The 57,671-nt window shown below is 67.1% G+C and carries 47 protein-coding genes and 1 pseudogene (2 of these 48 running past the window's edge); 28 read left to right on the forward strand and 20 right to left on the reverse strand.

All coding sequences use genetic code 11. The features are described from left to right. On the forward strand, positions 1 to 1,212 hold the 3' portion of the coding sequence (locus tag C3B71_RS05240) for a DUF6541 family protein (protein WP_309300312.1). Its footprint begins 672 nt before the window's first position; only the last 1,212 of its 1,884 coding nucleotides appear in the window; its start codon lies beyond the left edge, outside the window; it ends in the stop codon at positions 1,210 to 1,212. A gap of 45 nt (positions 1,213 to 1,257) precedes the next feature. Here C3B71_RS05240 and rfbB read toward each other — a convergent pair whose 3' ends face one another. Further along, a complete protein-coding gene (rfbB, locus tag C3B71_RS05245; RefSeq protein WP_073327184.1) occupies positions 1,258 to 2,253 on the reverse strand; it encodes a dTDP-glucose 4,6-dehydratase in 996 nt (331 codons plus the stop codon). 362 nt (positions 2,254 to 2,615) lie between these two features. Here rfbB and C3B71_RS05250 point away from each other — a divergent pair, with 362 nt between their 5' ends. The 7 genes and pseudogenes from C3B71_RS05250 (at position 2,616) to C3B71_RS05275 (ending at position 10,645) form a co-directional block, all read left to right on the forward strand. Continuing rightward, positions 2,616 to 4,805 carry an N-acetylmuramoyl-L-alanine amidase gene (locus C3B71_RS05250; RefSeq protein WP_108966598.1) on the forward strand — a complete coding sequence of 730 codons (2,190 nt, stop codon included), beginning with the start codon at positions 2,616 to 2,618 and terminating at the stop codon, positions 4,803 to 4,805. 93 nt (positions 4,806 to 4,898) lie between these two features. After that, positions 4,899 to 5,729 (forward strand): ABC transporter permease, encoded by an 831-nt coding sequence (locus C3B71_RS05255; protein WP_073327181.1) that lies wholly within the window; start codon positions 4,899 to 4,901, stop codon positions 5,727 to 5,729. 180 nt (positions 5,730 to 5,909) lie between these two features. After that, positions 5,910 to 6,197 (forward strand): annotated as a pseudogene (locus tag C3B71_RS16785) (ABC transporter ATP-binding protein); the annotation flags it as partial. Positions 6,198 to 6,595: 398 nt separating this feature from the next. Then, a complete protein-coding gene (locus tag C3B71_RS16790) occupies positions 6,596 to 6,943 on the forward strand; it encodes a Wzt carbohydrate-binding domain-containing protein (protein WP_325048219.1) in 348 nt (115 codons plus the stop codon). Continuing rightward, positions 6,940 to 8,346, forward strand: coding sequence for a glycosyltransferase family 4 protein (locus tag C3B71_RS05265; protein ID WP_234416114.1), 1,407 nt, complete (start codon positions 6,940 to 6,942; stop codon positions 8,344 to 8,346). The genes C3B71_RS16790 and C3B71_RS05265 overlap by 4 nt, the downstream gene beginning before the upstream one ends. 80 nt (positions 8,347 to 8,426) lie before the next feature. Then, positions 8,427 to 9,728: a hypothetical protein gene (locus tag C3B71_RS05270; protein WP_146752410.1), complete on the forward strand. Its 1,302-nt coding sequence runs from the start codon at positions 8,427 to 8,429 to the stop codon at positions 9,726 to 9,728. Further along, on the forward strand, positions 9,725 to 10,645 hold the full coding sequence (locus C3B71_RS05275; protein ID WP_108966602.1) for a glycosyltransferase family 2 protein: 921 nt from the start codon (positions 9,725 to 9,727) through the stop codon (positions 10,643 to 10,645). Before C3B71_RS05270 ends, C3B71_RS05275 begins: the two co-directional genes overlap by 4 nt. Before the next feature lie 14 nt (positions 10,646 to 10,659). Here C3B71_RS05275 and C3B71_RS05280 read toward each other — a convergent pair whose 3' ends face one another. Next, positions 10,660 to 13,227 (reverse strand): glycosyltransferase, encoded by a 2,568-nt coding sequence (locus tag C3B71_RS05280; protein WP_108966604.1) that lies wholly within the window; start codon positions 13,225 to 13,227, stop codon positions 10,660 to 10,662. A gap of 65 nt (positions 13,228 to 13,292) precedes the next feature. Between C3B71_RS05280 and C3B71_RS05285 the strand changes: the two genes are divergently transcribed. Next, on the forward strand, positions 13,293 to 13,673 hold the full coding sequence (locus tag C3B71_RS05285; protein ID WP_146752411.1) for a hypothetical protein: 381 nt from the start codon (positions 13,293 to 13,295) through the stop codon (positions 13,671 to 13,673). Further along, positions 13,670 to 15,055, forward strand: coding sequence for a glycosyltransferase family 2 protein (locus C3B71_RS05290; RefSeq protein ID WP_108966610.1), 1,386 nt, complete (start codon positions 13,670 to 13,672; stop codon positions 15,053 to 15,055). The genes C3B71_RS05285 and C3B71_RS05290 overlap by 4 nt, the downstream gene beginning before the upstream one ends. A 76-nt stretch (positions 15,056 to 15,131) precedes the next feature. On the opposite strand, the gene C3B71_RS05295 is transcribed toward C3B71_RS05290, so the two are convergent. From C3B71_RS05295 to C3B71_RS05315, 5 genes are all read right to left on the reverse strand, one after another. After that, complete coding sequence (locus tag C3B71_RS05295; protein WP_199912582.1) at positions 15,132 to 16,079, reverse strand: lysylphosphatidylglycerol synthase domain-containing protein; 948 nt, start codon at positions 16,077 to 16,079, stop codon at positions 15,132 to 15,134. After that, complete coding sequence (locus C3B71_RS05300; protein ID WP_199912583.1) at positions 16,076 to 17,239, reverse strand: glycosyltransferase family 4 protein; 1,164 nt, start codon at positions 17,237 to 17,239, stop codon at positions 16,076 to 16,078. The genes C3B71_RS05295 and C3B71_RS05300 overlap by 4 nt, the downstream gene beginning before the upstream one ends. Positions 17,240 to 17,242: 3 nt before the next feature. After that, on the reverse strand, positions 17,243 to 18,271 hold the full coding sequence (locus tag C3B71_RS05305; RefSeq protein ID WP_108966612.1) for a glycosyltransferase family 2 protein: 1,029 nt from the start codon (positions 18,269 to 18,271) through the stop codon (positions 17,243 to 17,245). 132 nt (positions 18,272 to 18,403) lie between these two features. After that, positions 18,404 to 19,726 (reverse strand): UDP-glucose dehydrogenase family protein, encoded by a 1,323-nt coding sequence (locus tag C3B71_RS05310; RefSeq protein WP_073327167.1) that lies wholly within the window; start codon positions 19,724 to 19,726, stop codon positions 18,404 to 18,406. Between the two features lie 137 nt (positions 19,727 to 19,863). Beyond that, positions 19,864 to 21,336: a sugar nucleotide-binding protein gene (locus tag C3B71_RS05315; RefSeq protein WP_108966614.1), complete on the reverse strand. Its 1,473-nt coding sequence runs from the start codon at positions 21,334 to 21,336 to the stop codon at positions 19,864 to 19,866. A gap of 464 nt (positions 21,337 to 21,800) precedes the next feature. Between C3B71_RS05315 and C3B71_RS05320 the strand changes: the two genes are divergently transcribed. The 7 genes from C3B71_RS05320 (at position 21,801) to C3B71_RS05350 (ending at position 30,472) form a co-directional block, all read left to right on the forward strand. Continuing rightward, positions 21,801 to 23,360, forward strand: coding sequence for a DUF2142 domain-containing protein (locus tag C3B71_RS05320; RefSeq protein ID WP_108966616.1), 1,560 nt, complete (start codon positions 21,801 to 21,803; stop codon positions 23,358 to 23,360). Between the two features lie 115 nt (positions 23,361 to 23,475). Continuing rightward, on the forward strand, positions 23,476 to 25,335 hold the full coding sequence (locus tag C3B71_RS05325; RefSeq protein ID WP_108966618.1) for a phosphotransferase: 1,860 nt from the start codon (positions 23,476 to 23,478) through the stop codon (positions 25,333 to 25,335). Next, the gene (locus C3B71_RS05330) at positions 25,332 to 26,342 is read left to right on the forward strand and encodes a DMT family transporter (protein WP_083565258.1); all 1,011 of its coding nucleotides are present in this window, start codon (positions 25,332 to 25,334) and stop codon (positions 26,340 to 26,342) included. Before C3B71_RS05325 ends, C3B71_RS05330 begins: the two co-directional genes overlap by 4 nt. Further along, on the forward strand, positions 26,323 to 27,204 hold the full coding sequence (locus C3B71_RS05335) for a LicD family protein (RefSeq protein ID WP_073327161.1): 882 nt from the start codon (positions 26,323 to 26,325) through the stop codon (positions 27,202 to 27,204). Before C3B71_RS05330 ends, C3B71_RS05335 begins: the two co-directional genes overlap by 20 nt. Then, positions 27,201 to 28,064: a LicD family protein gene (locus C3B71_RS05340; RefSeq protein WP_073327160.1), complete on the forward strand. Its 864-nt coding sequence runs from the start codon at positions 27,201 to 27,203 to the stop codon at positions 28,062 to 28,064. Before C3B71_RS05335 ends, C3B71_RS05340 begins: the two co-directional genes overlap by 4 nt. Positions 28,065 to 28,066: 2 nt before the next feature. After that, positions 28,067 to 29,323 (forward strand): lipopolysaccharide biosynthesis protein, encoded by a 1,257-nt coding sequence (locus tag C3B71_RS05345; protein ID WP_181574871.1) that lies wholly within the window; start codon positions 28,067 to 28,069, stop codon positions 29,321 to 29,323. Between the two features lie 45 nt (positions 29,324 to 29,368). Continuing rightward, on the forward strand, positions 29,369 to 30,472 hold the full coding sequence (locus tag C3B71_RS05350; RefSeq protein WP_108966621.1) for a glycosyltransferase family 4 protein: 1,104 nt from the start codon (positions 29,369 to 29,371) through the stop codon (positions 30,470 to 30,472). Between the two features lie 28 nt (positions 30,473 to 30,500). Here the strand turns inward: C3B71_RS05350 and C3B71_RS05355 are convergent, their stop codons facing one another. The 3 genes from C3B71_RS05355 to rfbA all read right to left on the reverse strand — a co-directional run bounded on the left by C3B71_RS05355 (position 30,501) and on the right by rfbA (position 32,664). Next, positions 30,501 to 30,884 carry a DUF2304 domain-containing protein gene (locus tag C3B71_RS05355; RefSeq protein ID WP_108966623.1) on the reverse strand — a complete coding sequence of 128 codons (384 nt, stop codon included), beginning with the start codon at positions 30,882 to 30,884 and terminating at the stop codon, positions 30,501 to 30,503. 2 nt (positions 30,885 to 30,886) lie between these two features. Beyond that, a complete protein-coding gene (locus C3B71_RS05360; protein ID WP_073327155.1) occupies positions 30,887 to 31,642 on the reverse strand; it encodes a glycosyltransferase family 2 protein in 756 nt (251 codons plus the stop codon). Between the two features lie 149 nt (positions 31,643 to 31,791). Further along, positions 31,792 to 32,664 (reverse strand): glucose-1-phosphate thymidylyltransferase RfbA, encoded by an 873-nt coding sequence (gene rfbA, locus C3B71_RS05365; RefSeq protein WP_073327778.1) that lies wholly within the window; start codon positions 32,662 to 32,664, stop codon positions 31,792 to 31,794. A gap of 264 nt (positions 32,665 to 32,928) precedes the next feature. Between rfbA and manA the strand changes: the two genes are divergently transcribed. After that, a complete protein-coding gene (gene manA, locus C3B71_RS05370; RefSeq protein WP_073327154.1) occupies positions 32,929 to 34,116 on the forward strand; it encodes a mannose-6-phosphate isomerase, class I in 1,188 nt (395 codons plus the stop codon). A 464-nt stretch (positions 34,117 to 34,580) separates the two neighbouring features. On the opposite strand, the gene C3B71_RS05375 is transcribed toward manA, so the two are convergent. After that, the gene (locus tag C3B71_RS05375) at positions 34,581 to 35,354 is read right to left on the reverse strand and encodes a TIGR03089 family protein (protein ID WP_234416115.1); all 774 of its coding nucleotides are present in this window, start codon (positions 35,352 to 35,354) and stop codon (positions 34,581 to 34,583) included. 346 nt (positions 35,355 to 35,700) lie between these two features. Between C3B71_RS05375 and C3B71_RS05380 the strand changes: the two genes are divergently transcribed. Genes C3B71_RS05380 through C3B71_RS05390 form a run of 3 tightly spaced genes read left to right on the forward strand, consistent with a single transcriptional unit; the run spans position 35,701 to position 41,326 of the window. After that, positions 35,701 to 35,949, forward strand: coding sequence for a WhiB family transcriptional regulator (locus C3B71_RS05380; protein WP_275405338.1), 249 nt, complete (start codon positions 35,701 to 35,703; stop codon positions 35,947 to 35,949). Next, entirely contained in the window at positions 35,946 to 39,845 is a 3,900-nt protein-coding gene (locus tag C3B71_RS05385) for a glycosyltransferase family 2 protein (RefSeq protein ID WP_108966625.1), read from the forward strand. The genes C3B71_RS05380 and C3B71_RS05385 overlap by 4 nt, the downstream gene beginning before the upstream one ends. Beyond that, positions 39,842 to 41,326 carry a DUF5719 family protein gene (locus C3B71_RS05390; protein ID WP_108966627.1) on the forward strand — a complete coding sequence of 495 codons (1,485 nt, stop codon included), beginning with the start codon at positions 39,842 to 39,844 and terminating at the stop codon, positions 41,324 to 41,326. Before C3B71_RS05385 ends, C3B71_RS05390 begins: the two co-directional genes overlap by 4 nt. A 231-nt stretch (positions 41,327 to 41,557) precedes the next feature. Here C3B71_RS05390 and C3B71_RS05395 read toward each other — a convergent pair whose 3' ends face one another. The 3 genes from C3B71_RS05395 to mtrA form a co-directional block, all read right to left on the reverse strand. Continuing rightward, positions 41,558 to 43,306 (reverse strand): LpqB family beta-propeller domain-containing protein, encoded by a 1,749-nt coding sequence (locus tag C3B71_RS05395; protein ID WP_108966629.1) that lies wholly within the window; start codon positions 43,304 to 43,306, stop codon positions 41,558 to 41,560. Then, entirely contained in the window at positions 43,303 to 45,129 is a 1,827-nt protein-coding gene (gene mtrB / locus C3B71_RS05400; protein WP_234416116.1) for an MtrAB system histidine kinase MtrB, read from the reverse strand. Before mtrB ends, C3B71_RS05395 begins: the two co-directional genes overlap by 4 nt. Before the next feature lie 108 nt (positions 45,130 to 45,237). Then, a complete protein-coding gene (gene mtrA / locus C3B71_RS05405; RefSeq protein ID WP_073327143.1) occupies positions 45,238 to 45,921 on the reverse strand; it encodes an MtrAB system response regulator MtrA in 684 nt (227 codons plus the stop codon). A 159-nt stretch (positions 45,922 to 46,080) separates the two neighbouring features. On the opposite strand from mtrA, the gene C3B71_RS05410 reads away from it, so the two are divergent. The 5 genes from C3B71_RS05410 (at position 46,081) to C3B71_RS05430 (ending at position 51,762) form a co-directional block, all read left to right on the forward strand. After that, positions 46,081 to 47,388: a glycerophosphoryl diester phosphodiesterase membrane domain-containing protein gene (locus tag C3B71_RS05410; protein ID WP_159097649.1), complete on the forward strand. Its 1,308-nt coding sequence runs from the start codon at positions 46,081 to 46,083 to the stop codon at positions 47,386 to 47,388. A gap of 37 nt (positions 47,389 to 47,425) precedes the next feature. Further along, the gene (locus C3B71_RS05415) at positions 47,426 to 48,115 is read left to right on the forward strand and encodes a DUF4129 domain-containing protein (protein ID WP_234416118.1); all 690 of its coding nucleotides are present in this window, start codon (positions 47,426 to 47,428) and stop codon (positions 48,113 to 48,115) included. Beyond that, positions 48,112 to 49,320 carry a DUF4350 domain-containing protein gene (locus C3B71_RS05420; protein ID WP_108966638.1) on the forward strand — a complete coding sequence of 403 codons (1,209 nt, stop codon included), beginning with the start codon at positions 48,112 to 48,114 and terminating at the stop codon, positions 49,318 to 49,320. Before C3B71_RS05415 ends, C3B71_RS05420 begins: the two co-directional genes overlap by 4 nt. Beyond that, a complete protein-coding gene (locus C3B71_RS05425) occupies positions 49,317 to 50,366 on the forward strand; it encodes an AAA family ATPase (protein ID WP_073327138.1) in 1,050 nt (349 codons plus the stop codon). The genes C3B71_RS05420 and C3B71_RS05425 overlap by 4 nt, the downstream gene beginning before the upstream one ends. 103 nt (positions 50,367 to 50,469) lie before the next feature. Beyond that, positions 50,470 to 51,762, forward strand: a complete 1,293-nt coding sequence (locus tag C3B71_RS05430) for a DUF58 domain-containing protein (protein ID WP_108966640.1) — start codon at positions 50,470 to 50,472, stop codon at positions 51,760 to 51,762. 29 nt (positions 51,763 to 51,791) lie between these two features. Here the strand turns inward: C3B71_RS05430 and C3B71_RS05435 are convergent, their stop codons facing one another. Continuing rightward, positions 51,792 to 52,787, reverse strand: a complete 996-nt coding sequence (locus C3B71_RS05435) for a stage II sporulation protein M (RefSeq protein WP_073327135.1) — start codon at positions 52,785 to 52,787, stop codon at positions 51,792 to 51,794. Between the two features lie 14 nt (positions 52,788 to 52,801). On the opposite strand from C3B71_RS05435, the gene C3B71_RS05440 reads away from it, so the two are divergent. Then, positions 52,802 to 53,683: an RDD family protein gene (locus C3B71_RS05440; protein WP_108966642.1), complete on the forward strand. Its 882-nt coding sequence runs from the start codon at positions 52,802 to 52,804 to the stop codon at positions 53,681 to 53,683. Between the two features lie 31 nt (positions 53,684 to 53,714). On the opposite strand, the gene C3B71_RS05445 is transcribed toward C3B71_RS05440, so the two are convergent. The 5 genes from C3B71_RS05445 to C3B71_RS05465 form a co-directional block, all read right to left on the reverse strand. After that, positions 53,715 to 54,152, reverse strand: a complete 438-nt coding sequence (locus C3B71_RS05445; protein WP_108966644.1) for a DUF3499 domain-containing protein — start codon at positions 54,150 to 54,152, stop codon at positions 53,715 to 53,717. A 56-nt stretch (positions 54,153 to 54,208) separates the two neighbouring features. After that, positions 54,209 to 54,652, reverse strand: a complete 444-nt coding sequence (locus C3B71_RS05450; RefSeq protein ID WP_234416120.1) for a metallopeptidase family protein — start codon at positions 54,650 to 54,652, stop codon at positions 54,209 to 54,211. Positions 54,653 to 54,750: 98 nt separating this feature from the next. Beyond that, positions 54,751 to 55,401: a ribosome hibernation-promoting factor, HPF/YfiA family gene (gene hpf / locus C3B71_RS05455; protein WP_073327129.1), complete on the reverse strand. Its 651-nt coding sequence runs from the start codon at positions 55,399 to 55,401 to the stop codon at positions 54,751 to 54,753. A 226-nt stretch (positions 55,402 to 55,627) separates the two neighbouring features. Beyond that, complete coding sequence (locus C3B71_RS05460) at positions 55,628 to 55,903, reverse strand: phosphoribosyltransferase family protein (RefSeq protein ID WP_108966647.1); 276 nt, start codon at positions 55,901 to 55,903, stop codon at positions 55,628 to 55,630. Next, positions 55,900 to 56,421: a hypothetical protein gene (locus C3B71_RS05465; RefSeq protein WP_159097650.1), complete on the reverse strand. Its 522-nt coding sequence runs from the start codon at positions 56,419 to 56,421 to the stop codon at positions 55,900 to 55,902. Before C3B71_RS05465 ends, C3B71_RS05460 begins: the two co-directional genes overlap by 4 nt. Before the next feature lie 297 nt (positions 56,422 to 56,718). On the opposite strand from C3B71_RS05465, the gene secA reads away from it, so the two are divergent. Further along, positions 56,719 to 57,671 carry the 5' end (the start) of a preprotein translocase subunit SecA gene (secA, locus tag C3B71_RS05470; protein ID WP_108966652.1) on the forward strand. Its footprint extends 1,951 nt past the window's final position, so 953 of the gene's 2,904 nt are visible here — the first part of the coding sequence; its start codon is at positions 56,719 to 56,721; its stop codon lies off the right edge, out of view.

The raw sequence follows: 57,671 nt of genomic DNA on the forward strand, positions 1-57,671 counted from the left end.
GGATTCATGGTCACCTTCAACGCACAGGTTGCTGCGGCCTGGGCGATAGCCATCGCCCTCAGTGCTGCGGCGGCGATGCTGGTCGTCATCCGGCTGCGCTCCACCCGGCTGGCACTCGGTGTTGGTGCCGTAGCCGTTGGAGGGACGACGATGGCGCACGCCGGAGCGGGGCAGTGGTTGATCATCGTCATGCTGTTTGCGGGTGCTGTGTGGCTGGTCGGTTCGCCGTTGTCGTCCGGTTCCGCGCTGCGCCGGAGCGTCCTGGCGGTGGCCATGGTGGCGTTGCCTCTGAGCACTATGATGGCCATTCCGCAGTTGCGGGTTATGGGCGCGTACAACCATAGCGTCCGTCCGCTGGAGACTGTGGTAAAGCAAACTCTGTGGCTTGATCCCATTGACGGCTCCATCTGGGACAACGTGTTGTTGGTCCTGCTTGCCCTAACCGGCGTGGTGATACTACTGCACTCCCGTAGGCTCATGCTTCCGGCCGTGTGGGGGAGCACGGTCGTTCTCAGCGTGATAACCGCATTGCCGGAAGGACCGTGGTGGGCGCTGACCGGCGGATGGTGGGGCGACAACAACCGGTATCTGGCAACGCTGGCGCTGCTATCCGGATGCCTTGCTGCTATCGCCCTTGAAACGTGTGCGGGCGCACGTAGGACAGGCAAGCATGCACGTATGCCAATCACTCGCCGGATGCTCGGCGCCGTCATGGCATGCATCCTTGTCATGTTCGTGGCTATTCCGGGTGTCGAACGTTTTGACTTCTGGACCCGCCGCGGGTACGACGAGACGGCCCTGGTTCACCCTTCGTGGATCAGTTCCGAAGAGAGATCCACACTGGAAGCGCTTCCGCCCGGCACCTTGGATGATGCCGTCGTCTACGGTGTGCCTTCCTCCGGTGCTGCACTGGTGCCTGTGCTCTCCGCCGGCAATGCCTTTGTGCGCATTGATACTTCCCGTAGCCTTCCCTCTGCGCAGGAATATCTGGCCGTTCACTTCAACGAAATCAACAGCGATCCCCGCGTCTGTGAAATCATCAACCGAAACGGCGGCGAACCCATGTACTACGATGACACCACTCTGGATGAAGAGAAGGCGAGCAACGAGTTCCCCGGCTACAGAGACGTTGACGTCACGCATGGGTTCGAACTCGTCGCGCAGTTGGATACCGCGACGCTATGGCGCATCACCGCCTGCGACGGCCAATAGGAACCGCAGCGCCCAACCTTTCCGGTCGGGCGCTGCGGGGGTGGCTCACTGTCCCTGGGCGGCGTACTTGGCCTCGACCTCCGCCTTCAGCGGGCGCCACCAGGACTCGTTGTCCCGGTACCAGTCGATGGTGGCCTGCAGGCCGGAGCGGAAGTCCGTGTATTGCGGGGCCCAGCCGAGCTCGGTGACGAGCTTGGAGTTGTCGATCGCATAGCGCATGTCGTGGCCGGGGCGGTCGTTCACGTGCTCGTAGTCGCTGGGGTCGTGTCCCATGAGCTCGAGGATGAGCTCGACGACCTCCTTGTTGCTCTTCTCCCCGTTGGCACCGATCAGATAGGTCTCGCCGATGCGGCCCTTCTCAATGATGTCCCACACGGCGTTGTTGTGATCCAGCACGTGAATCCAGTCGCGCACGTTTTCGCCCGCGCCGTACAGCTTGGGGCGCACGCCGTCGATCAGGTTGGTGATCTGGCGAGGAATGAATTTCTCGATGTGCTGATAGGGCCCGTAGTTGTTCGAGCAGTTGGAGATGGTCGCCTCCACCCCGAAGGAACGCACCCAGGCGCGCACCAGCAGGTCACTGCCGGCCTTGGAGGAGGAGTAGGGGGAGGAGGGGTTGTAGGGGGTGTCGGGAGTGAACTTGGCCGGGTCGTCAAGCTCGAGGTCGCCGTAGACCTCGTCGGTGGACACGTGGTGGAAGCGCACCCCGTGGCGGCGCACCGCTTCCAGCAGGGTGAAGGTGCCCACCAGGTTGGTGCGGATGAAGGGGGAGGGGTCACGCAGCGAGTTGTCGTTGTGAGACTCGGCGGCGAAGTGGACCACCACGTCGGCGTCGGCCACCAGTGGGTCCGCCGTGTCTGCGTCGGCGATGTCCCCGACCACCAGGTTGATACGGTCGCCCAGATCCTCCAGGGAGCCACGGTTGCCGGCGTAGGTGAGCTTGTCGAGCACCGTCACCGTCGCGTCGGGGTGACGCACCAGGGTCTGGTGGACGAAGTTGGCGCCGATGAACCCGGCGCCGCCGGTGATGAGGACGTGCATGGAGTGCTCCCCCTGCGCTGCTAGAAGGCATTCGAACGTTGCCATCATGCCATAAGTCCGCAGGTCGACAGTTGTGCGCAGTCCGGCAAAGGGATCCGAACATGAGCGATCTCCCTCGGAGACGCGTCGGGGTGAAATAGTTCTGCAACCTTAGTCGTGCTTCAGGGTGCAACCAGCGAGATGCAGCGAGTATATCGATAACCACGCGCCCGTAATTACATCGGTGGCATTATGGCGTGAAGCACAACGCGGCGGAATGACAAGATGTGACGGGTAAAGTGCCTCATGATTCACGCGAGTCACATACGCCCCAATGTGCACATGTGACTCATGGGTTTGGTGGCGATGGCGAAAGGATCCTCATGAGAGCCCCACGACTCCTCGGAATGGCCGCAGTGGTCCCGCTGCTCGCGGCCGGACTCATGCCCGCCACGACGGCGGTCGCCGATACTGCCGAGACGGCCGCACCCGTGCAACTGCTTGAACTGACCACCTCCACCGGTGAGGCAACCGAGGTAGCCGAGGCTGGACTTGAGGAGACGACGTCGGCCGGCACGAGCGGCGGTACCGGTGTCGCCCCCGGACTCAACGAGCGCCTGGCAACGGTGGCTCGGGCGGCCTCCGCCGGCGGCGTGGACCCGGAGGCGGACGCCCTCCTGCTTACCGAACCGCTTGAGGTAGACGACTTCCTGGTCGCCGGATTTACCTGGACCGGCGCCGACGAGCTGCCCGACGGCCTGGACGTCTACCTGCGCGTGCGGGAGAACGGCGTCTGGTCCGAGTGGTACTTGAATGAGGCATCGGGGGCCGGCCGGGACGACTCCGTCGGTGTTGCCGGCACGGAGGAGTTCGTCACCGGCGGTGCGGACGCCGTGCAGGCCAGCGTCATCGGCGATGCGGCCGACCTACCCGCAGATCTCCAGCTGGCGCTGATCCCCGGCCAGCCCGTTGGCGAGGAGGTACTCGAGCCCGAGAACCTTGACTCCGTGGACGCCGAGCCCACCGCGGTGGCCACGCCCGAGGAGGCGGAGGACAACCTGACGAGCGGCCTGACTGCACCCACCGACGTGGTAACGCAGGCGGCGGATGATGCGGCCCCACAGGAGGGGGAGCCGGAGCCTACCGAGGCTGCAACCGCAACCACCGAGTCCGCTGCGGCCTCGACCGGCACGAGCGGCGGGACTTCCATTAGCCCGAACCTGCCCGCTGCGCTGGCGGCAGCCACCACCGCGGGCAGCCTGCCGGTGCCCGTGATCACGCGCGCGGAGTGGGGCGCCAACTCCTCCTATATGACCTGGACGCCGTCATACGTGACGGCCGATCATGTCATCGTCCACCACACCGCCGGTACCAACAGCTACACCTCAAGCCAGTCCGCCTCCATCGTGAACGGCATCTACTACTACCACGCGGTCACCCTCGGCTGGGGCGACATCGGTTACAACTTCCTGGTGGACAAGTACGGCCAGGTGTTCGAGGGCCGCTACGGCTCCACCAGTGCCGCGGCCGGCAAGATGGTGGTGGGTGGTCACGCCTACGGCGCCAACACCGGCACCATGGGCATCTCCATGATGGGCACCTACACCAGCGTGTCCCCCTCCTCCACCCAGTTGACCAATGTCGGCAAGATGGCCGGCTGGTTCCTGAAGCGGGCCGGGGTCACCAGCGCCACCGGCTCCTCCAACTTCACCTTCAAGTCCACGGAGAAGTACAAGGCTGGACAAACCATCTCCCTGCCCGTCATCTCCGGGCACCGCGACGTCGGCTACACCACCTGCCCCGGCGACGTCGGATACTCCAAGCTGGGCCAGATCCGCTCGACCGCGCAGAGTCAGATCAACGCCATGGGCGGTAGCTCTAACACGAAGGCGTCGAACTCCCGCCAAATCCACCTCAACAACGGGTGGTCGGGCACTGCGAGCGTGGTCTTCTACTACGGAGCATCAACATCGACGATCCTGGCGGGCGACTGGAACGGTGATGGTGTGGACACCACGGCTCGGCGTGACGGCACGCTGTTCGGCTTCCGCAACTCGAACACCAGCGGTGACTCGTTGCGCACCTTTGCGTACGGCCGAGCTGGGGATGAGGTACTGGTCGGCGACTGGGACGGCAACGGTACCGACACGTTGGCGGTGCGCCGCGGCTCGACTTTCTACTTCAAGAACTCGATGAATGCGGGCAGTGCCGACAAGGTGGTCATATATGGTCGGGCAGGTGACCAGGTGCTGGTCGGAGACTGGAACGGTGACGGCAAGGACACGCTGGCGGTGCGCCGCGGCGCCACCTACCACATCAAGAACTCAATCACCAGCGGCAGCGCCGACAAGGTGGTCGTATATGGTCGGGCAGGTGACCAGGTGCTGGTCGGAGACTGGAACGGTGACGGCAAGGACACGCTGGCGGTGCGCCGCGGCGCCACCTACCACATCAAGAACTCAATCACCAGCGGCAGCGCCGACCGGGTTGTGGTCTATGGCCGCACCGGGGACGAAGCAATAGTGGGAGACTGGGACGGCAACGGAACCGACACACTCGGTGTTGTCCGCTGACTCCCTGGTGGCGGAGAGGTGGGCGGTCGGATGCGGTAGTGTCGGTCCAACCGTTGGTCCTTGACGGGCCCGGAGACCGATCGGAGGTACGACGTGGCGATCTTCGCCGACTTGAGCGAGTCGCGTGAGCTCTTGTATAACCTCACGATGAGGGAGGTGAAGGGAAAGTACAAGCGCACAGCACTCGGACAACTCTGGTCATTGGCCAACCCGCTCGCTCAGATGGTGATATACTCATTCGTCTTCCAATTCGTCATCCGTGTGCAGCCTGACGCCGGCGATCCCTCGGGGCTGAACATATTCGCCTTGTGGCTGATGTGCGGCATTCTCCCATGGTCATTCTTCACCAACGTGGTGAATGGTGGCATGGGCGCGCTCGTCGGTAACGAGAACCTAATTAAGAAAGTATATTTCCCCAGGTCGGCGCTCCTGGTATCAAACTCGTTGTCATGGCTGTACAACTGGGCTATGGAGATGGCCGTGCTCGTGGTTGCGATAGCGATACTGGGCGGGCGTCCATGGTTATGGATTGTGCCGACGCTGCTCTTAATGGGTCTACTTGCACTTTTTGCAACCGGTGCGGCCATGATGATGTCCATGGCGAACGTGTACTTCCGAGACACGCAGTATCTGGTCGGAATCCTCTTTCAGTTGTGGTTCTATGCGAACCCGATAGTGTATCCAGCGTCGATGGTCGCTGCGCAGTCGGACAAGATCGGCCCGTTCCTGGGGGTTACTGTAATGGAGCTTTATAAGCTCAATCCCTTCTACTACTACATTATGGCGTTTCGGAACCTCTTGTACGACAACAGGCTCCCCGATCCGTCCACCATCGGCATTGTGGTGGTACTGTCGGTCTCTGTATTCCTCATCGGCTGGAGGCTGTTCGATCGGCACCAGCCACGACTTGCGGAGGTGCTCTGAATCTTGAGCCCGAATGCGGCTATTTCGGTCAATGGTGTCTCCAAGCGCTTTCGCATCTACAAGGAACGGAATCAAACGCTGAAGGCGGCCATACTCAGGCGCAGGCGCTCGGTTTATGAAGACTTCTGGGCGCTGCGGGATGTTGACTTGGAGATTCCCCAGGGGTCCACCTACGCGCTCGTGGGGGACAACGGTTCAGGTAAGTCAACCCTATTGAAGTGTTTGGCCAAGATACTTGTGCCAGATGGCGGCACCATCACCACGCGGGGCCGGATGGCGGCGATGTTGGAGGTGGGATCTGGATTTCACCCGGAGCTCTCCGGTCGCGACAATGTCTACTTAAACGGTTCCATCCTAGGGATGAGTAAAAAGGAGGTGGATGCCAAGTTTGATGAGATTGTGGACTTTTCGGGCGTTGAGGAGTTCATTGATCAACCGGTAAAGAACTACTCGTCGGGGATGTATGTGCGCCTCGGATTCTCTGTGGCCATCCACACGGAACCGGAAATCCTGTTGGTAGACGAGATCCTTGCGGTTGGCGATGCCGCATTTCAGGAGAAGTGTGGGGAGAAGTTCGCCGAGTTCCGCCGTGACGGGCGTACCGTGGTTCTGGTGTCACATTCGATGCCGCAGATCCGTGCAATGGCCGACCGCGCGGCATGGCTGGCTCATGGTCGGATTCAGGATGAGGGGGAGGCGAAGGTGGTTCTGGAGAAGTACTCAGACTCGACACGTGCCAACGTCCGTGTTGATGCTAACGGACGCGTTCGCTGGGGAAGCGGTGAAGCGCGTGTCGAACAAGTAGAACTGCTCGACCGCCACGGAACGCCTACCGGGGGCACGTGTGCACAGGTGATGAGGTCATTATGCGCCTGCACTACAATGCCGAGACCCGGATCGAACATCCACATTTCGGATTCGCGATGGAGACGAGTGACGGACTTTATCTCTGGGGCAATAATACTCGCGACCTCGAGTTCGACGTCCCGTATCTTGAGGGGAGGGGCAGCGTGGACCTGACTGTTCCGCGATTGCCTCTGCAACCCGGCCAGTATATTATTCACGGCTCAATTGTTGACACGTCCACGCTGCACGTGTACGACTATCTACGGGACAGTGCGCGGCTGTACGTTGCGCGCGGAATACCATTTGAGTCGGGTGGCCCGCTAATTATGGACGGGCGCTGGAGTTGGCCAGCGGAGGTACATGAATGAACACGATCGCCACGCCCGCGCGCACGTCCTTGCCGCGAGTCCTCGTTGTTACATTAGATGCATTGACGCAACGTATGGCGGGCCCTGCTATCCGCGCGTGGGAAATCTCCTCTCATTTGGCCGAGCGTGGTCACCGCGTCCGCTTAGTCACATTCGGTAAGTGTGAACGAAGCGACGTTCGATTTGGAACTGCTCAGGTCAGCGTAGAGAGCTTCCGTGCGGAAGTCGAAGGCGCTGATGTAGTGATCATCCAAGGCTTCGTCGCCGCGACGTTTCCGTGGCTGAAAGACGTGCCTCAATGTTTAGTCGTGGATCTCTACGATCCGTTCCAACTGGAATCGTTGGAGGTTGAGAAGTACAAGCCGTTGCCCGAGCGCCACGCCGCACTGGCCAACGCGTTGCGGGAGCTTTCCGCGCAGTCGGTGCGCGGTGACTACTTTATCTGTGCCTCAGAAAAACAGCGCGATCTGTGGATCGGTCACTTGGCTTTGGCTGGTCGCGTTAATCCGGAGACCTATGATGCGGACCCGTCGCTTCGCTCGCTTTTAGGCGTCGTTCCGTTCGGTACTTCTGATAGTCCTGCCATCCAGTCCCGGCACGCGATTAAGGGCGTGATCCCGGGGATCGGTGAGGACGACCCGGTCATCCTGTGGGGAGGCGGCGTCTACAATTGGTTCGACCCGCTCACGGCGATACGCGCGGTGGTGCGTGTTCGTGACACGATTCCGAATGTGCGGCTATTCTTCCTAGGGATGAAGCATCCGAATCCTGATGTCCCTGAGATGACGATGGCGGTGCGCACGCGTGCGCTTGCGGATGAACTCGGACTCACTGGGACTACGGTGTTCTTTCATGAAGATTGGGTTGTCTACGAGGATCGTGTAAATTATCTCAAGGATGCCGATGTTGGTATTTCCACCCACTTCGACCATGTGGAGACGTCGTTCTCCTTCCGCACCCGGATCCTGGATTATTTGTGGGCGGGGCTTCCGATAGCCTGTACGGCGGGCGATTCCTTCGGCGATTTGGTGGCGGCGGAGGATCTGGGAGTGGTCGTCTCCGAGTGTGACGATGCGGCCCTCGCCGCGGGAATCCTCGATATTTTGAATGATGCGGGGCGTGCGCAGCGGATTCGGGACAACGTAGCACGAGTGGCTGAGCGGTATACATGGTCGCGGTCGCTGACGCCGCTGTTAGACTATTGTGCGGCTCCAAGGCGTGCGGCCGATGCGGCCCGGTTGACAACGGGCGGAGGGTACCCCGGCGAGTCGGGGCTCCCGGTGATGACGAAGGCGGGTATCGCGCTGCGTAGCGCGGTGCGGGTGATGCGTACTAGTGGCGTGTCCGGCGTCATTTCGAAGACCAAGATGCGGTTGGCGCGCAGCGGCCGGCGAGGGCGGTAGCAGCTGAAGTGATTACGAAAGCGGGAACCGTGGGGATGCGGCGCGTCTTCGGATGGATACGCCGGCGTCGAGTGGACTTATTGATTGCCGCCATTCTGTTGGTTACTTCGTTGGTGGCCTCGGCCGTCACTGTTTTCCGTGCACCCCAGGTCAGTCCGATCGACGAGATCAGTCACATTGATTACGTCTGGCGGGTTATGCACGGCGAGGTTCCACATCGTGGGGATGAGCTCACAGATTTCGCCTTGAACCAGTGGGCTTGCAGAGGGCAGGAAAATGTCGGCGATTCTCTGCCCGCGTGCGGTACGACGGACCGCGCAGAATTCGACATCATCACGGAGAACTACAACGCTTGGCAACCACCGTTGTTCTTCGCTGTTGTGGGAATGATGACCCGTGTCGGGATGATGCTGACCTCCTTTGATGCGGTCGTTCTGATGCGGTTGGCGTGCGCTGTCATTTTCGCCGTCGGCTTGGTCTGCCTGTATGCGATCATGCGTCGCTGGGGCGTACCCGCTGCGGTTGCTTTTGGTTGCTGCGCCCTTCTATTCGGAATGTCAGCGTTCGCGTTGACGTCTAGTACCGTGTCCACGGACGCGCCATTCCTGTTGGTCGGTGTCGGCGCTGCGTGGGTGCTGAAGCGTGAGGCCAGAGACGAGAAGCACGGCTGGCATATTGCGCTGCTCGTCGGTCTGCTCTCAGCTCTGGTTAAGACCATCGCGTGTGCGGCCGTGCTAGTGGTTGCGGTTGTGTTGGGGGTTACTGGTCTTTACCGGTTGCTGCGGCACCGTGCTGACGGATGGCGTTGTGGCTTTACCGCGCTCGGGGCCGTCGTGGGTGTCGGAATTGGGACGCTGACTTGGAACGCGTACACCTCCGCGCACACCCCCGCGGGCTGGCAGAATCCGGTGCTCGGTGTCAACACAGTGGTGCTGGAGAGCGGCGAGCTGCCGTTCCTGCACTGGCTGGCAACCGGTACGAGCGTCTTCGGGTGGTCCGGCTTCTGGGAACCTGCACAAACGGTTACCTATCTTGGCAGCTTTACCCAGGGGATCGCTGCGCTGCTGCTGACCGCTGCGCCGTTCATGGCTGTGCTGGTGCTGAGCGGTCCTGAACGTAAATTGGGTTGGGTAGGGTTGCTCGGCCCGTTTATGGTGGTGATGTTCGTCGAGGTCCAAGAATGGCTCCGCGAGAACGCCTATTTCGCTACTGTCTTTCCTCGATATGGACTCTCGCTTGTTGCGCTGACGGCTCTGTGTTTGGCCGTTGCACTCCGAAACAGGTCGCGTACGACTCAGGCGCTCACCGCGTTAGGAGGGACGTTGATTGCGGTGCTCAGCGTGCTCGACGCCATGGGTATGGGGGCCTTGTCGGTATCATGAGCGCGGTCGCCGGCGTCTGGGCCGTTGTTGTCAGCTATCACCCGGGGCAGGAGCTTCGGGGACTGCTTGAGGCACTTACTGAACAGTGTGAGGGCGTCGTCGTAGTAGACAACGGCTCTGACACGGACGAACTGTCCGGTTCCTCAGGTATACGCTCGCTGTGTCACGCCGTGGGAGCCGTCTTGGTTGAGCAGGGGGCTAACACGGGCGTGGCCACGGCTCAGAATCGCGGTATATCGGTCGTGCGTGCGCGGGGTGCACGTTTCGTGGTGCTGTTCGACGACGACTCCGCACCGTCCGACGGAATGATTGCAAAGCTCCGCGAGGCGCTAGCCCAGGGCGACCACGGCCGAGTAGCGGCTGTGGGTCCGTTGATTCGAGAGAACAAGCCGGGCGGTGACCAGTTGGTCTACGTTGCTCGGCGCTGGGGGCCCCGGCGGGCCACGGTCGACGAGTTGCGATCACCCCGGCTATCTGCCGCCTTCTTGCTGGCCTCCGGCTGCCTGATTGATCTGGACGTCTTAGCAGAGGTCGGGGGAATGAATGAGGCCATGTTCATTGACCACGTGGATCTCGAGTGGGGCCTGCGCGCCCGCAAGGCGGGCTATGCCCTGCTAGTGGCTACCGGAACGGTCATGAATCATTCTCTCGGAGATGAGACGGTTCAGCTGCCGGGGCGAGCACAGCCCGTCCATGTTCACGGGCCGATACGCGGTTACTACCTGATGCGAAACACGATCGCGCTGATACGGTCCGGCCTCATGCCCGTTGCCTGGAGGGTCGGCTACTTGGTGTGGATGTTGAAGTACATTGCCTTCAACGCACTCATTGCCGACAGACGCCGTGAGCGTCTGCGCGCAATGAGTCGTGGCATCGTGGACGGGCTGCGCAACAGGGGCGGCCCGGCTCCCTTTTGACGGCTGGCGGGGCTTCAACGCTTAGCGACCGTGCGTCTGATGACGCGCACGGCACGCTTGACGACGGCCACAGCACCTTCACGCTGGAACAGATCCTGCGTCTTGAGCAGCATGCGGTGGGTTCGTGATACAGGTGGCGCGTCAGGGACCGGTACAGCGACGTAGGCATCGACCCGCGCGTCTACACCGGAGAAAGGCTCATCGTCGGCGACGTCCTTCCACCCGCTGTGCGCGCGGTGTCCGTGCTCGCGTACGGCAAGTGCGACGTCGATGAGGATGTTCTCGTAGACCACGGCTTGGAGGTACGGGGAATAGTTAAGCAGTGCTTCCCGGCGCGCATGGGCGCCCACGCGCGCGCGTGCTCTGGGACTTTCGAGCAGAGTCTCGAGCGCACGCTCCCACTCTTGAGGCGTTTTAGCGAGGTAACCGGTCCGTCCATCGTCGATGGCCTCACGGAAGGGTTGAGTTGGCGAGGCGATCGTGGGAGTCTCGACCAGGGCTGCCTCCAGCCACTTAATGGCTGATTTGGACTCGTTGAAAACGGAGTCTCCGGTCAGTGGCGCCAGACAGATATCGGTATCGCGCAGGGCCCGCGGCAACTCTTGCCAGTCAAGGAAGGGGAGACGCTGCACGCGGTCTCCGAAGCGCTGCAGGGCAGTGGTGGGCTGAATGTGGCCGCCGAGAACCAGGACCACGTCTTGGTGTCGTTCCATGACCGCGGTGACTGTGGACTCAATGCTCGCCCAGTCGGCGTCGTGCGTAGTGGTGCCCGAGAAATACCCAATACGCGGGGGTCCAGGGGTGCGGGGAGAGGCGACAGCTGCGTCGGAGGCGCGGGCCAATATTCTCCCGACGCCGTTGGCGAAGCGGTATGCGGGCAGTCCTGTCAGCTCGTTCGCCCGGTCGCACAGAACTTGTGTCGATCCAATATAAGCGTCAGAGTTCTCTAGTGTGGTGCGATAGCGCTCGACACCGTGCCACCACAGATCTGCCTCCGCATCGGAGAGTCCATCAAGGTTATCTAGCGTGCCACGTAGCGACGGATCGAAAATAAGATCATCGACGTCGAATAGAATCGGCACGGTCCGGTCCGAGTCCTTGATACTGTTGATGAGCTCCAATATCTGATTGGTGGCAGGAACTCGGTAGAGAACGACGGCGTCCGCCTTGCCGGCGATCTCGGTGAGCTCCGGATCACGGTAGTGACGGACGTCAGTGTGGTATCCGCGTATTCGTAGCGCCTCGGCGGGCAAGTGCACCCGGTACCGCAGCGGGGCGCCAGAGATACCGACAATGAACAGGATCCGGTGCAAGAGACTGCGTTGGGCATCGCGCACTGCGGCCTGTGAGTCCGCTTGTGCCGAGGGCGCCGACGGGCCGTCGACTAGATCTTCGTAAAGCTTGAGAATGCCGGCCGCCTGATCGGAGAAAGTGCGGATAGGTGAGGACGACCCCCGGCCCGTCATTGACCTGGCGGTGCTGGGATCGGAGGCGAGTTCCCTCAGGGCATTGGCTAAGGCCTCGGGGTTGCCCGCCGGAATGATCAGTCCGTTGAAACCATCCTCCACCGCCTCCTCAGGGCCGAGCGTATCCGTACACACCACACCCAGGCCCGCGGCGAGAGCCTCGCGAGTCAGAATCGAGTGGGACTCACGCATGACAGAGGGCAGTACAAGGAAGTCGTGCTTTGCCAGTACCGTCGGCAACTCCTCCGGGGCAAAGGCGGGCTCGAGTCTGACCCAGGCGGGAAGATTCCGAACATGTGCTTCGTGCGTGCCATAAGCGTCAAGGACGAGCTCGGAGACATCTTCGAGTCTGCGGCATGCGTCCACCAGAACATCGAAGCCCTTCATCGCCTGGGCACCACCGGCGTACATAAGGCGTAGAGGGCCGGCCGCTTCGCGTGGGCGGAGCGCCGCCGTCCGGGTGAGTGTGGCGAGCTGCTCATCCGGTAGCCCGTTCTCATCTACACGCAGAATGGAAGCGTCCACGCCGTTGGCGGCATAAACGCGGGCAGCGCTGGCGGACGGTGCGAGTACCACATCGACGGCGTCCAGCGCGCGGCGCATGCGTGCAGAGCGTTCCCGAAGGGCTGGTCCGCCGGTCTCACAGTCGCACGCTCCCAGATCGGCGACCAGCGAAGTCGGGCGCATGTCCTCGTTAACCAGGAACTGGTGGGAGCAGAACCACCAGAAGTCGTGCATGGTCAGCACCACGCGGGCACCGGCATTGTGGGCGGCCTCCACGAGTCCGACACCCAGAGTCTGAATCGAGTGAAAGTGGACCACTTGGGGACGAACTCGGTCAAGCCATGTTCGGAAAGCGGCAGTCGCCTCAGGATTGTCCCAGTTGCGTTCATCGTCCCAGGCCGTCCATGGGGTCGTCACCAGCCAGGTGACGTGTACGCCTTCAACATCCTCGTCCCAAGTCTCCAGCGGACGGCGGTTCTTATCGAGGTACCCCGCGTAAACGTAGGACTCGTGTCCGGCTCTATGCGCGGCGAGGGCGACCCGCTGCGGCACGAGGGTGCCGCCGGAAACGAAATTCGGAGGATAGTGTCCTGACACCTGGGCGATCCGCATGGGACTCATGCTACCGGCACCGTCTTGTGCTGACGGTCGTGGCGCGTCGCCGTATGCTGGCGTTCATGACCGACTCAACGCCTGTCGACCCCCATACCGACCTGCGCACAGCCGACCGCATGTTTCGTCAGGCGCTCGCAGCCCGGGCAGAAAGCGCCGAAGTACAGGGCCTCAAGCAGGAGATTGAGGAGTATCGAGCGCTGGTGACAATGTTGCGCGCGGGTATCCGCTTGCGGGACCAGTTGCTGCAGGAACAGGCGACGCGGGTGCGGGAGGAGACGCTTCGAGCGGACAAGGCCCAAGATGAGTTGCAGGCGGCGACGTCGTCGGAAGCGTCGACCGCACGCAAGGGGCATCCCGTGCTGGGTAGGCTGTCGCGGCGGGTGGCCATGCCGATCCGTGGAACCCGCCGGATTATCGGGACAATGGCTGGGAAGAACCGATGACAGCGGTCGATGTCTTCATTAGCCCGGGCAGCGACGAGGATGAGGAACGTACCCTCGCAGCGTTTGGCCTGGTGCGCCGGGAGCAGGATCGGGCATGCGTCACCCCTTGGCGCGAAGCCGTTGTGCGTCCGGAAGCGTCTCACGTGTTGCTGTTGCGGGCTGGCGACAAGGTTGAGTCGGGAGCCCTGGAAGCATTGTCGTGCTTTGCTCAGGCATTTGAGGCCCAGGTCACTACGATGAACGCCAGGACTCCTTTCGGCGTCATACACTCTCCGCGCTGGCTGCCGCTGTTGCTGGAACAACTGCCCTACGGTGGGCGTGCGGTGCTAATCGAAGGCGGGTACGCCGCGAAGAAACTGCCACAGTTGGAAGACTCGATGTCGGATTGGGAGATCTTGCTGCGAGTCACGTCGGAGGCGGAGCGGATCGTCCACTGCCCGGTGACGGCGGTGGTACAGGCCACCACGACCAGCATGGCGGCACAATCAGATCGCCCGAAGCTGACACGCATGTTCCGCGCTGCACAGGGGCGTTCCGCGGAATCAGTCGTTCTGTCCTCCGCGGGCATGCCACTCGTGCGGCATAGGGACGATGCTTCTGAGCACGTGTCGATCATCGTGCCAACCGCCTTCGCCAGTCGGCGCGTCGACGAAGCCACAGAGGTGCTGGTAGAGCGTCTATTGCGGGCACTCGTACGCACAGTCGAACATGACCGCTGGGAGGTCGTGCTTGTTGTTGACGAGACAACCGCGGATTCGGCGGTGACGCCTTGTCGGGAAATCCTTGGGAATCGTCTACGCGTGGTCCGGACGAGCGGTCCGTTCAACTTCTCCGTGGCCGTCAACGAAGGCGCGAGGCAAGCCGCGGGAGATGTTCTGCTGCTGCTCAACGATGATGTTGAACCCATCACCTCGGGTTGGATGAACAATCTTCTAGGTACGCTCGCCAGGCCAGAGGTCGTGGTTGTCGGTGCCCGACTGCTGTTTGAAGACGACACCATTCAACACATGGGAGTGGTCTGCCCTCCCGGTGAGTTACCCATGCATCCTCGGATCTTCGAGGTTGACGATCCGGGTCATCCTCAGGCGCAGGCGGATGTTCCGTATCTGGCGGTGACGGGTGCTTGCTTGATGTGTACAGCCGCCGACTTCCGGGCCGTCGGCGGATTCAACGAAGACCTGCCTCTCAATTTCAACGACATTGACTTCTGCCTCAAGGCGGGTACTGACGGCAGAGCCGTGATTTGCGTGAACTCGGTGCGGATGCGGCATCGTGAGTCCTCTACTCGTCGTCCGCAGATCACCTCTGAGGAGATCGCCTCCCTGCTGCCATGGCAGCACAGCATGATGCGTGATCCGCATATCGAATACCGACACTGGTGACCGGTGACCGGCGAAGGTTAAGTGGCGTCGGGCCCTCGGCGGGACGCCACTCGCAGGGCCCCACGGATCAATTGAGTTACTTGGTGTGGCGCAGGCCTGACACACGACGCATGGTCAGAAGACTTCCGCCGCCCATGACGAGATCCGCGACGGTCAGCACCACGCGGGACAGCAGCACCACCGCGACGACGCCGCCGGTGGTCAGCGAGCCCGCAAGGACGAGCCCGAGCACACCCTCGCGCACGCCGGCGCCCGCGGGAACGAATACGATCAGGAAGCCGACGGTCCAGGCCATGGCGTACCCGCCGATGCACAATGCCAGTGTGGCCGGCGAGCCGGCCATTCCAATGCCGATACCCAGCAGCCACACCTGAATGCCGGCGACCGCCCAGGCGACGAGTGTCCAGGCCGTGCAGGCGCCGATCCCGGACCAGCTGACCGGATGTTCCAGCGGAGGCCGCCCCGTGAGCCGGAAGACCAGCGCGAGTAGCCGGTTGAGGACCGGCGGCAGCAGCATGACGACGAAGACGGGGAGTGTCCAGCTCACCCAGCCGTAGCTGTCGCGCAGCTGGTCTGAGGCGAAGGGCATCATCACGACCGCCAGCGCGGCGCCGGTGACGATGGAGACGATTACCGTCACCGCCATGACCGACACCGAGCGGCGGCGCGGAATGTCATGGTCTGCACCGAGCTCCGCCGCGGCGAGGATGTTCCACACCCCTCCGGGCATGTACTTGCCGAGCTGGGAGACGAAGAAGACGCGGAAGGCCGCGCTCAGCGGCAGCGTTGTGCCCATGTCCGCCAGCAGCACCCGCCACGCCAGCATGGTCAGCAGCACGTAGATCACGCCGGCCAGCAGTGAACCGAGTAGCAGTAGCGGATTCATGCCGGCCATGGCGGCCACGATGTCATCCCACTGGGAGACGACCGCATACACGGCCAGCAGGACCACCAGCACGAGAAAGCCAACCCGGACCGGCGTGGAGCGCAGCGCATCCACGGTCTTCTTGATGAGCAGGCTCACCGAGTCGCCTCCGTGGTACGAGCGCGCTCCAGGGCGGCGACCAGCGGGAGGACGGCCTGCTCGGGCACGAAGGCCGCCGCGGCGGCCTTGGCGCGCTCACGTGCGTCGCGCAGTGCCGTCGGATCGGTTGCCAGACGCTCCAGGGCGTCCGCCAAGGCGCGGGGATCACCCGGCGGGACCAGAATCGCGCCGTCGCCGATCGCGCGGCGTTGCGGGGCGGTGTCGGAGGTGACGACGGCGCATCCGGCCGCCAGCCCTTGGTAGACCTTGTTCGGGACGACGTCGAGCGCTTTGTCGGTGGTGCCGACGATGCCGAGGCAGACGTCGTGCTCGGCCACCACACGGGGCAGCTCGGCGGAGTCCACCCAGTCGCGCCACTGAACCATCCGCTCGGCCGGGGAGCCGGCCAGGATCTGTTCGCATTCGGCGCGATCCTGCCCCGCTCCGATCAGCAACGTTCGCACCGGCACACCTCGCTCAGCAAGTTGCCGCAGCGCGTGAGCGATGTATGGCGTGCCTTGCAGCGGAGTGAACAGCCCGAAGAAGACCAAGGTGAGGGGGCGTCCTGTGTTCCGGGCGCCGTCGTCGTCGCCGCGTGCCGTGGCGGCGCCCTCTCCGGCCTCATACCAGGAAATGGGGGCCCCGACCGGGACGATCACCCCGCGGTCGGTGATGGAGGCGTCAAGCTTGGCGGCGTGCTCGGCGGTGTCCAGCACTACCACATCGGCGCAGTGTGTTGCCATACGGTCGAGGGCGGACAGAAGCTTTGCCTTGGCCCCATCCTCGCCGCGGTCGCGGGCGGTGCCGGAGGCGAAGATCAGGTGGTCCAGAATGATCGTCGTGCGGGGGTAGAGCAGACGGGCCAGCAGCACGTCGAAATGACCCATGTAACCCACCAGCAGGGCATCGGGCTTGTGGGAGCCGCGATAGCGGCGACTGCCGGCGGCCAGACGAGACCAGCGCGAGGCCAGTCGCCCGGCAAGAACCGGGAGTCGCCAGGGCTGTTTGAGGATCGCGACCCGGTCGGCGGTGCTCAGTCCCAGGGGCTCATCCAGCTCGCGGACCTTGTTGCCGGGTGTGCGACGCAAGCCCTCCAGAAGCACCTCGACGCGCGGATGCGAGGCGACGTCATAGGTGCCGAAGCCCAGAACCCTGCGCACGTCTCAGTCTTCCTGGCTGTTGGGATCGTCCCCGCCCGGCAACAGGCCGGGGATGAGGGCGGCTCTGATACCGGAGATCTGCGTGTCGTCCACGCGCCCATACTCGATGTTCTTCACCCGTTCCAGAGTCTCCTCGATCAGCACCCGGTTGGTGCGCTGCAGGTCGGCGATCACCAGCAGGGCCACACACAGCAGGGCCGCCACCAGCATCGTGGTGCCGAAGACCAGCGACTGGATGTGACCGCCGGCGGTGCCCATGCACCACAGGATGAAGAAGCGGACGAACGGAATGGCCCCGACGATCGCGAAGAACGCTGCCAGCCAGCCCAGCACCACGTGCGGTTTGAACATCAGGTAGGAGCGGGTGATCGCTCCACCGGACTTGGCCATGTGCTGGAAGATGTTGTTGAACAGGCGCGATTCACGCGTCTTGGGGTTGGTGGTGATCGGCACCGACGCAATGCGCAGCCGCTTGTTGCCCGCCTGAATGATCGTCTCCATGCAGTAGGAGAACTGAGTGATCACATTGAGTTTGAGCAGGGCGTTCTTGGAGTAGGCGCGGAAGCCGGAGGCGGCGTCGGGCAGGTGGGTGCCGGCCGCGTAGTTGACCACCTGGGAGCCGAAGTGCTGCATGCGCTTCTTGAACCAGGAGAAGTGAGCGATCTTGGCGGTCTGCCGATCGGCGATGGCGATGTCGGCCTCGCCGCGCACCACCGGGGCCACCAGGTCGCCGATGTACTCCTGCTTGTACTGGTTGTCGCCGTCGGTGTTGACCACAATGTCGGCGCCGTGCGCCAGGGCGTAGTCAACGCCGTCCCGGAAGGAGCGGGCCAGGCCCATGTTGCGGGCGTGGCGCACGAAGTGCTTGACCCCGTGCTCTCGGGCCACCTCCACGGTGCGGTCCTTAGAGCCATCGTCGATGACGAGGATCTCGATCTCGTCGACCCCCTCGATCTGACGGGGAATCGTGTCCAGGACCAGGCCTAGCGTCCCCTCCTCATTGAGACAGGGGATCTGCACGAACAGCTTCATGAACTTCCTTCTCGGATGGGAGCGCCGGCGAACGCAGGTAGGTGCCTCGAGCACCGCGATGGTGTGACGTGGCCAAGCCTACAAGCTGCCCGCCATCCGGGGCGGCACCGGATGCCTACACAGGGGCGAGCTTCAGCGCCGGCCGATGCCCGCGTAGGTGAAGCCGGCGGCCTTCCAATCCTCGCGCGGCAGCGCATTGCGCCCGTCGATGACGATGCGGCGGGCCACCAGCTCGGCGGCCTTGGCGGGGTCGAAGGTGGTGAACTGCTTCCACTCGGTTCCCAGCACGATCAGGTCAGCGCCATTCAGCGCCGCCTCAATACTGGAGGCGATCTCGTAGGGCAGGCCCTCGCGGTCGGCCAGGATGGGGCTGGCCGCCGGGTCCATGACCACCACAGAGGCGGACAGGTCCGTGAACTCCTGCGCCAGGTCGAGTGCGGGGGAGTTGCGCATGTCGTCACTGTCCGGCTTGAAGGCCGCGCCGAGGACCGCCACCCGCTTTCCAGCCAAGTCCTCGCCCAGCAGCCGACGCGCGGTGTCCACCACGGAGTGGCGTACGGCGTCGTTGACCTTGTCCACTTCGGCCAGGAAGCCAAGCGACTCGCCGACGCCCAGTTCGTTGGCGCGGGCCTGGAAGGCGCGAATGTCCTTGGGCAGGCAGCCTCCACCAAAGCCGATACCCGCACGCAGGAACCGCTTGCCGATGCGGTCGTCCAGGCCGATGGCGCCGGCCAACGCGGTCACGTCGGCGTCGGCGGCGTCGCAGATCTGAGCCATGGCGTTGATGAAGGAGATCTTGGTGGCAAGGAAGGCATTGGCGGAGATCTTCACCAGCTCCGCGGTCTGATAATCCATCACCAGCCGGGGCTTACCCGCCTCGATAATCGGCCGGTACAACTCGTCCAGGACCGCCTGTGCGTCCGCCGCGGCCCGCTCGTCGTCGGGCAGTCCGTAAACCATGCGGTCGGGGTCGAGGGTGTCCTTGACCGCGAAGCCCTCGCGCAGGAACTCCGGGTTCCACACCAGGGTCACGCCGGTAGGGGCGACCTGCTCGGCCAGGCGGGCGGCGGTACCCACCGGGACGGTGGACTTGCCGGCGACGACCTCCGGTCCGTCGGTGCACTGGCCCAGGTGCGGCAGCATGCCCTCGATGGCTGCGTTCACGTAGGTGAGGTTCGCGGCACCGGTCTCCGACTGGGGCGTGCCCACGCCGATGAAGTGCACCTGCGCGCCGGCGATTGCCGCGTAGTCGGTGGTGAAGGTCAGCCGCCCGGCATCCACGTTGCGGCGCAGGACATCCTCGAAATCGGGCTCGAAGAAGGGGGCCTTGCCCTGGGACAGCAGCTCGACCTTGCGGGCGTCGACGTCAACCCCCACCACCGTATGGCCCAACTCGGCCATCGAGGCCGCGTGCACAGCGCCCAGGTATCCACAACCAATTACCGAAATACGCATGTGGGAAGGCTAACGGACTAGGCAAGGACTTGGCGCGTGTCGCGTCGCAGAGATGGCCACATTTTCGGACTCGTTGCCCACAGGGGTGGTGGGTGGGTCACGTCCCCATGAGGTGCACCCCGCTAGCGTTCACGAACTCACAGTTCGATGGTGGGCACGTAGGCGTCCAGACGCTCCATGGAGTTGCCCGGCGTGAAGCCGGTTGCCTCGATCTTGCTCAGGTCCAGAGCGCTGCGAAGCGGACGCGGGGCGATGCCCTCCTGCCCGGCGTAGTACTCGGCGGTCGTCACCGGCGTGACCTCCTCGGCGCTGTGGCCCACCAGTTCGAAGACTCGCTTGGCGACGTCGCACCAGGACACCACCGGCCCCTCACCGGACAGGTTGTAGGTGCCGAACTCGGCGCCGGTGCGCAGCAGATGGATGATGCCGGCCGCCAGGTCGGTGGTGAAGGTGAGTCGGCCGGTCTGGTCGTCCACTACCTTCGGGGCGATGCCGCGCGCGGCCAGGGAGGCCATGGTCTTGGCGAAGTTCTTGCCGTCACCCACCACCCAGGAGGTGCGCACCAGGTAGTGCTTGGGGGTGGCCTCGACGGCGGCGTCGCCGCCCGCCTTCGACTGGCCGTACACGCCCAGCGGGCTGGGGGACTCATCCTCCGTGTGCGGCTCAAGCGTGCCGTCGAAGGTGTACTCGCTGGAGATGTGCACCAGGGTCAGATCGTGGCGGGCCGCCTCCCGGGCCAGGTTTGCCGGGCCGGTGGCGTTGGCGCGCCAGGACAGGGGCCGTCCCTCGGGGGTCTCGGCGCCGTCGACGTTCGTCCAGGCGGCGGCGTTGATGATGATGTCGTAAACGGACCAGTCCCAGGCGGCCATGGCGTCGGCGTCGGAGATGTCCACCTCCGGCAGATCCACGCCGGTGGGGCTGAAGCCGGCCGCGGGCAGCTGCTTCATGAGCTCGCGGCCGAGCTGCCCCTTGCAGCCGGTGACCAGCACGCGCCTGCCATCCGCGGTGGCGTCGGTGGCTGCGAAGGGGACGACGTCCGCCAGGCGCGGGTGGGCGCGGTCCTTGTCGGACTGGATCGCCTGCTCCAGCGGAATCGGCCACGGCACGGCGACGGTCTCATCGGCCAGGTTCAAGAAGGTGTACTGGGCGTCGGGCGACCAGTGATCGTTGACCAGGTAGGTGTAGGCGGTGTTCGGCTCCAGCGTCTGGTAGGCGTTGCCCACGCCCTTGGGCACGAACACGGCCACCGACGGGTCGATCTCGGTGGTGTACACGGTGCCGAAGGACGGCCCCTCACGTAGGTCCACCCAAGCACCGAAGACGCGACCGGTGGCCACCGACACGAACTTGTCCCACGGCTCGGCGTGGATGCCGCGGGTCACCCCGACCTCGTCGTTGAAGGAGATGTTGTTCTGCACCGGGCCGAAGTCCGGCAGCCCCAGGGCCGTCATCTTCTCCCGCTGCCAGTTCTCCTTGAACCAGCCCCGGTTGTCGCCGTGCACGGTCAGATCGATGCGCAGGAAGCCGGGAATCGGGGTGGTCTCAACACCGAGCGGCTTGAGCAGCTCGATGCCGTCGGTGCGGTCGGGGGTGTCGGCCGTGTCAGTCATGGTTCTCCATCTGGTTCGCACTACGGTGCCGGGCTGACGGCGAGCGCCGCAAGCCGTCGACCCACCTAGCCTAGACCTGTAGGGCATCCCGTCCCTCCCGGCTGGGCAAATGCCGTCTCTCGGTCGAGGAAACCGCACGTTCACGCGCCATGGCAGGGGTACCTCACTGGCAGCAACCTGGATAGGCCCACCCAGCCAATGCCGCTAAGCCCGGGTGGTTGGCTTCACTCCAGGCAACCCAGGAAACAAACAGAGTCTCCATAGCCGCCTCAATACCTGCTAGCATTCCCTGGCGCGAGCTTCCGGCGACTGTTTGCGAGATCTTCTCGGTCGTGTTGACGAGACTGCGTGCTGCTGCGGCATGCGCAACTCCTGCATGGCGGGGTGCGACAGCGCCGGCGTTCCACTCCTCTCCGGTCGGCTTGGGGTGCGGGCATCGCGTCGAGCAACGAGGAGAATAATCAATGGATGCAGCAACCGGGTCGAGCCAGGCGGGACGATCGCGGTGGCCCCTTGGAAGCCGCAGGCGCCTCGGGGCCGCGCTGACCATGCTGCTTTTGCTCGTCGTCGGGGTCGGCTGGGTGCTGTGCTCCCCATTGGGCGGCTCTCCCGACGATGACTACCATCTGGGAAGCATATGGTGTCCGCGTCCGGTGGCGGAGTCTTGTCAGACCAAGACGATCGACAACGTTACGCAGGTCCTGGTGCCGCAGACCATCGATGATGATTCGCTCTGCTATAAGAAGCACCCGGAGACATCTGCTGCTTGCCGGATGTCCTATTCGGACGAGACGACCGCCTATACGGCTCGTTATGACGACGGGAACTATCCGGTGGGTTACTACCGTTTCCATCACGCCCTCGTCGGTAGCGACGTCACCCGCTCGGTGATTATAATGCGTGTTGTCAACGTCCTCATCGCAGTGGCCCTGTTGGGAACGATTGCGCTGCTGTCGCCACCCGCACTGCGTGCCGGCTACATTGCCGCGGTCGGATTCGCCTGGATTCCAATGGGCGTATATTTCGTAGCTTCCAATAATCCCAGTTCGTGGGCGCTGACTGGGGTGCTTGCCTACGCCTCCGGCTTATTCATGTCGCTCAGGGCTGAAGGTAAGCGTCAGTGGCTGCTGCTGGGGCTGGGCGTCGTTGGGAGCGTGCTCGCCTGCATGTCCCGTGGCGACGCGGCCTTCTTCCTCTTCGTGGTCTCCCTGGCGCTGCTTCTGGGGGTGCGTTGGCGGCGGCAGATCCGTGTCCATGCGCTGGTCGCGGCTGTTGTTGGCTTTGCTGGAGTTTGGGTGATGCGGAGCACGGGGCAGGGCGGCTACGCCTCCGGTGAGGGGGCTCAGCCTCCGCCAATGACTCGTACCCGGCTGTTCGAGATCGTTCAGGGTGTGCCTCAGTTCCTGGCGGGTATGTACGGGCGCCGCTGGGGTGGAGGTTGGTGGGATGTCCCCATGGACGGCGTGATCACCATTGGCGCGCTGAGCCTCGCCGCTATCGCGCTGTTCATGGGAGTCCGGGTGATGACCTGGCGTAAGCTGTTGTCGGCGGGAGTTATTCTCGGGGCGCTGGCGGGAATGCCCGTTGTGTATGCGATTCTCAATGGCTTGCCGAATGTCTATGTCATGGTTCAGCCCCGCTATGTGCTGCCGTTGCTGGCGGTGTTCTACCTCGTGCTTTTCCTCACCGACGACTCGCGTACGATGATGACTCGTACGCAGGCGATGCTGGTCGTCGTTGTGTCCACTGCGGTGAGTTCCGCTGCGGTTCATCGACTACTGCTCCGGTATACGCAAGGCATTGAAGACATCAATCGTGTGCCCTTTAACCTTGATGTCGGCGTCCAGTGGTGGTGGAACATTCCTATCTCCCCGATGCAGCTGTGGGCATTGGTCACGGCCTGTACCCTCTTGGCCTCCACGATGCTGGTGTGGTTGGTGGGCGGCGGCAGGTCACGGCCGGTTGAGCGCGAGACTCCCACTGCCTCCGCGGCGCCGACGGCGGAGTCGCCTGCTGCCGCGTGACCTGGAGGTGGGCGGTGTGGGCCATCGCCGTGGGAAACGCCGGCGGCGTTTGTTCAAATCTGGGTGGCGTGTGTATGCTTTCGAACGCTAGTCTTGATTGAAAGCTGATGAACGGATGGTGTTGCCTGTGACTTCTCCAGATAAGGGGACCCTTTCTTTGAAACGGTCGCAGTTCGATGTGCTCTACGCGTACTTGCGCGCCGGAGAGCCGCTGACTCAGCGGCAGGTCCAGGCGGCGACCGGCATGTCGTTGGGCAGCGCCAACGCTGCGGTGCGCGAGTGTGAGGCACGCGGGCTGCTGGCGGATCGCTCCCTGACTGACGCGGGTGCAGCCGCGTTGGAACCGTACCGCGTGACCAACGCCGTCGTACTCGCTGCTGGGCTCTCCGAGCGGTTCGCTCCGATTTCCTACGAGCGTCCCAAGGGAACCCTGCGGGTCCGTGGGGAGGTGCTCATCGAGCGGCAAATTGAACAGCTGCTTGAAGCCGGAATAAGCGACATCACCGTCGTTGTCGGATACAAGAAGGAGTACTTCTTCTACCTGGCGGAGAAGTACGGCGTCCGAATCGTCGTCAATGATGAGTACGCCACGCGTAACAACAACGGTTCTTTGTGGCGCGTACGCGACCGGCTCGACAACACCTACGTGTGTTCCTCGGATGACTACTTCACCGTTAACCCCTTCGAGTCGCACGTCCATCACGCCTACTACTCGGCCCAGTATGCTGAGGGCAGCACCGACGAGTGGTGTATAACCGTGGGCGCAGGTGATCGCATTACCGGCGCGACTATGGGCGGTGCCGACGCCTGGACGATGCTCGGTCACGTCTACTTCGACCGGACCTTCTCGGCAGCGTTCCGCCAGATCCTTGAAGAGGTGTACCACCTGCCGGAGACCGCCGCAAAGCTGTGGGAAGCGATTTACCTCGACCACGTCAGCGACCTTGACATGCGAGTGCGCCGCTACCCGGCTGGCGTCATCAATGAGTTCGACTCGGTTGACGAGATCCGTTCTTTCGATCCGTTGTTCATGGAGAATGTGGACTCGGAGGTGTTCGACAATATTGCCTCGGCTTTGGGCGTGCCAAAGACAGAGATAGTCGACTTCTATCCGCTCAAGCAGGGCATCACGAACCTCTCGTGCCACTTCAGCGCCGGCGGCCAGGAATACGTGTACCGTCATCCAGGCGTCGGCACGGACCAGATCGTTGATCGGCAAGCTGAGTTTGATGCTCTGTTCCTGGCCCGGGAGCTCGGCATTGACCGGACATTTCTCGCGGGCGACCCAGACAAGGGGTGGAAGATATCCCGTTTCATCCCCCACTGTCGTAATCTTGACGTGAACCGTCCTGGTGAGTTGGCGCGGGCGATGTCCATGGCGCGCAGTCTTCACAACAGCGACCGAGTGCTCGCGCGCAGCTTCGGTTTCGTGGAGGAGGGGCTGCGCTACGAGCGCCTACTTACCGCCAACGGTCCCGTCGATGTGCCCGGATATGGCGAGCTGCGGGAGAAGATCCTTCGGCTTAGCCGCTATGCCGATGCCGACGGCTTCCCGGTCGGGCCCAGCCACAATGACTTCTTTCCGCTGAACTTCCTCGTTGATGAGCACGGGCACATCGATCTTATCGACTGGGAGTATGCCGGTATGTCCGATGTTGCTAGCGACTTCGGAACCATGGTCGTGTGCGCCCAGCTGAGCGGCGAGCAGGCTGAGGAAGCGCTATTCGCCTATTTCGAGGGCGAGCCCACTCCCGTTGAGCGACGTCACTTCTGGGCACACGTCGTTTTTGCCGGCTGGTGCTGGTATGTATGGGCGTTGGCGAAGGAAGCGGAGGGGGATGAAGTGGGGGAGTGGCTGTTCATCTACTACCGCCATGCCGTCGACTACGTTGATGCGCTGTTGGCCTCCTATGAGACAGACACTCCGTTGTTGAGCGCGCCGGCGCCGCGCCTGTCGGCGGGAGCGGTGGCATGAGGTACGGGGTGATCAGCGGGGCGCTGTGGGGCCTCGACACCGTTGTTCTCGGTATGGCCCTGGTACTGGTGCCGTTTCTCGGCGTTGGGAACGCGACGCTAACCGGCGCCGTTCTGCACGACACCACGTGCGCTATTGTGCTTGCGCTATATATGGCAGCGCGGGGTCGGCTGCACGATACCGCGGCGGCCCTGCGCACTCGTAGCGGTAAGATTGTCATGCTTGGGGCGCTCCTGGGTGGTCCCTTCGGAATGACCGGCTACCTGATTGCGATTGATAACATCGGTCCTGCCTACACCGCGATCATCTCCACGTTCTATCCCGCCGTGGGCACCCTGCTGGCCGCGATTCTGCTCGGCGAGCGTATGAGACCGCGACAGGTGGTGGCGCTGGTGGTGGCACTGGCGGCAGTGGTACTTATCGGATGGTCCTCCACGGAGTTCGATGTTCCCGGCTCAGCGCCGGTCGGTGTTCTTGCCGCGCTCGCGTGCGTGTTGGGCTGGGGCTCTGAGGCCGTGCTGTTGGCCTGGGGCATGCGTGATGACACGGTTGATAACGAGACTGCGCTGCAGATTCGCGAGACCACGTCCTCACTGGTCTATTTGCTAGTGGTTGCACCGTTGTCCGGGATCCTTGGTTTCACCTTGGCGTCTGTGGCAACGCGGGCCGCCTCGGTCGTTGCGCTTGCCGGAATTGCGGGTGCGTTCTCATACTTGTTCTACTACAAGGCCATCGGCACAATCGGGGCGTCGCGAGGCATGGCCCTGAATATCTCGTATTCGGCATGGGCGGTACTGTTCGCCTTTCTGCTCCAAGGGTCCGTGCCCACGCCGCTGCAGATCGCGGGGTGCCTCGTCCTGCTGGTTGGAACGGTACTGGCGGCTACGCCGGACTGGCGTACGCTGGTGACCTTTCCGGGGGCTGGACGCGATGCGGCCTGCCCTGACTCGCCAACTGATGACGGCCCAGATCAGACGGGAGATGCCAATGCCTTCTCACGCGGCTGACCAGCGGCAGCTTGACCACATCCACGTGCTGCTCACCCGTTTGCTAGGCGAGTTCGATCGGGTGTGCCGCGAGTTGGGGATCCAGTACGCGGTCTACGGTGGCACCGCCATCGGAGCGGTTCGCCACCGGGGATTTATTCCGTGGGACGACGACGTTGACGTGATGCTCACGCGTGCAGACTACGAGCGGTTCCTGTGCGAGGCCCCCGCCGTCATGGGAGGGGAGTTCGAGCTGCACAACACCCGTACCGTCCCCGAGTTCCCTTTTATGTTCACCAAAATGGTGCTCAAGGGAACGCTTTTAATCCCCGAAGCGGATAAGGACTCGAGCTATCGCATGCCTTTCTTCGTCGACGTCCTTCCGGTGGATAATATTCCTGACGACGACGGCGCCATGCGTTCTATGAGCCGCCGGAGTTGGCTTTGGGGCCGCCTGCTGTTTCTGCGAGGTACTCCCCGCCCCTACCTTATCGGCATCACCGGAGTGCGCCGCCGCCTGATCTATGCGCTCACAACTCTGGTGCACTGGGGCCTGAGGCTGACTCGAGTCTCGCCCGCCGCGCTGCAGCTGCGGTGGGAGAAGGCAGTACGCGCTTACGAGCACGAGGACACGGGACGTATGGCCGACTTCACCATGCGCGATCCCTACAATTGGGTAGTCACCCGCGAGGAGTTGTTCCCCACCCGCGACGTACCTTTTGAGGACATCACCGTAATGCTTCCGCACAACTATGACGCCTTGCTGAGCCGCGGTTACGGCGACTACATGGCCCTACCGCCGCCGGACCAGCAGCGTAATCACCGGATGCACCTGGTCGACTTCGGGCCGTATGCCGACGAGTTCGAGGAAGGACGGTCATGAGCGGCGACGAACCATCGGAGCAGCTCGCCCAAGTCCAGCGCGCGACTACGCTTGTCCTAGAGGAGCTTGACCGCGTGTGCATTGACCTTGGAGTCCGCTACACCGTCTACGGCGGCACCGCTATTGGTGCCGTGCGTCACCGGGGGTTCATCCCCTGGGATGACGACGCCGATGTGTGCATGCCCCGTCCGGATTACGAGCGCTTCCTTGACCAGGCTCCCGCTGTGCTGGGCGAGGCCTTCAAGATTCACTCGCCGCGTTCCGATCCCGACTATCCTCAGACTTTCGCTGTTCTAGGACTGGTGGGCAGTGAGTTCGTTTCGCAGGCGGCGCGGGATCGCCCTTACCGCATGCCCATTGGAGTGGATCTGTTCCCGCTCGATTCCTTGCCTGACGATGGCGCCTCCTACCGCCGCCAAAGGCGAAGTACCTGGCTGTGGGGGAGGCTGTTGTACCTGAGAGGAACCCCGCACGCGCAGGTTGACCTGCCGGCCCCGCTGACCCATCTCGCTACCGGCGTGCTGCATGTTGTCCACTGGACGATGCGTATGCTCGGCGTAAGTCCGCGCCTGCTGCAGAGCCGGTGGGAGCGCAGCGCGAGACGCTTCGAGGGAAGCCACACCGAGATGCTGGGTGACTACTCGACCACAGACCCGCGCCACTGGGCAGTGCGTCTGGACGAGCTCTTCCCGGCCCGCCGGGTGCCCTTTGAGGGGATTCGTGTCATGCTGCCTCGCCAGTATGATGCCGTCCTGACCCGCGGTTATGGTAGCTATATGGAACTGCCGGCGGAGGATGAGCGGGTGAACCATGCGGCAGCCTGGGTGACTTTTGGGCCCTATGCTTCACCGGAGGACTAGGCGTGGTCAGTGGCGACAGGCGGCAGTTGGGCCGCGACTACGTGTGGAATACCGCGGCCTCGCTCATGAGCTCGCTTTCCCTGGTGATCATGCTCACGGCGGTTACTCGCACCGCCGGAATTGCCGCGGCCGGGGTCTATTCCCTGGCGATCGCCGTCGGCCAGCAATTCCAAACGCTGGGCATGTACGAGGTTCGCACCTATCATGTAACCGACGTCTCCGGGCGCTACGCATTCGGGAACTACCTGGCCACCCGCATCGTGACGACCGTACTCATGATTGGGGGGATCGTAGCGGCGACCATGGCGGGGGCTAGTCCTCGCGACGGACTAGTGAGCCTCTTGGTGGCTATGCTGCGCATATTCGATGCGGTTGAGGATGTGTTCTACTCCGAGTTCCAGCGCAATGGGCGGCTGGACATAGGAGGCCGTGCCTGCTTCTGGCGAATCACTACCACGACCGGTGTTTTCGTCGTGACCCTGGTGGTGACTCATGACCTGATGAGTGCCACCATTCTGACGTTGGTGATGTCCAGCATCGCCTTCGTTCTGCTGTACCTGCCCGCGGCACGGCGCCTGTTCTCGGTGCGACCATGCTGGGACTTCAACCGGATCTGGTCCCTGCTCGTAGAATGCCTGCCGCTATTCCTCGGCTCTTTCCTGGCGATGTATCTGACCAATGCGCCGAGGTACGCTATTGAGGAGTTCCTGGACTCTCAGGCGCAAGGCGTGTTCGCTATCATTTACATGCCGGCAGTAGCCATCAATATGCTTTCCCTGTTTGTGTTCCGGCCATTGCTCACCCCGATTGCCTCCCGTTGGGTCGGCGGTGACAGACAGGGGTTCGCCAGGCTTGTTCGCCGGGGCCTGGTGACCACTTCCGGGGCGTTCGTCCTGGTGGCGTTGGTTTCGCTCGTGGCGGGGCCGTGGATCCTGCAGCTTGTCTTCAATCAGGATGTCTCGGCTTATCTGCCCGAGCTCATGATATTGGTTGCCGGTGGTGCCTTCAACGCTGTGGCGGTCATCCTGTACTACGCCCTGACAACTATGCGTCGTCAGGTTCTGGTCTTTGGAGGCTACGCCGCCGCCGCCGTCGTCGTCCTGGTGCTCAGCCGCCTGTTGGTGCCGATTTGGGCGCTGATGGGAGCGGCCCTGTCATACGCGGGGGCGATGCTCGTGCTCGCCCTGCTGTTCTTACTTCTGTCCCTGCATTCAGCGCGGCTGGCCGGTGCGCAGACGCACGCGACGACGCGTCGGTAGTACGCTGAATGCCGGTCACCCCCATCACTTCAGAAAAGGCCGCTTGTGCACCTCGCTATCGTTACGAACTCCTATCCGCCTCGTCTCGGCGGGCTCGAGTCCCACGTCTCCAACCTCGCTCAGGGGCTGGACGACTTGGGACACCGGGTGCACGTCCTGACGATCTCGTCTGAGCGCTCCAGGCGCAACGACGGCGGCGTCAAGGTTCTGACGGGCCGTGCCCACCTGCCGATCGCGGAGGTCATCTCCTTCCCGGGGCCGGGAACGGCCCGGGCAATCGCGCAGTACCTGCGGCGTGAGCACGTCGACGTCGTTTCTACACACACACGCTTCTTCCCCATGAGCCTCGTAGGGATGCGGGCTGCACAGGCGGCGGGGCTTCCCGTCATTCACACCGAGCACGGGAGTGGTTTCGTCGCCTCTCCTTCCCCCATTATCACCGTGGGCTCCCGCGCCGTTGACCTTACTGCGGGCCGATATGTTCTGCGCCATGCCGACCGGGTGCTCGGTGTCTCGCCCGAGGCGGCTGCATTCGCTCGACGTCTAGGTGCTCCACATGCAGACGTGTTCTACAACGCGATTACACCATCAGTCTTCACGGATGCGGTTCCGGACCGGCCTGACCACCTGGTGTTTGTGGGCCGAGTTGTGGCGGGAAAGGGATGGGACACCTTCCTGCGGGCGGTGTCGGCGTTGCGAGCGGCAGGGCAGGACGTGACCGGCGAGTTGCTGGGCGACGGAGCTCAGCTCGCTCAGGCCCGTCGGGAGTGCAGGACGCTGGGGTTGAACGGAGTGGTCGCGATACGCGGTCGTGTACCGCAGGAGCAGGCGCGCGCAGCCCTGCGCGGAGCGACGCTGGTCAACCCTACGGTGCTGTCTGAGGGATTTCAGACCACCCTACTGGAGACAATTGCCGAGAGGGGGCGGGTCGTGACGTTTGAGGTTCCCGGCGCTCAGCTGCTGAGGGAGTCGGGGGCGCCGGTGAAGATCTGTCGTGAGCGGAGCCTGGACTGTCTGGTGACGGCTCTCCAGGAACTCTTGGATAATCCGCCGGTTCCCGCATCACGGGAGCTCATCGATCCCTGGACTTGGCCGGTACGCGCACGTGAGTACAGCGAGGTGGTCGGTGAAGTACTCGCCGGTCGCTGAGTCCCATGAATGCTGATTCTAGGGCCCGCTACTTGGTGTCGGGTCCGGCATGCGGATGTCGGGGGAAATGGGGATCCAGACCCGCCTGGGTTACAATTAGATTGAGGATTGCGATGTTTTCCGCCAGAATCCGTGTCTCGTCCTCGAGACGGCTAATCTCCAGTGAGTGATGGAGCGTAACCCCCAGCAATAGAAAGATCGCCAGTACGAATAGCAGGTTTGAAGGAACTTCGAATCCGAGGAGGTGGGCCAAGGACGATAGCAGTCCGGGGACCACCGCCAGTAGAACGATGGCTATTCCCACGAGAATCCACAGCGCGGCGTATTTTTCTCGCAGTTTGCCGCCGCGCAGCAGCGTGAAAACAAAAGCGACAACGAGGGCGGCGATGAGGAGGTAGAAGAGCTGGGACATAGTCACTCCCCCTTCTGGGCGGCTGTTGTCGACTCACGCCCCGCTCGGATAATGGGCCGGCGGGTCAGCGCGATGAACAGTGCGAACATGCTTCTGATGAGGTATACGGCAGCCTTCCAGGGATTGTTGGAAGGCGCGCCTGCTTGTCTAGGCCTCATGTCCACACCGACTTGATTCACGGTCAGTCCCGAGCGCACAGCGATGACCAGCGAGTCAATTGTGTCCCCCAAGTACTCGGCCGGATAGTGGAGGCAGTACTGGTCGATCGCGATCGCATCCGCCGCACGGAAGCCGCTGGTGACATCGGTTAGCCTGGTATGCGCAATCCGTCCGATAATGGTGGCGAGCATCACCATCGCCCAGCGCCTTGGCCCGCGTACCCGGTATGTTCCGGTCTTGGTGAAACGTGCTCCGATGGAGATGTTCGAGTGCTCGAGCCCAGCGAGCACCCGATTGATGTCACGAGGATCGTGCTGGCCATCCGCGTCGACTTGGATGGCTCTGGTGTAACCGAAACGGCGGGCGAACTTGTATCCGGTCCGCATCGCCCCGCCGACGCCGAGGTTATAGGGCAGATCGAGGACGTGAGCTCCGGCCTCTTGGGCGATCTGCGAGGTGCGATCGGTAGAGCCGTCGTTGACGACGAGCAGGTCGTAGTCCGGGACGATCCGGCGTAGTTCGCTAATGGTCCCACCAATCACGTCCTCTTCATTCCATGCCGGCATGATGACCAGCGTGCTGGGGAATTGGGTGGGCATGGCAACTCCTGCTGAGCGGGTTTTTTGTACGACTACGTTAGCAATTGGCTGAGATGTCTCGGAAACGACTCGCCTGCTCGGTTCGGCCTCTTGCGGTGGAGCATTCGCGGCCTCACTGTCCGGGTGCGGGCGGCTTGCCGCTGGGCCCGTCAGCGCCGCTCGCGCTCGAGCAGGCCGAGCAGGTACTGACCGTAGCCGGACTTGACCAGCGGTTCGGCGCGCTCGCGCAGGCCGTCGTCGTCGATGAAGCCCATGCGCCAGGCGACCTCCTCCGGGCAGCCGATGTTCAGCCCCTGCCGGTGCTGGACCGTGCGCACGAAGCTGGTGGCGTCGGCCAGCGAGTCGAAGGTGCCGGTGTCCAGCCAGGCGGTGCCGCGGGGGAGCACCTCCACGGTCAGTCGCCCGGCGTCCAGGTAGGTGCGGTTGATGTCGGTGATCTCGTACTCGCCGCGCGCGGAGGGAGCGAGGTTCTTGGCGATCTCAACCACATCATTGTCGTAGAAGTACAGCCCGGGAACGGCGTAGTCCGACTTGGGACGGGTGGGCTTCTCCTCGATGGACACGGCCTTGAAGTCGGCGTCGAACTCCACCACACCGTAGGCCGTCGGGTCGGCGACCTGGTAGGCGTACACGACGCCGCCGTCGGGGTTGGTGTGGCGGCGCAGGCGCGTGCCCATGCCAGGGCCGTAGAAGATGTTGTCACCCAGCACCAGGGCGGCCGGCTGGTCGCCGATGAAGTCCGCCCCCAGCACGAAGGCCTGCGCCAGACCGTTGGGAACCTCCTGCACCGTGTAGGACAGGTTCACGCCCAGCTGGGAGCCGTCGCCCAGCAGCCGGTGGAAGCTGGGCGCATCGTGCGGGGTGGTGATGACCAGCACGTCCTGGATGCCGGCGAGCATCAGCGTGCTCAGCGGGTAGTAGATCATCGGCTTGTCGTACACCGGCACCAGCTGCTTGGAGGTGCCCAGGGTGATGGGGTTCAGTCGGGTGCCGGAGCCGCCGGCCAGGATGATGCCTCGCATGGGCACAGTCTGGACCATGCACACCCCATTTCGTCGCAATTGGGGCGGCCGGGTTTTTGCGGTACTGTCCGACGGGTCCCGGAAGAAGACGAGTGCCGGGCTTACCTGGTACCGCCCGGGGCGGGTCGCCGAGGGGGCGGCTGGGAGCGAGTAGCCGTGAGCGCCGCTGGAAGCGTGTAGCCCTGAGCCGTCGCGAGTCCCGGGGCGGGGCGTCGCCGGCGTCATGACCGGAGGCGGCCGCAGCTTCCGTTACCGTTGGCCTTCATGGAACGTCTTGACGGTGCGCGGCAGCGCTACGACTGGGGCTCGCCCGAGGCCATACCCGAGTTTCTCGGCATCCACGAGGACGGCCAACCCTGGGCCGAGCAGTGGTACGGCGCTCACCCCGCCGGGCCCACCCGCGTGGGTGACCGCACCCTGGCCGCACTCATCGACTCCGACCCGCAGCGCCTGCTCGGGGAGGACGTGGTGCGGCGCTTCGGCCCCAAGCTGCCCTTCCTCCTCAAGTTCATCGCTCCCGCCCGCGTACTCTCCCTGCAGGTGCACCCCTCGCTGGAACAGGCGGTCGAGGGCTACGAGCTGGAGAACGAGGCCGGTGTTCCCCTGGACAGTCCAATGCGTAACTACAAGGACGCCAACCACAAGCCGGAGATGGTGTTGGCGCTGACCCACTTCGAGGCGGTCACCGGCTTTCGGGCGCCGCGGCGGGCCGCCGAGGTACTGGCCGAGCTGCGCTCCCCGTTGGCTCGGCGCATGCGTCGCACCCTGCGGCTGAATCCGACCCGCTTCGGGATCCGGCAGGTGTTCACCGACCTCGTCTCCGCCTCCACCCGGCCCGCGCCGGCGGAGATCGCCGAACTGGTGGAGGAGATAGATGCCCGGCTAACCGCCGGAGACTCGCCGTCGCGGCGGGTTGACTCCAATGTGATCAGCATGTGGCGGTCCTTCCCCGGCGATCCGGGCGTGGCCGCGGCGCTGCTGCTCAACCCCGTCACCCTGCGGCCGGGCGAGGCCCTGTTCGTGCCCGCGGGCAGCGTCCACGCCTACATCTCAGGCATGGGCATCGAGGTGATGGCCTCCTCCGACAATGTGCTGCGCGCCGGGCTGACCACCAAGCACGTGGACGTGCCGGAGATGCTGGCCTGTGTGGACTATGTGGCGGCGCCCCCGGTGCGTCCCGCCCCCGAGTACCTGTCCCGGGCGACCCGCGCCTATTACGTGCCCGTGGACGACTTCGAACTGCTTGTGACCACCGTGGTCCCCTCCGACGGGCGCGTGCAAGTGCCCGGCCGAGGGCCGCGGATTGTGCTGGCGACCGAGGGGAGTACGACGGTCACCACGCCTGCCGGGCAGGCGCCGCTGGTGCGCGGACAGGCGCTGTTCGTCGGCGCCGACGAACGCACCCTGGCGGTCGAGGGGGAGGGGACCGTCGTCCAGGCCGACGTGCCCTAGTCGGTGTCGGTTCTGGCGTGGCGCCGGGCGCTCTTGGGGTAATCGGCTGGAAGCGCCGTGCCGCAATGACCGGTCTCGGTGCAGCTTCGACCTGCCTCGGCGGCTGGGCGGTTAGGTCGTGTTGTGTGAGTCGTTTGTGCCGGTGGGGCGGTGCTGGCGATGTGGGTGGTGGTCTGGTAGCGGATGGCGAGTTCGTCGTATCTGGTGGCTACCGGGCTCCAGTTTGAGTGGGCTTGGTGTGCACCCGTCGAAGGGGGCGAGTAGGTCTTGTACCGCCCCGGTTGGACCGCCCACGCCCCGATGGACCGCCCACGCCCCGGTTGGACCGCCCACGCCCCGTTGGACCGCTGTAACCGGCGGCTACGGCGGTCCAACCGGGGAACAGGGGTCCAACGGGGGAACAGCGGTCCAACTGACAGGCTCAACAGCCACACACCGCCACCCAAGCACTTACACAACAGGACCTAGGCGCCCTCCTGGCGGGCGGCCGTCTGGGTGAGCTCGGCGTCCGCGTCTGGCGAGACGAGCACCGCGGTCAGCCCGTTGCGCCAGGCGGCGAGCACGCCGCGCATCGCCTCCAGGGCAGTGTCGGAGCGCACCAGTGCGGCTCGCGGCCGCGTCCCGGCTGCGGAGGCGTGCTCCGCAGCGCCGGGCGCGTCGGTCGGGTTTGACGACTCGGCCAGCCCCGCGACCAGGGCGGCGCGCGAGATCCCTGCGGGCGTGCCCGAGGCTTGCGTCGCATCAGCCCGGAAAGCGGTGCGGGCGCCATCGACGGCCGGTGCGGTGAAGGAGTCCGCGTAGCCCATGACGTCGGCTACGCCATCGAGCACCAGCGGCGGCAGTTCGCCCGGCCAGCGCATGGCCAGGGCGGCGCGCGGCACCAGCACCTGCAGCTGCGCATCCGCATCCAGCTCCTCCGGGGTGAAAGCCACCGACACGTCGGCGGGGGCGTCGAAGGTCACCGTCCCACCTGCGAGCCAGGTGCCGCAGCACCAGGTCACCGTGCGCCAGTGCGCCCCCAGGCTCAGTTGCACAAGCGGGTCCGCCTCGACGCCCACGGCCGGGGCCTCCTCGGCGAGCAGATGAGCGATCTTGCATTGCCACATGTTCAGCACCCGCCCGGTCAGTTCCACTCGCTCGCCCGGCGCGTACCACACGAGCCAGGCGCGGTCGGCGTCCGCCGCCGTGGGGAGCAGGTCGGCAAGAGGGTCATGCGGGTGAGTGGTGTTGCGGATCACGGCACAGATCTAAGCAGAGGCGTGGGGTCGCTGCCGTGGCGCGGCGTTCTCGCCGCTGATTGCCGTGAGGCTGTCGCCGTGGGGCGTCTTGACGCTCCCGGAGAATCGGCTGTGAGCCACGTCACGATACGTAAAAGTTCAGTCTTATAACGGCGTGTCTGCGCCGGTCTGCGTGCCGTCGCAATTAAGTGAACTTCTCTGCCGCGGCTTGACTCACGGCGGCTCACACCCGTGTAATTCTACGTGAACATCGTCCGCATCCTGAAGGGAAGCCATCGTGTGGAACATCCTCGGCGACGGGCCGCTTGAGCGGTCCGACGACGCCGACGACGAGGCGCTCCTCCTTCTGCTCGGCGACGACGATCCAGACGAAGGCCCCCTGGCCTGGCAGGAGCGCGCGCTGTGCGCTCAGACCGACCCCGAGGCCTTCTTCCCTGAGAAGGGAGGTTCCACGCGCGAAGCCAAGCGCGTGTGTGCCTCTTGCGAAGTCCGTGAGGAATGCCTGGAGTACGCCCTGGCCAACGATGAGCGCTTCGGGATTTGGGGAGGATTGTCCGAGCGCGAGCGCCGCAAGCTCAAACGGCGCGCGGTATGAGCCAGGCGGGAAGCGCCGCCCAGCAACCTGCACCCGGCGGGGTCCTCGCGGTCCTCGTCTCAGCCGGGGTCACCCCCTACTTGCCTGAAACCCTGCATGCCCTGGCCGGCCAAACCGTCGCTCCCGACGTACTGCTGATCGTCGACGTCGCCTCTCGCGCCAATGGACTCGGTGACGGCACACCCATCGAGGAGGCCGTGGTCGAATCCGGTACCGACGCGGTCACCGCTGTACGCGTGGTACACGTACCCGAGGCCACCGGTTTCGGCGACGCCGTCGGACGCGGCCTGACCAAGTACGCCGAGCTGATCGCCAAGGGCAACCGCAAGCGCCGCCGTCACCGCGACCACTTCGCGGGGTCGCGCCAGACGGACCGGCCGGACGCGACCACCGGCGCCGTTACCACCGCCTCCGGGCAGCTGACCGGCCCCACCGGCGCCATGTCGCCGATCTCCGATACCGAGATCTACCGTGCCACCGGGGTCGACGCACCGGCCGCCCAGCCCACCGAGGGCTCCTGGCTGTGGCTGTTGCACGACGACTCCGCCCCCGATCCCGACTGCCTGGCGGCGCTGCTCGCCGCCGTACGCACGGCCCGCTCCATTGCCCTGGCCGGGCCCAAGCAGGTCGACTGGGAACGGCCCCACGAACTGCTCGAGGTGGGCCTGCGCACCACCGCATCCGCCCGCCGCGCCAACGACGTCGTCGAGGGGGAGGTAGACCAGGGCCAACACGACGACCGCACGGACATGCTTGCCGTCGGCACCGCCGGGGCGCTGATCGACCGCGCCGTCTGGGACCAGCTCGGGGGCATCTCACCGGCGTTCCCGCTCTTCGACGACGGCCTGGAGCTGTCCCGCGCCGTGCGCCTGGCCGGCCACCGCGTCGTCGTGGTGCCCGACGCCGTCCTGCGCCACCGCCGCGCCAGCTACCTCGGCCTGCGCCCCGCCCAACAGCCCCACGGCCCGCACCGCGTCCCTGGTCACGCCGACCAGAGCGATACGCCTCCGACCGTCGCCGTCCCCGAACCCGATCCGGACCGCTCCTTCCGCGCCCGGCGCAGCGCGCAGCTGACCGCATGGGCGACCTTCTCGGCCCGTCCCTTGCCGTTGCTGCTGGCCTGGATCGTCCTGCTCGGGCTGGCCCGTGCCGCCTGGCGGTTGCTGACCAAGGCACCCGCGCTGGCCCGTGACGAGTTGGCCGCCGCCCTCGCCGTCGCTCGCAGCGGCGCCGCGATCCGGCGCGGCCGCAGGCGGCTCGCCGCGCACCAGGACGTGCGTCGCACCGTACTGTCCGAGCTGTACGTCAGCGCCGCCGACATCCGTGCCGCCCGCCGCGACCGGCGGCGCCAGGAGCGCGAGCGCGCCGCCCGTGAGGCCGCCCGCAGCGAGTTGGAACTGCGTGAGTTGGCCGCCCTGACCCGGCGGCGGCGCCTCGTCCTGGCCGGCGTACTGATCGTGGCGGGAGCCTTCGCTGCTGTCGGGTTGTCGCAGGTCCTGGTCGCCCGCACCGTGACCGGTGGCGCCCTGCCCGGCCTGGGGGTCAGCGGGCGCGACCTGTGGGACGCCGCCTGGTCCACCTGGGGCGGCTCCGGAGACGGCTATCCCGCCGCCTTGAGTCCACTGCTGGCCACCCTGGCCCTGCCGGTGGCGGTCGGCTCCTGGGTCGGCCTCGACGGTGACGCCCTGGTGCATATCCTGCTGGTGCTGGCCGTCCCCCTGGCGGCGCTCGGCGCCTGGTACGCCGCCGGCACCGTGACCCGCCGCAACCCGCTGCGCGCCTGGGCGGCGCTCGTTTGGGCGCTGGCCCCGGGGCTGCTGTTGGCCGTCGGACAGGGACGGCTCACCGCCGTCATCGTGCACCTGACGCTGCCGTGGGCGTTGACGGCGCTCGCACGCGCCGTGGGGGCGGATCGGCGCGACGTGGTCTTGTCCGGGATGGTGGGCGCGCACCACGCCACCCAGGCGGAGAAGGCCGAGCTCGACCGCTTCGCCGCCGCCCGCATTGAGGACCTGGCCGAGCTGGCCGACGACGACCCCGCGGCCCCTCAGGAGGCGCAGGACCAACTGGCGGAGGTCGCCGACGCTTCCGAGGTGGACGCACCGGGCGACGCTTCCGAGGCGGACGCCCTCGCCGCATCGGAAGCGTCCGCGGACGCCGAGCCGCCGGCAACAGACGCTGCCGCCGCTGAGCCCGTCGAGGTGCCCGAGGCCGCCGGCCCGCCGCTGCCCTTGCCGGAGCGCTACGGCCCCGGCTCACCCACGGCCGCCGCGGCGGCGGGACTGCTGCTCAGCCTGATCGTGGCCGCCGCCCCCGCCACCGCCGCGCTTATCCTCGTCGGCCTGATTGTGCTGACGGCATGCATGCGCCGCAGCGCGCCGCGCCTGCTACTGACGCTCGTACCGGTCGCGGCCACCGCCACCCCCGCCTGGTGGCGCGCCGCGCGCCTGGCCCAGGCCGGTGACGTGGACGACGGCGTGCACTATCTGCTCACCGACACCGGCCTGCCCGCTGCCGTCGCCCCTCCCAGCACCATCGAAACCCTCCTGGGCATGCCGCAAGACGTCGAGTCCCTGATCGCCGACCCGAACCTTGCGCTGACCGCCAAGGCCCTACTCGCCATCGTCCCAGTCGCGGCGGTCTTCGGCTTGCTGACCGGTGGGCGCCGCGGCAACTGTGCCCGCGCCGGTTTCCTCATGGCGCTGGGCGGGCTGGCCCTGGCCGCCGCCGGGACGCGCGTCATCGTCGCCGTCGGCACCCAAACCGACGGCACCGGCTCCGTCACCGTAGTCGCCTGGGCCGGCACCGGCGTCTCCTTCGCCCTTGCCGGCCTGCTCACCGCCGCCCTGGCCGCCGGCGACGCCGCATATGCGGCCCTGCCCGCCCACGCTCCCGGCTGGAGGCGCTGGGCGCGCGTCGGGCTGGTGGGCGCCGGTGTCATCGCCGTCGCCGCCCCATTGAGCGTGGGCGGGGCCTGGGCCCTGGCGGCCCACGCCTCCACCGCCACCGGCACCGACGCCGATGTGATGGCCCTGCGGTCTGCTGGCAGCCGCATCCCGCTGATCGCCGCTGAGATCCAGTCCTCCGACACCGCCGGACGCGTACTGATCCTGTCGGGAGGCGACTCCGGACTGCGCGTGCGCATCTGGCGCGGGGACGGCACCCAGCTGACCGACGTGACTCCCGACGTCCTGACAACCCAGCTCGCCACGCGCATGGCGTCCGGAACCACCGCGGCCGCAAGCCCCGCGCCGGCCACGACCGCGGCAGACGACCCGCTCACCACCACCCTGACCGACCCGGCCGACGCCGAACTCGCCGACCTGGTGGTGCGCGCCGCCGCCGGCCAGGACGAGGACGTGGCCGACGCCCTGGCGGCCCACGGCATCGCCGTCGTGCTGCTGACCGACGCCGCCGGCGACGAACTGACCGCCTCCACCCGCGCCGGCCTGGAGTCCACCCCCGGCCTGGAACAACTCGCCCGCACCGACTCTGGCACCTCCTGGCGCGTCGCCCCCGCCGCCGCCCCCGAATCGGCCCGGGCCGTACTGCAGGCCGCCGACGGCACCGCCACCACCATCCCCGCCAACGCCACCGGAGCCACGGCCGTCCGCACCGCCCTTCAGGCGGGCACCGGCAGGCGCGTGCTCATGCTCGCCGAGCGCAACGACGGTGCCTGGCGGGCCACCCTGAATGGCGAGCCACTTGCGGCCACCACCGTGCCCGACGCCGCCGGCCGCTGGCGCACCGCCTTCATCGTCCCCGCCGACGGCGGCGAACTCGTGGTCACCCATGGCACCACCCTCGGCGCGATCGCCGCTCGCGGCATCCCCGTCATCTGGGTCATCACCGCCCTGTTCGCCCTGCCCCTGCGCCGCAGGAGGCGCACCGTATGAGCCTTCCCCATCGCAAACTCTTCGCCATCGCCGGGCGCGTCGCCTCCGCGCTCCTGCTGCTGGCCGCGGTCCTCGCCCTGACCTGGTGGGGGACCGGCAGTCCGCGCGCGACCAGCCAGAACGTAACCGCCACCGCGGTGCCCGCCCCTGCCGCCGACGTCATCTACGCCTGTCCCGCAGCCCCGAACAACACCATCGGCGGCATTGACCTCGACGAGCCCACGGCATCCACCACCATCACCGCACTCGACGCCGACTCCACCCTCACCTACGGCTCGGAGTCGCTCGAGGACGCCACCACCACCTTCGATACCGCCGACGGCGGCATCCTGACGGTGCGGGCCCCCGGCGGCCAAGCCACCGGCGCCGTCGCCACGGTCACCACCCTGACCGCCGGCGGCGACCTGCGCGGCCTGAGCGCCGCCCCCTGTGCCGCCCCCGCCTCCGTCGCCTGGATCGTCGGCGGCTCGGCCGCCGTCGGCTCCTCCTCCGAGTTGCGGCTGACCAACCCCGGACTGACCACGGTTACCGCCACCATCCACCTGTACGGCTCCACCGGTGAGCTCACCCTGCCATCCTCCGGGCAGGTGGCCGTCGGCGCCGGTGAGACCGTCGGCGTGCTGCTCGAGGCCGCCGGGGCCGCGGACGACCGCCTGGCGCTGAGCGTGGAGGCGGACGGGGGCGTGCTCATTCCGGCCCTGGTCACCGAGTCCCTCGACGGTGAGACCCCCGCCGGCGTCGACACGCTCACCGCCGGCGCCGCTCCCGCCACCGACCTGACCATCCCCGGAGTCGTGCTCGTGGAGGCCGCCGCGCAGGGGGAGACCGAGGCCGACGGCGCCGACTCCTCCGACTCTCCGGCCGTGCGCGTGGTCAACCCCGCCGAGGCCCCCGCCACCGTGTCGATCTCTCTGATCGGCGCCGACGGCGAGGAGGACCTGCCGGGTGCCACCGCCGTGACCGTCGATCCGGGTGCCGTCTTCGACATCTCCCTGGCGGGCGTGGACCCCGGTGCCTACGCCGTGCACGTGACCTCGGACGCGACAGTGGGCGCGGCCGTCAAGCTTGTGCGCAGCGCGGGGGAGTACCCCGACCGCTCCGGCGCCCTCGCCCACGACACGGCCTGGGTGCAGGCCGCCGCCGACGCCGCGGGCTCCACCCTGGCCGTGCCCCGCGAGGGCGGCCTGGACGCCACTGTGGTGCTTACCAACTCCGGGGCAGCCGACGCTACCGTCACCCTGACCTCAGCGGATGGGGAGTGGACCGACGAGGTCACGGTCCCCGCCACCACCACGCTCACCCCCAGGGTTCCCGACGAGGTGTCGGCGCTGGTGATCACCGGGGCCGGCGGGCGGCAGGTCTCCGCGGCCGCCGTCGTCACCACCGAGGTTTCCGGCGACGTGCCGGGCACGCTCATCTCCGTGCTCCCCACCGTGCCCGACGCCGCCGCCCAGTCCTCCCGCAACCTCCGGCTGTACTGACCCTTTCCCGGCTCTGTCCCGCATTCTGTACCGGCCTGCGAGGCCATCGTGACGGCGTCGTGGGCGCGCCCGGAACCGTCTCGTACACGAGTTCCCCACAAAGACACGCATTTTGGAGGTTTGCATGGGCGCAGCACCCGCAAAGCTCTAAAACACGTGTACGCGACGCAAACGCGTGTGCATGACGCCGGGCGCGGGGCCGGGGCCGGCACTCCGCCCGACGAGTCGGGCTCAGGCCAGCGGGTAGGCGAGGTCGGCGACATCGGTGGCGCCCACCCGCCAGGCGGAGCCGCTGCGCTGCCAGACCTGGCCGTCCGCGTCGGTCAGCTGCAGGGTGCCGGTAACGCGGTCGGCGGTCAGGGCGGTAGCCGCCGGCGAGGTGATCGGGGTGGTCAGCGCGCCGCCCACGGGAATTCGGGTCACGCCCGATGCCTCCGCGTCCTGCCCGTCGGTGGCTGCCGCCAGGACGGCTACGCTGACCGGGTCGTACCAGACGACGGCGTCGGTACGGGCTACGACGGCGGCCGGCAGCTCAAGCGGATCGCCCAGCCCGGTGGGGGCGTCCCCGTCGCGGACAATGGCGGCCACGCTCACCCGGTCCGCGGAGCCGTCGGCGCGGTGGCGCACCACGATGCGGGCGGACTCGGCGGCCAGGTCGAAGGCCAACACCTCCCGGTCCTCCAACCAGGCGGCGACGAGCGCGGCGCGTCGGCCGCGGCCATCCACCGCCAGCAGGGCTCCGGCGGTGGCGGTCCACACCCAGCCGTGGCGGTCGGCGATGGGGGCGAGCAGCTCGTGGGAGTCGGCTTCGGTGTCGGCGTCTCCCACCGACAGGATCACGTCGGCCGCGCTAGCGCCGGCAGGCACGCGCAGCAGGCTGGAGCGGCTCAGGACGTAGACGGTGCCATCGGCCCCGAGCGTGGGGTGGGTGGCGGTGTCGGCGCCCAGGGTCTGGGCCGCCACCAGCGTGGTGCGGGTGGAGGCGGTGCCCTGCACGACCGCGCCCGTGCACATGCCGACCACCGCCCCGGGGTCGGTGTCCACAGCGGGCAGGGACGCCGCCGGTCCGAGCTCATTCCCGTCGGCTCGTACGGCCACGTCCTGCACCAGGATGCCACCGTCGGACGTCGCGCCGACCAGGGTGGCTCGGATCTGGGCGACCAGTAGCCCGGCCTGTGCCTGGTCCGGCGTGCCCAGGCCGGTCAGGTCCACGGCGGCGGTGCCGGCCTCCACCACGACGCCGTCGTCACCCACCGCGGCGGCCTCGGGGACGGCCGTGGCCACGCCCGCGGCCAGCCAGGTGGAGGGCCCGCCCAGAAGCGCCTCGATCAGTCGCCGGGGCAGCTCGTGCCGCGGCAACCACCGCAGCTCCGGGACCAGGCGCTCGTGGTCGGGGGTGAGGAAATACAGTGAGGCGGAGGCGAATTCGGTGGTCAGGTCACCATCGGACAGGAGCATTCCGGCCGGTAGTTCCGCTATGCGCCACTGGCCGGCGTCGTCGGCTACCAGCCCGTAGCGGCAGCGGTGGTTGGCCTCGGCGGCGGCGGTGAACACGCCGGCAGGGTCGACGTCGCCGATCAGATCCACCGTCACGTCCACCGCATCGTCGGCGAGGACGACCACCGGCGCGGTCGAGCCGTCGTAAACGCCCACCGTCTCGGTGGGTTGCCAGGAGGCGGCGGCATCGTCGGTCAGGAAGGCGCGGGCCGTGGCGAAGTCGTCGAAGAATCCGGCCGCGCAGGCACGCAGGAAGCCGATGACGATTTCCTCGGGGGCGGCGCCGTCGGCCGGGCCGGCCGCGCTCTGGACGAGTTGTTCGTCGGGACCATGGACGACGTTGGAACCGGAAACCTCCCCGGAGGTGGGCAGGCCCGTGCAGGCGGCGAGGGCGCCCGCGCCACCCAGCAGCAGGGCCGCGAGGGCCTGCCGACGTGGCAGTCCGCTTGCGCCGGTACCCCGGCCGGGGGCGGGCACGCTCACCGGTGTTCTTCCTCGCGCTGTCCGCGCGCCAGGGCATCTTCGGGAGTCTTCGCGGTGGGTGACTCATCCGCGCCAACGCCGGCGCCTCGGCCGGGAGCCTCGGGGTCGCTGCCGTTGGGGCCGGCAATCCCGGCGTCGTCGTTGCGGTCGACGTCGGAGCGGCGGGAGGCCGGTGACGGGGTCAGGGCCGGGGAGACCGGCGCGGCCTCATCCGTCTGTACGGCGTGGGTGCCGGCGCGGGAGACGGGCGGGGCATCGTCGGGAACCACCCCCAGCGGGCCGGGCTTGGTGAAGGTGCCGGGGGTCGCGTCCGGACCGAGCCGACGCGGGAGTGTCAGCAGGAAGGAGGCGCCGTCGGCGGGCCAGCCCCAGGCGGTGAGGGTGCCGCCGTGTAGGACGGCGTCCTCCAGGGAGATGGATAGGCCCAGCCCGGTGCCACCCAGGGTGCGTTTGCGGGAGGGATCGGCGCGGTAGAAGCGGTCGAAGACCTTCTTGACCACGTCCGGGCTCATACCCACCCCGTGGTCGCGCACACGCACGGCGACGGCGTCGTCATTGGCGGCGACGGTGATGTCGATCGGGGAGCCCTCGGCGTGCTCGAGGGCGTTGACGATGAGGTTGCGCAAAATGCGTTCCACCCGGGCTACGTCCACCTCGGCAACCACCGGCTCGGCGGGCGCGTGCAGGCGGATCGGGGAGCCGGAGGCCTCCACGTGGACCGCCACCAGGTCCAGCACACCGCGCAGGGTGGCGGTGATGTCCGCCTCCGCGGCACGCAACTGCACTCGGCCGGAGTCGATGCGGGAGATCTCCAGCAGATCGGAGAGCATCTGCTCGAAGCGGTCGATCTCACGCATGAGGATTTCCAGGCTGCGGGCGGCAAAGGGATCGTGGATCTCGTTGCGGGCCTGCCAGATCTGTTCGGCGGCGAGCCGGATGGAGGCCAGGGGGGTGCGCAGCTCGTGGGAGACGTCGGAGACGAACAGTCGCTCCACCTTCGACAGGTTCTCCCACGCCTGGATCTGCGCCTCAAGCGAATCGGCCATGTTGTTGAAGGACCGGGACAGGGTGGCGATCTCGTTCTCCCCGACCACCGGTAACCGCTCGTTGAGGTGGCCCGCCGCCAGCCGCTCGGCGGCCAGGGAGGCGCGGCGAATGGGGATCAGCACGCGCGAGGCCAGGGCCCACAGGCCGATGATGAGGATGAGCAGGAAGCCTGCGCCGGCGATGACGATCGCCCGGGTGGCCAGGTCGATCACGTGTTGTTCTGGGGCCAGTGTGTACACGAGGAACAGGTCGTAGCCGCCGGCCAGCGGCAGGTTGACCCGGGCGCCGACGACCAGGCCCGGGTCGGTGCCGCCGGCCGAGTCCGGGATGCCGACGGACTGGGAGTACTCGGTCCCGGCCTGCCCGGCGTCCACCTGGGCGACCAGGTCGTCGGTGACGAGTGCGGCCAGGTCGGCGTTGGTGGTCAGATCGTTGATGACGGTGGTGGCGGTCTCGTCCTCGGCACGGCGCAGGGAGACGCCCACGCCGCCGGCCCCGGCGAAGGAGTCATTGATGGCGGCGAGCTGTGCCTGCGCGGTGGTGGCCAAGTCGTCGGCCGTGTCCACGGTGGCGACGTCGAAGGCGGCCTGTGCGGCGACGGTGCGCTGGTGCGCGTCGGTGAGGATGGCCGCACGCCGCTCGGAGAAGACGTCATTGCGGATGGTCATGGTCACGGCCACGAGTAGCACCGCGATCAGCACGATCCCGGCGCTCGTGGCGAACAGCACCATGGAGGTACCCAACGAGCGGCGTACCGCCCGCAGTGGGGACGTCAAGCCACGGCGCCCCACGTGCCGGCCCGGGCCCTGGCTATCCACGTCAGTGCCTCAGGTGACGCGTCGGGCACGGGAGGCCGGCTGTGGGCGCCGGCCCTCCCGGCGGCGTCACTTGCCGTCGCCGGCGCGGTAGCCCACGCCGCGCACGGTGACCACGATGCTGGGGTGCTCGGGGTCCTTCTCAATCTTGGCGCGCAGGCGCTGGACGTGGACGTTGACCAGGCGGGTGTCTGCGGCGTGCTGGTAGCCCCAAACCTGCTCCAGCAGCTCCTCGCGGGTGAACACCTTCCAGGGGGTGCGGGCGAGGGTGACCAGCAGGTCGAACTCCAGGGGCGTGAGGTTGATGGGGGTCTCGCCACGGTGGATCTGGTGGCCGGAGACGTCAATGTCCAGGTCTCCGACGCGGACGTGCTCGGCACCGTTGGCGTCCACGTTACGACGCAGGCGGGTGCGTACGCGCGCGAGCAGTTCCTTGGACTTGAAGGGCTTGGTGACGTAGTCGTCCGCGCCGGCCTCGAGGCCGGCAACGACGTCCTGGGTGTCGGTGCGGGCTGTGAGCATGATGATCGGCACGTCGGACTCGGCGCGGATGAGCTTGCAGATCTCCACGCCATCCAGGCCCGGCAGCATCAGGTCCAGCAGGACCAAATCCGGATCGGTCTCATGGAAGGCGTCGAGCGCCTTAGCGCCGTCGGCGCAGAAGGACGGAGTGTAGTCCTCCGCCTCGAGCATGATGCCGATCATCTCGGCCAGGGCAGTATCATCGTCAACGACCAGAATGCGAGTGCGCATGGCGCCTATCTTGACACGCGCAAGCGCCGTATATGGACGCCACACGCCTCTCAGTGACCTTCATCATATGCAACTTAGTGGCGACTAAAGTCCTCGGGAGGGCTTTTCTCCTCCTCAGGGTGGAGAACGCGAGCGCAGGCGACGTGAAACAGTATGCCCATGACCAGTGACAACACCGGATGGCAGTCTCCTTCCGGCGACGGCCCCACTGACGGCGCTTCCCACGACGCCGGAGCCTCCCCGAGTGCGGCACCCGGCCCGCGCTACGGCGCCTACGCCCCGCAGCCCGAGCGGCCCGGCTACGACCAGCAAGCGGAGTCGGGCGGTTATAGCGAGCAGCAACCGCCCGCATACGGCCAGTATCAGCAGACCCCAGCGGGACAGGGCTACGGGCCGGCCCCCCAGTACGGTCAGTACAGCCAGTACAACCAACCGGCCGGCGACTACTACGCCGCGGGCCCGGGTGGATTCTTCGCCGCCCCCAAGCCCGGCATCATTCCGCTGCGTCCGCTGAGCATCACCGAGATCATTGGCGGCGCCTTCGAGTCCCTGCGCGCCAACCCACGGGCCATGTTCCTGCCGTCCCTGCTGGTCATGGGGGCGGCCGGCCTGTTCTCCGCACTGATGGCCTTCATCTTCAGGCGCTCACTCATCTCTCTCGCCTCCGCGGACTACTACAACGACTACGACCCCACGGTCTCGCAGGCAGAAGCCTTCAACGCCACGTTGTCCCTGCTCGGGGGCACCCTGACCGGCACGATGCTGGAGGAGATAATCACGCTGCTGGCCACCGCCGTCCTGACCGGCCTGCTGACCGTCACCGTCTCCCGTTCGGTGCTGGGCCGCATCGCCACCCCCACGGACGTGTGGGAGCGCACCCGGCCGCGCATCTGGGCCCTAATCGGCCAGTCCATCCTGGTCAACCTGATTACCACCCTGACCGCCGTCCTGGCCGTAACGGGCGTCGGCCTGCTCTTCGCCGGCATGTTCTACACGACGTTCAACAGCGATGGGTCCGGAAACAGCCTGGTGCTGCTGGTGCTGTTGGGCTTCCTGCTGATGGTTGGCGGCGTCATCGCCGCGGCCTTCCTGGGGGTGCGACTGTCGGTGGCCGGGGCCGCCCTCATCCTGGAGAACGTGAGCGTGTGGGAGGGCATCCGCCGCTCCTGGCAGTTGACCCGCGGCAGCTTCTGGCGGGTGCTGGGAACGCTGCTGCTGTCGGCGATGCTGGTCAGCGCGGTCTCCGCTCTCATCAGCTTCCCGCTGGGGATGGTCACCGGTGTTGGCGGCGTGCTGGCCGGCGGCACGGTCATTGTTGCGTTGGATGTGCTGGTTACGTTTGCGACCTTCCTGGTCAGCGCGGTGATCATGCCGTTCTCCGCGGCCGTCGTCGCCCTGATCTACATCGACCTGCGCATGCGCCGCGAGGGCCTGGACGTGGAGCTGCGCCGTTCCGCCAACGTGTGAGCCGGACCGGCTGAGAATGATGACCACAGTGCTCCCGGTGCCGCTCCTTGACGCCGCCCGCATCGTGCACGCGGGGGGACGCAGGGGTGTGCCCGGGGACGTCCCTGCCACGCCCGACGCCGACCAGGCCCGTCGCGCCGCCGAGGAGGAACTGGCCAAGCCCGCCTACCACCACGCGGCGAGCGTGTGGCAGCGGATATGGCAGTGGCTGAGCCAGCACCTGGACCCGCGCGACGCCGTCCCCGGGGCGCCTGCCTGGCTGTCCACTCTGCTGGTCGTCATGCTGGTGGCGGCCCTGCTGATGGCCCTGGTGGCACTGATCACCCGGGTCACCTGGGCCCGACGCGCCACTCGGCCCGATGCGCCACTATTCGAGGACGACCGCGATGCCGCGGCCCTGACCCGTGCCGCCGACGCTGCCGCCGTGCGGGGCGACTGGGCGACCGCCGTCGTCGAACGCTTCCGAGCGGTGGTGCGCTCCCTGGATGAGCGCGGTGCCATCGAGGACTACCCTGGCATGACCGCGCATGAGGCGGCGAGGCTGGCCGCCCGGCCCCTGGGGGAACTCGCCGCTCAGATGAATCAGGCGGCCGGCTTGTTCGACGCCGTGCGCTACGGGCGCGTCGAGCCCACCCCCACCCAGGACACCTGGATGCGGGAGTTCGCCGAGCGGGTGACCCGTGCTCCCCTGGCGCTGGAGGCTCCAGCGGGGCAGGTGCACGCATGAGCACGCCCCGGACCACTACGACGCCCCCCGGTGACGCCCCGAAGGTCGCCGACCTCGGCGACCAGGTCGTCGGAGCGCGCCCCGGTGAACGGCTGCGCCGCTGGCGTCCCTTCCTGGCCGCCGGCGCGCTGGTACTGCTCGTCGCCCTGGCCACCTGGTGGGCCACTCCCCAGACCTCTAAGGTCCCCTACGCCATTGACAACCCCCATGACGACGGCGCCCAGGCGCTGGCCCAACTGCTGCGCGATGAGGGCGTGGACGTCACCAGCGTGAACACTGGGGACGCCGCCGTGTCCGCCGCCGCGGACGGCGCCACCGTCGTGGTGCTGAACGTGGGCGAAATGAGTTACTTCGACCGCGAGCAGCTGGCCTGGGTGGGGCAGGACGTGGTGGTTCTGGGGTCCCTGTATCAGGACTTCGGTGAGCTGAGCGACATGCTCCCCACCGGCACCAGCGCGGACGACTCCCTGCAGCCGGAGTGCACGGACCCGGATGCCGTCGCCGCCCGGTCCCTGGCGGGCTCGACCGGCTCCGTCGCGCTGAACGACGTCGCCGGCGCGGTCGGCTGCTTCCCGGTGGATGCGGCAGACGAGGACGCATACGCGTACGCCACCGCCCCGCTGGACGGGGGCGGCACGCTGCGGGTGATCGCCGACCCGCGCATCGTCACCAATTCCAAGCTCACTACCGGCGGCAACGCCGCCCTGGCCATCCGCGCCCTGGGGCACAACCCGAAGCTGGTCTGGTTCGACGCCTCGCAGGCGGGCGTCGTGGTCAGAGTGTGGGACAGTCCGTCGCTGCCGCCGTGGCTGCCGGTGATGCTGTTCCTCGGCAGCGTGGTCGTGGTGGCGTTAGCGGTCGTGCGCGGGCGCCGCTTCGGCCGGCTCGTGCCCGAGGACCTGCCGGTGCTGGTGCAGGCCACGGAGACGGCCATCGGCCGTGGGCGCCTGTACCGCCGCGCCGGGGACCGTGAGCGCGCCGCCCAGGCGCTGCGGGCGGGCACGGCCCTGCGGCTCGGCCGCTCCCTGGGACTGTCCCCGGCCGCCTCCCGCAGCGAACTGCTGCATGCGGCCGCAGGCGCCTGCGGCCGACCCGTCGCCGAAATAGACCAGGCCCTGTACGGGCCGACCCCCGCGGACGACCAGGCCCTGGCAGATCTGGCCGTGCGTTTGGAACAACTCGAGAGCGAGGTCCACTTACGATGACCACTGCCCCCAACCCGCAGGACGCCCCGTCCCGCCCGGACGATCAGCACGAAGTGCCCTCTGCCGCAGTGTCGGCCGACGGCGCCCCCGGCCACGGCAGCGACCCGCGCGCCCGGCTGGTGGCCGTGCGCACGGAGGTCGCTAAGGCGGTGGTGGGCCAGGACCCGGCCGTCACCGGCCTGGTGATCGCCATGCTCGCCGGCGGGCACGTGCTCCTGGAGGGCGTGCCCGGGGTCGCCAAGACGCTGCTGGTGCGCACGCTGGCTGCCGCCCTGGACGTGGACACCAAGCGACTGCAGTTCACCCCCGACCTGATGCCCGGGGACGTGACCGGCTCGCTGATCTACGACGCTCGCACCGCCGAGTTCTCCTTCCGGCAGGGCCCGGTGTTCACCAACCTGCTGCTGGCCGACGAGATCAACCGCACCCCGCCCAAGACGCAGGCCGCCCTGCTGGAGGCCATGGAGGAGCACCAGGTGTCCGTGGACGGCGCCCCGCGCGCCCTGCCGGAGCCGTTCATGGTGGTGGCCACCCAGAACCCGGTCGAGTACGAGGGCACCTACCCACTGCCGGAGGCACAGCTGGACCGCTTCCTGCTCAAGCTCATCCTGCCGCTGCCCGAACGCGGCGAGGAGATCGAGGTGCTCACCCGCCACTCCACCGGCTTCAACCCCCGTGACCTGCCGGCGGCCGGCGTCCGCGCCGTCGCCACCCCCGCCGACCTGGCGGTCGCCCGCGAGCAGGTGCGCACGGTGGACGCCTCCCCGGAGGTGCTGGCCTACATCGTGGACCTGGTGCGGTCCACCCGCACCTCCCCTTCGGTATCGCTGGGCGTGTCCCCGCGCGGGGCGACGGCGCTACTGGCCACCGCGAAGGCCTGGGCCTGGTTGTCGGGCCGCGGCTTCGTCACGCCCGACGACGTCAAGGCGCTCGCCCTGCCGACCCTGCGCCACCGCATCCAGCTGCGGGCCGAGGCGGAGTTGGAGGGGGTGTCCACCGAGTCGGTCATCAATGGTGCGCTGCGCTCGGTGCCGGTGCCCCGCTAGCCGGCCGGGCCGGCAGCCCCCGGCGCTCCCCGCGTCGGCCGCACCCGCCGCCAAGCGGGGCTGGCCCCACATACCCGACAACCCACCGCCGAGAGGAGGCCCCATGTACCTGACCATGCGCACCGTCTGGCTGCTGGCCGCCGGCGCCGTGCCGGTGCTGCTGGTGCCCCGCCCGGGCACCGTACTGGCGTGGACGGCCCTTATGACACTGCTGGTGGCCGCCGACGTGACGGCGGCCCCCTCACCCCGGGGCCTGCGCGCCGCCCGGGCGGTGGCCCGGTCCGTGCGCCTGGGGGAGACCACCGCGGACACCCTGACCCTGACCAACACCACCGGCCGGACCATGCGGCTGCAGGTGCGCGACGCCTGGCCGCCGTCGGCGGGCGCCTCCGGGCAACGGCAGGCGCTGACGATTCCTGCCGGGCGACGGCGGCGCCTGCGCACCTCCTTGACGCCCACACGTCGCGGCGACCGCAACGCCGACCTGGTCACGGTGCGGGTGCGCGGTCCACTGGGATTGGCGGGCAGACAGGCCTCGCTGTCGGCCCCGGCCCGGCTGCGCGTGCTGCCGCGCTTCGCCTCCCGCCGCCACCTGCCCAGCCGGCTCGCACGCCTGCGGGAGATGGACGGACGCAGTGCCGTCATGGTGCACGGGGCCGGCACCGAGTTCGACTCCCTGCGCGAGTACGTGATCGGAGACGACGTGCGCTCCATCGACTGGCGCTCCACGGCCCGCCGCGGGGAGGTGGTGATACGCACCTGGCGTCCCGAGCGGGACCGGCGGGTGCTGATCGTGGTTGACACCGGGCGGATGGCGGCGGCGCGGCTCGATGACGCCCCGCGGCTGGACGCCCAGATCGAGGCGATGTTGCTGATGGCGGCCCTGGCCTCGCGGGCGGGCGACCGGGTGGATGCCGTCGCCGTCGACGTGGAGACCCGGGCGCAGGTGCGCGGCGTGTCCGGCCCCGCCCTGCTGGGGGCCCTGGCGGACGCCTTCGCGCCGCTGGACGCCGCACTGGTGGAGACGGATTGGACGCTGGTGGCCGGGATGGTGGAGGCGTCCCTGTCGCAGCACGCCTTCGTGGTGGTGCTCACCGGACTGGACGGGTCGGGTACGAATGCGGCCATGCTGCGGGCATTGGCGAATATGGCCCGCAAGCACACGGTGGCGGTGGCCTCGGCCACCGACCCGGGCCTGGAGCGCCTGCGCTCCCGGCGCGACGACGCCGGGACCGTCTACACGGCGGCCGCGGCCGAGCGCGACCTGGTAGAGCTGAATGCGCTGCGCGGGCGACTGCGCCGCGCTGGCGTGGAGGTGGTTGAGGCCCCACCGGCCGGGCTGGCCCCCGCCCTGGCGGACACCTACCTGGCCCTCAAGGCCGCGGGGAGGCTGTGATGCGTATGTGGGTTCGGACCACTGCCGGCTCAGCCGACCTCCAACTGGACGGCGCCTGCCTCGTCGGCGTCGAGGTCGCCGGTGTGTCCGGCGAGCACGGCGCGGCGTCCCAGCAGCAGCGTGTACGCCCAGAACACCGCCAGCGCCAACAGCCCGATCAGCCCCTTCAGGATCCAGGGCAGCGAGGCCGGGGTCACGAAGGCCTCGATGAACCCGGCCACCGCCAGCGCCGCCGTCAAGCCGACCGCCACGGTGATCAGGGCGCGGCCCTCGGCGGCCAGTGCCGCACCCCGCGACCTGCCGCCGGGGTCGAGCATGGTCCAGAACAGTTTCAGGCCGGCGGCCCCGGCCACGAACACGCAGGTCAGCTCCAGCAGCCCGTGCGGGGTGATCAGGGCGAAGAACTGTGCGAGCAGGTCGTGATCGGCCATGACGGCTCCCGCCTGCCCCAGGTTGACGGCATTGGCCAGCAGTATGTAGGCGGGCAGCAGCCCGGTGATGCCGCCGGCCACGCACAGTGCGGCGACGCGGGCGTTATTCGTCCACACCTGGCCGGCGAACTCGCTGGCGGCGTAGTTGGAGTAGTAGTCCTCGAAGGACTCGTGGGCGTAGGTGTCCAAATTGCTCTGGGGCCCCAGAGCGCTCATGGCCTCCGGGGTGCGCAGCGTCCACACGCCCACGACCACGGCGATCGCCACCTCCAACACCGTCACCGCCAGCGTCCACCAGCGCAGCCGGTACAGGGCCGCCGGAACGCTAGTACCCCAGAAGCGGCGCAGATCGCTGGCCCGGGCTTCACGCGTGCCGGTAATGCGGCCCCGCGCCGCCGCGATGCGGGTGGACAGCTGCGCCAGCAGCGCCGGGTCGGGTGCGCCGGTGCGGATGCGCGAGAAGTGGCCGGCCGTGGCCCGGTACAGGGTCACCAACTCGTCCGCCTCGGCGCCGGTCAGGCGGCGGCGCGAGGTGAGCTGGTCCAGGCGGTCCCACTGATCGCGGTGTGCGGCAACATAGGCGTCAATGTCCACGAGGGGAGTGTGTCATGGTGAGTGGGGACGTCGCCTCATCCGAGCGGATGATGACGCCGGAGCTGATGGTGACCGGGGAGGCCATCGCCCTGGAGGTGCTGCCGGCCTCACCCGGCTCCCGGATCCTGTCCGGGATCATCGACTATGCGCTGTATGGCGCGGGCCTGCTGATCACCCTGGTCACGGCGTCCACGGTGGGCGGGCGGATCTTCCCCCAGGCCTCGGAGGCGTTGGTGGCGGCACTGCTGTCCCTGACGCTGCTGGGGTGGCTGGTGGTGGTGCCGCTGACGGTGGAGGTGCTCACTCGGGGGCGTTCAGCGGGCCGCATGGTGACCGGCTCCCGGATTGTGCGCGACGACGGCGGCGCGGTCCGGCTGCGCCACAGCCTGGTACGGGCACTGGTGGGGGTCGTGGAGATCTGGGGGACGGCGGGCATTCCCGCCGTGTCCGCCTGCGTGGTGACGCGGAGGGGCAAACGCCTGGGCGACCTGTTGGCGGGCACCTACGCGGTGCGTGTCCGCAACGGCGCCGCCGACGCCCCGCCAATACTGATGCCGCCGGAGCTGGCCGAGTGGGCCGCGGATGCCGACCTGCGCGCCCTACCCGGGCACCTGGCCCTGGCGGCGCGCACCTTCCTGCAGCGGGCCTCTTCCATGCAGCCACAGGCCCGGGCGCGCCTGGCCCTGCAGTTGGCTGCGCAGGCCGAGCCCTATGTGGCGCCGCCGCCTCCGCCGAACACCCACCCGGAGCGGTTCCTGGCGGCGATCCTGGCGGCCCGGCGCGACCGCGAGTTCATGTTGGAGATTCGGGACCGGCGCCTGGAGGACCAGGCGCGCGCCGCCCTGCAGACGCCACCGCACGAGGTGATGGCACCCACGGCGACACCGCGGCATTGACCCCGGGCGCCGTGCGCGGGTGTGGAGCGGGTCAGTCGTCCGTCTTCTCGCCGCGCAGCACGCGCAGATGACCGCGGCGGGCGATCTCGCCGTCGCCCAGACCGGTCAGGTGGTCGGGCAGCGGCTCGGTCAGGGAGGCGGGCAGAATCCCGGCGGGGCGGCCGGCGTGCTCGGCGGGCCGGGGTCGGGGCTGCGGCGTCCGCGAGGCCTCGCGGACGGCGTCGGCCAGGGCGGTCAGGTCGTCCTCCGACGGCGGGGCCGGCTGGAAGTCGGTGGCGAGTCGGATTACCTGCCAGCCGCGCGGCGCCGTGAAGGACTCGACGTGCTTCTCACACAGGTCGTAGGCCTCGGGCTGGGCCTCGGTGGCCAGCGGGCCGAGCACGATCGTGGAGTCGGCGTACACGCTGGTCAAGGTGGCGACCGCCGGGTTCTCACACCCGGGTCTGCGGCAGTGTCGGACTCTTCTCACGCCCGCAGGCTACCGCCGGGCGGCCGCCTTCCGTGGGAGCCGCGGCGCGGGCCGGTTCACAGATCCGGGTCGATCTCCTCCGGACGGCGGCCGAGCATGAGGGCCACCTGCTCCACCACCACACGCCGTACGAGCTCGACCAGTTCGGCGTCGTCGCCGGCCCGAGAGGTGATCGGACGCCGATACAGGACGATGCGTGCGGGCAGGCCGGCGCGCGGCTCGGCTGCGAAGCCGCGCCCGAGGACGACGCCGTGCTCCCACGGTGCCGGGTCAGAGGGGGGAACCTCCTCAACCGCGAACTGCATCTGGGTGATCTCCGGGTGACGGCGGGCCAGATCGTCGGCGGCGGCGATGACCATGGCGTCGAAACGCTCGGCTCGGGTACGCCAGGCGGGCAGGTTGGGCGGCAGCAGCGGCCCGCGCAGTCCGCGCCCGTGCCGGTCGCGCCGGTGCGGGGAGGCGGGGATGCGCGCCGGGGGCAGATGGGAAGGCCGAGGCACGCTCCCACCCTAGACGATTCCCCCACCCGCAACGCCTCCGCCCCGCGTACGGCTGCTGCGTACGCGGGGCGGAGCGGAGGGGCGACGGGCCAGGCGGGTCAGTCGTCGGTGGTGACGCGCGCGTTCAGGCGGATGACCCCGTAGGTCCAGCCGCGCCGGTGGTAGACGGCGCAGGGCTGCATGGTGGACTTCTCAATGAACAGGTAGAACGGGTGGCCGACCAGCTCCATCTGGTACAGCGCCTCGTCCACCGTCATCGGTACCGCCTCGTGGAGCTTCTGACGCACCACCACCGGGGAGTCGCCCAGCTGGGATTCCACGGCCACGCCCGGCTCGGTGGGCGCGGAGGGGGAGTCTTCAATGGGCAGGTCGTTCGTCTCCGGGACTTCGGGCTCCTCGGCGGCGGCCTGCGGTGTCGGCTCGGGCACCTCAACGATGTGGCGGCGGTGGTTCTTCTTGCGGTCCCGTGCCCGGCGCAGGCGCTCGGTGAGCTTCCCCATGGCGATGTCGAAGGCGGCGAAGCGGTCGGAGGAGCTGGCCTCGGCCCGGATCACCGGGCCCTTGGAGATGACGGTGATCTCCGCGCGCTCGGCGGTGTCCGCCTGACGCGGGTTGCGCTCGTGGGTGATCTCGACCTCGACACGTTGGACGCGCGGGTCGAACTGCGCGACCTTGGCGGCCTTCTCCTCGACGTAGTCCCGCAGCCGGGAGCTGATCTCCGCGTTGCGGCCGACGACGGTGATGTCCATGGTGGAACCTCTTTCTGAGTCCAGGTGATCCTTGTGAGGGGATCGGGCTAGGGAAAGCACCCGCCGCACCTCGCGGCGAGCTTCGGAGTGGTCAGCCACCTCCTCCTTTGCTGCCGGCGGACCGCCGGGGCGGAGCCATCCTTGGCCTCCGCGCTGCCATGTGCGTTACGACACATAACTTACACCATTTCCGTGGGCCGCAGGTTCACCCCGTCACCGGGGACGACTACGGGTCGGCTACGGGCCGGTGGGGGCGCGGCGGCCACCACCAGAGCGCCGCCGAGGACCGCTCCCGCCCCGTAAGCGCCCGAGCACAGGCGCCCAGGGTCGCCCCCGTGGTCACCACGTCGTCGACCAGCACCACCGCCATGCCGCGCACCGGCGCCACCAGCCGCGGCGGCACCGCCCGGTTGGCGCGCCGCTGGGCGGCCGAGCGCCCCGCCTGGTGCGCGCCGCCCGCCCGTGTCCGGCGCCGCAGCACATCCGCGCTCGCCACCGTCACCGGGCCGGGGCCACTCGGCCCGGACGCCTCGGCCCGGACGCCTCGGTCCGGACCGCCTCCGGCCAGCCGACGGCCAGCCCCCGGGCCACGGCGTCGGCGAAGTCCGCCGCCACCAGGCGCCCGCGCAGCCGGCGCCCCAGGCCCGAGGGCGCCGGAATCACCAGCAGGCACCCGCTGGCCGCGGCCGCCGTCACCGCGTCGGGGAGCAGGTGGGCGGCCAGCCAGCTGCCCGCCCGCTCGCCCGCCGCGGCCATGACCGGGCCCAGATCCTCGCGCGCCCCGTTCTTCCAGCCCAGCACCAGGGGGCGCACCGGCCCGGTATAGGCGGACAGTGCCCACACCGTCACCCCTCCGGCGGCGTCGACGTGCTCCACCCGGTGCGGCGGCGCCGCCAGCAGCGCCGCGCAGTCCGCGCACAGGGGCGTGTCCCAGCGTCCGCAGCCGGCGCAGCTGACCGGCAGGCCCACACGCAGCGCGTCGGCGAGCACCCCGGGGAACCGGGAAGACAAACGAGCCATGTCCGCCAGTGTGCGCCCGCCCGGCCCTGTCGCCCAGGTCGATGAACGGGTTATCCACAGCGCGGCGGGGCGGGCGGTCGCGAAGCCGGCCTGTGGACGCCGACGGCGGAACACGGAGGGCGGTTCGGGGCTGCCCGACGGTCTATGCGGTCAGCGATAGTGGGCCATGCGCCGGGGCGCCGGCGGCCCGATGGCATACCATGGCCGCGTCTGTGCTCGGTTAACCGGGCATGAGGCCCGTCGGGCCGGGCAAGCAGTCGCGGCGGGAGTCCACCACCTACCAGGGGAGAAAGCAGCGTGTCGATCGTCGACCGGATCCTTCGCATCGGTGAGGGGCGCACCCTCAAGAAGCTCGATGCCCTCGCCACCCAGGTTGAGTCGCTCGCGGAGGACTACAAGGACTTCACCGACGCCGAGCTGCGCGAGCAGACCGCGGACTTCAAGCAGCGCTACGCCGACGGGGAGACCCTTGACGAGCTGCTGCCCGAGGCCTTCGCCACCGTGGTGGAGGCGGCCGACCGCGTGCTGGGCCAGCGTCCCTACCACGTGCAGATCATGGGCGGTGCCGCCCTGCACCAGGGCAACATCGCCGAGATGAAGACCGGTGAGGGCAAGACCCTGGTGGCCACCATGCCCTCCTACCTGCGGGCCCTGACCGGCAAGGGCGTCCACGTGGTTACCGTCAACGACTACCTGGCGGAGTACCAGTCCGACCTGATGGGGCGCATCCACCGCTTCCTGGGGCTGAGCACCGGCTGCGTGCTGGCCACCCAGCGTCCCGCCGAGCGGCGCAAGCAGTACGCCTGCGACATCACCTACGGCACCAACAACGAGTTCGGCTTCGACTACCTGCGCGACAACATGGCCCAGCGTCCCGAGGACCTGGTCCAGCGCGGGCACGCCTTCGTGATCGTCGACGAGGTCGACTCCATCCTGATTGACGAGGCCCGCACCCCGCTGATCATCTCCGGCCCCGCCACCGGGGACGTCAACAAGTGGTACAAGGAGTTCGCCAAGATCGCCGGGCGGCTGCGCGCCGGCCGCGACTACGAGGTCGACGAGAAGAAACGCACCATCGGCGTCCTCGCCCCCGGCATTGAGCGGGTGGAGGACTACCTGGGCATCGAAAACCTTTACGAGTCCGAGAACACCCCCCTGATCGGCTTCCTGAACAACGCCATCAAGGCCAAGGAACTGTTCCACCTGGACAAGGACTACATCGTGCGCGACGGCGAGGTCCTCATCGTCGA

The organism is Actinomyces sp. Z16 (assembly GCF_003111765.1).
GTDB classification, from domain to species: Bacteria; Actinomycetota; Actinomycetes; order Actinomycetales; family Actinomycetaceae; genus Actinomyces; species Actinomyces glycerinitolerans.

Bases quoted from the DNA above. Each gene is read 5' to 3' on its own strand.
- C3B71_RS16790 (WP_325048219.1), top strand. From the start codon at position 6,596: ATGCGCCTGCACTACAATGCCGAGACCCGGATCGAACATCCACATTTC.
- hpf (WP_073327129.1), bottom strand. From the start codon at position 55,401: ATGGACATCACCGTCGTCGGCCGCAACGCGGAGATCAGCTCCCGGCTG.
- C3B71_RS05355 (WP_108966623.1), bottom strand. From the start codon at position 30,884: ATGTCCCAGCTCTTCTACCTCCTCATCGCCGCCCTCGTTGTCGCTTTT.
- C3B71_RS05430 (WP_108966640.1), top strand. From the start codon at position 50,470: ATGTACCTGACCATGCGCACCGTCTGGCTGCTGGCCGCCGGCGCCGTG.
- C3B71_RS05275 (WP_108966602.1), top strand. From the start codon at position 9,725: ATGAGCGCGGTCGCCGGCGTCTGGGCCGTTGTTGTCAGCTATCACCCG.
- C3B71_RS05310 (WP_073327167.1), bottom strand. From the start codon at position 19,726: ATGCGTATTTCGGTAATTGGTTGTGGATACCTGGGCGCTGTGCACGCG.
- C3B71_RS05250 (WP_108966598.1), top strand. From the start codon at position 2,616: ATGAGAGCCCCACGACTCCTCGGAATGGCCGCAGTGGTCCCGCTGCTC.
- C3B71_RS05285 (WP_146752411.1), top strand. From the start codon at position 13,293: ATGACCGACTCAACGCCTGTCGACCCCCATACCGACCTGCGCACAGCC.
- C3B71_RS05320 (WP_108966616.1), top strand. From the start codon at position 21,801: ATGGATGCAGCAACCGGGTCGAGCCAGGCGGGACGATCGCGGTGGCCC.
- C3B71_RS05385 (WP_108966625.1), top strand. From the start codon at position 35,946: ATGAGCCAGGCGGGAAGCGCCGCCCAGCAACCTGCACCCGGCGGGGTC.
- C3B71_RS05305 (WP_108966612.1), bottom strand. From the start codon at position 18,271: ATGAAGCTGTTCGTGCAGATCCCCTGTCTCAATGAGGAGGGGACGCTA.
- C3B71_RS05315 (WP_108966614.1), bottom strand. From the start codon at position 21,336: ATGACTGACACGGCCGACACCCCCGACCGCACCGACGGCATCGAGCTG.
- manA (WP_073327154.1), top strand. From the start codon at position 32,929: ATGGAACGTCTTGACGGTGCGCGGCAGCGCTACGACTGGGGCTCGCCC.
- C3B71_RS05280 (WP_108966604.1), bottom strand. From the start codon at position 13,227: ATGCGGATCGCCCAGGTGTCAGGACACTATCCTCCGAATTTCGTTTCC.
- C3B71_RS05340 (WP_073327160.1), top strand. From the start codon at position 27,201: ATGAGCGGCGACGAACCATCGGAGCAGCTCGCCCAAGTCCAGCGCGCG.
- mtrA (WP_073327143.1), bottom strand. From the start codon at position 45,921: ATGCGCACTCGCATTCTGGTCGTTGACGATGATACTGCCCTGGCCGAG.
- C3B71_RS05335 (WP_073327161.1), top strand. From the start codon at position 26,323: ATGCCTTCTCACGCGGCTGACCAGCGGCAGCTTGACCACATCCACGTG.
- C3B71_RS05325 (WP_108966618.1), top strand. From the start codon at position 23,476: ATGGTGTTGCCTGTGACTTCTCCAGATAAGGGGACCCTTTCTTTGAAA.
- C3B71_RS05465 (WP_159097650.1), bottom strand. From the start codon at position 56,421: ATGGCTCGTTTGTCTTCCCGGTTCCCCGGGGTGCTCGCCGACGCGCTG.
- rfbB (WP_073327184.1), bottom strand. From the start codon at position 2,253: ATGCACGTCCTCATCACCGGCGGCGCCGGGTTCATCGGCGCCAACTTC.
- C3B71_RS05390 (WP_108966627.1), top strand. From the start codon at position 39,842: ATGAGCCTTCCCCATCGCAAACTCTTCGCCATCGCCGGGCGCGTCGCC.
- C3B71_RS05360 (WP_073327155.1), bottom strand. From the start codon at position 31,642: ATGCCCACCCAATTCCCCAGCACGCTGGTCATCATGCCGGCATGGAAT.
- C3B71_RS05410 (WP_159097649.1), top strand. From the start codon at position 46,081: ATGACCAGTGACAACACCGGATGGCAGTCTCCTTCCGGCGACGGCCCC.
- C3B71_RS05330 (WP_083565258.1), top strand. From the start codon at position 25,332: ATGAGGTACGGGGTGATCAGCGGGGCGCTGTGGGGCCTCGACACCGTT.
- C3B71_RS05420 (WP_108966638.1), top strand. From the start codon at position 48,112: ATGAGCACGCCCCGGACCACTACGACGCCCCCCGGTGACGCCCCGAAG.
- C3B71_RS05425 (WP_073327138.1), top strand. From the start codon at position 49,317: ATGACCACTGCCCCCAACCCGCAGGACGCCCCGTCCCGCCCGGACGAT.
- C3B71_RS05440 (WP_108966642.1), top strand. From the start codon at position 52,802: ATGGTGAGTGGGGACGTCGCCTCATCCGAGCGGATGATGACGCCGGAG.
- C3B71_RS05265 (WP_234416114.1), top strand. From the start codon at position 6,940: ATGAACACGATCGCCACGCCCGCGCGCACGTCCTTGCCGCGAGTCCTC.
- C3B71_RS05290 (WP_108966610.1), top strand. From the start codon at position 13,670: ATGACAGCGGTCGATGTCTTCATTAGCCCGGGCAGCGACGAGGATGAG.
- rfbA (WP_073327778.1), bottom strand. From the start codon at position 32,664: ATGCGAGGCATCATCCTGGCCGGCGGCTCCGGCACCCGACTGAACCCC.